General features: G+C 62.3%; 33 protein-coding genes, 9 pseudogenes and 1 riboswitch. Of the genes and pseudogenes, 17 read left to right on the top strand and 25 right to left on the bottom strand.

Annotated features, from left to right (window positions below; translation table 11 throughout):
• Window positions 1–8: 8 nt before the first annotated feature.
• A complete protein-coding gene (locus B0O95_RS13535; protein WP_041754719.1) occupies window positions 9–245 on the bottom strand; it encodes an antitoxin in 237 nt (78 codons plus the stop codon).
• Window positions 246–604: 359 nt separating this feature from the next.
• Entirely contained in the window at window positions 605–1,585 is a 981-nt protein-coding gene (locus B0O95_RS13530; protein WP_104078348.1) for a tyrosine-type recombinase/integrase, read from the bottom strand.
• A 228-nt stretch (window positions 1,586–1,813) separates the two neighbouring features.
• Here B0O95_RS13530 and B0O95_RS13525 point away from each other — a divergent pair.
• A pseudogene (locus B0O95_RS13525) lies at window positions 1,814–2,028 on the top strand (transposase); the annotation flags it as partial.
• Here the strand turns inward: B0O95_RS13525 and B0O95_RS13520 are convergent.
• Together B0O95_RS13520 and B0O95_RS13515 are read right to left on the bottom strand one after the other, a co-directional pair.
• On the bottom strand, window positions 2,027–2,440 hold the full coding sequence (locus B0O95_RS13520) for a PIN domain-containing protein (RefSeq protein ID WP_104078347.1): 414 nt from the start codon (window positions 2,438–2,440) through the stop codon (window positions 2,027–2,029). The pseudogene B0O95_RS13525 and the gene B0O95_RS13520 sit on opposite strands and share 2 nt — an antisense overlap.
• Window positions 2,441–2,443: 3 nt before the next feature.
• The gene (locus B0O95_RS13515; RefSeq protein WP_104078352.1) at window positions 2,444–2,677 is read right to left on the bottom strand and encodes a type II toxin-antitoxin system Phd/YefM family antitoxin; all 234 of its coding nucleotides are present in this window, start codon (window positions 2,675–2,677) and stop codon (window positions 2,444–2,446) included.
• A 108-nt stretch (window positions 2,678–2,785) separates the two neighbouring features.
• Here B0O95_RS13515 and B0O95_RS15925 point away from each other — a divergent pair, with 108 nt between their 5' ends.
• Window positions 2,786–2,941: a hypothetical protein gene (locus tag B0O95_RS15925; RefSeq protein ID WP_158249499.1), complete on the top strand. Its 156-nt coding sequence runs from the start codon at window positions 2,786–2,788 to the stop codon at window positions 2,939–2,941.
• 221 nt (window positions 2,942–3,162) lie between these two features.
• Here the strand turns inward: B0O95_RS15925 and B0O95_RS13510 are convergent.
• The 4 genes and pseudogenes from B0O95_RS13510 to B0O95_RS13495 all read right to left on the bottom strand — a co-directional run bounded on the left by B0O95_RS13510 (window position 3,163) and on the right by B0O95_RS13495 (window position 4,901).
• Window positions 3,163–3,506 (bottom strand): annotated as a pseudogene (locus tag B0O95_RS13510) (type II toxin-antitoxin system ChpB family toxin).
• Window positions 3,500–3,751, bottom strand: a pseudogene (locus B0O95_RS13505) (AbrB/MazE/SpoVT family DNA-binding domain-containing protein). The pseudogenes B0O95_RS13510 and B0O95_RS13505 overlap by 7 nt, the downstream one beginning before the upstream one ends.
• A gap of 90 nt (window positions 3,752–3,841) precedes the next feature.
• Entirely contained in the window at window positions 3,842–4,039 is a 198-nt protein-coding gene (locus B0O95_RS16695; protein ID WP_233203375.1) for an integrase core domain-containing protein, read from the bottom strand.
• 244 nt (window positions 4,040–4,283) lie between these two features.
• On the bottom strand, window positions 4,284–4,901 hold the full coding sequence (locus B0O95_RS13495) for a TetR/AcrR family transcriptional regulator (protein ID WP_104078346.1): 618 nt from the start codon (window positions 4,899–4,901) through the stop codon (window positions 4,284–4,286).
• 77 nt (window positions 4,902–4,978) lie between these two features.
• On the opposite strand from B0O95_RS13495, the gene B0O95_RS13490 reads away from it, so the two are divergent.
• Window positions 4,979–5,944, top strand: coding sequence for an alpha/beta fold hydrolase (locus B0O95_RS13490; RefSeq protein ID WP_104078345.1), 966 nt, complete (start codon window positions 4,979–4,981; stop codon window positions 5,942–5,944).
• A gap of 164 nt (window positions 5,945–6,108) precedes the next feature.
• On the opposite strand, the pseudogene B0O95_RS15660 reads toward B0O95_RS13490, so the two are convergent.
• The 4 pseudogenes from B0O95_RS15660 to B0O95_RS17295 form a co-directional block, all read right to left on the bottom strand.
• Window positions 6,109–6,281 (bottom strand): annotated as a pseudogene (locus tag B0O95_RS15660) (integrase core domain-containing protein); the annotation flags it as partial.
• A pseudogene (locus tag B0O95_RS13485) lies at window positions 6,281–6,562 on the bottom strand (ISNCY family transposase); the annotation flags it as partial. The pseudogenes B0O95_RS13485 and B0O95_RS15660, both read right to left, overlap by 1 nt.
• 433 nt (window positions 6,563–6,995) lie before the next feature.
• Window positions 6,996–8,376: pseudogene (locus B0O95_RS13480) on the bottom strand (ISNCY family transposase).
• 217 nt (window positions 8,377–8,593) lie between these two features.
• Window positions 8,594–9,002, bottom strand: a pseudogene (locus B0O95_RS17295) (transposase); the annotation flags it as partial.
• A gap of 246 nt (window positions 9,003–9,248) precedes the next feature.
• Between B0O95_RS17295 and B0O95_RS13470 the strand changes: the two are divergent.
• Window positions 9,249–10,607 (top strand): hypothetical protein, encoded by a 1,359-nt coding sequence (locus B0O95_RS13470; RefSeq protein WP_104078344.1) that lies wholly within the window; start codon window positions 9,249–9,251, stop codon window positions 10,605–10,607.
• Between the two features lie 37 nt (window positions 10,608–10,644).
• On the opposite strand, the gene B0O95_RS16955 is transcribed toward B0O95_RS13470, so the two are convergent.
• Window positions 10,645–10,770, bottom strand: a complete 126-nt coding sequence (locus B0O95_RS16955; protein ID WP_255779254.1) for a hypothetical protein — start codon at window positions 10,768–10,770, stop codon at window positions 10,645–10,647.
• A gap of 65 nt (window positions 10,771–10,835) precedes the next feature.
• Here B0O95_RS16955 and B0O95_RS13465 point away from each other — a divergent pair, with 65 nt between their 5' ends.
• The 4 genes from B0O95_RS13465 (at window position 10,836) to B0O95_RS15920 (ending at window position 13,672) form a co-directional block, all read left to right on the top strand.
• A complete protein-coding gene (locus B0O95_RS13465; protein WP_104078343.1) occupies window positions 10,836–12,272 on the top strand; it encodes a cytochrome ubiquinol oxidase subunit I in 1,437 nt (478 codons plus the stop codon).
• An 8-nt stretch (window positions 12,273–12,280) separates the two neighbouring features.
• Window positions 12,281–13,288: a cytochrome d ubiquinol oxidase subunit II gene (cydB, locus tag B0O95_RS13460; protein ID WP_104078342.1), complete on the top strand. Its 1,008-nt coding sequence runs from the start codon at window positions 12,281–12,283 to the stop codon at window positions 13,286–13,288.
• A 23-nt stretch (window positions 13,289–13,311) separates the two neighbouring features.
• Window positions 13,312–13,434, top strand: a complete 123-nt coding sequence (locus B0O95_RS13455; RefSeq protein ID WP_199180523.1) for a DUF2474 family protein — start codon at window positions 13,312–13,314, stop codon at window positions 13,432–13,434.
• An 85-nt stretch (window positions 13,435–13,519) separates the two neighbouring features.
• Complete coding sequence (locus tag B0O95_RS15920) at window positions 13,520–13,672, top strand: hypothetical protein (protein ID WP_158249498.1); 153 nt, start codon at window positions 13,520–13,522, stop codon at window positions 13,670–13,672.
• Window positions 13,673–13,909: 237 nt separating this feature from the next.
• Here B0O95_RS15920 and B0O95_RS13450 read toward each other — a convergent pair whose 3' ends face one another.
• Entirely contained in the window at window positions 13,910–14,443 is a 534-nt protein-coding gene (locus tag B0O95_RS13450) for a ferritin-like domain-containing protein (protein WP_233203373.1), read from the bottom strand.
• Window positions 14,444–14,592: 149 nt separating this feature from the next.
• A complete protein-coding gene (locus B0O95_RS13445; RefSeq protein WP_104078351.1) occupies window positions 14,593–14,766 on the bottom strand; it encodes a DUF1328 domain-containing protein in 174 nt (57 codons plus the stop codon).
• 415 nt (window positions 14,767–15,181) lie between these two features.
• Window positions 15,182–15,288: riboswitch (TPP riboswitch) on the top strand.
• An 81-nt stretch (window positions 15,289–15,369) separates the two neighbouring features.
• Between B0O95_RS13445 and thiC the strand changes: the two genes are divergently transcribed.
• From thiC to arfB, 5 genes are all read left to right on the top strand, one after another.
• The gene (gene thiC / locus B0O95_RS13440; RefSeq protein ID WP_104078340.1) at window positions 15,370–17,301 is read left to right on the top strand and encodes a phosphomethylpyrimidine synthase ThiC; all 1,932 of its coding nucleotides are present in this window, start codon (window positions 15,370–15,372) and stop codon (window positions 17,299–17,301) included.
• Between the two features lie 115 nt (window positions 17,302–17,416).
• Entirely contained in the window at window positions 17,417–17,629 is a 213-nt protein-coding gene (locus B0O95_RS13435) for a glycine zipper 2TM domain-containing protein (protein ID WP_104078339.1), read from the top strand.
• A gap of 204 nt (window positions 17,630–17,833) precedes the next feature.
• Window positions 17,834–18,754, top strand: a complete 921-nt coding sequence (locus B0O95_RS13430; RefSeq protein ID WP_104078338.1) for a DMT family transporter — start codon at window positions 17,834–17,836, stop codon at window positions 18,752–18,754.
• A 66-nt stretch (window positions 18,755–18,820) separates the two neighbouring features.
• Window positions 18,821–18,979, top strand: a complete 159-nt coding sequence (locus tag B0O95_RS15655; RefSeq protein WP_146064082.1) for a hypothetical protein — start codon at window positions 18,821–18,823, stop codon at window positions 18,977–18,979.
• Window positions 18,980–18,982: 3 nt separating this feature from the next.
• Window positions 18,983–19,384: an alternative ribosome rescue aminoacyl-tRNA hydrolase ArfB gene (arfB, locus tag B0O95_RS13425; RefSeq protein ID WP_104078337.1), complete on the top strand. Its 402-nt coding sequence runs from the start codon at window positions 18,983–18,985 to the stop codon at window positions 19,382–19,384.
• A gap of 19 nt (window positions 19,385–19,403) precedes the next feature.
• Here arfB and B0O95_RS13420 read toward each other — a convergent pair whose 3' ends face one another.
• From B0O95_RS13420 to recC, 3 genes are read right to left on the bottom strand one after another with little or no spacing between them, the layout of a single operon-like run.
• A complete protein-coding gene (locus B0O95_RS13420; RefSeq protein WP_233203372.1) occupies window positions 19,404–21,671 on the bottom strand; it encodes an AAA family ATPase in 2,268 nt (755 codons plus the stop codon).
• A gap of 44 nt (window positions 21,672–21,715) precedes the next feature.
• On the bottom strand, window positions 21,716–25,450 hold the full coding sequence (gene recB, locus B0O95_RS13415) for an exodeoxyribonuclease V subunit beta (protein ID WP_104078336.1): 3,735 nt from the start codon (window positions 25,448–25,450) through the stop codon (window positions 21,716–21,718).
• Entirely contained in the window at window positions 25,450–28,854 is a 3,405-nt protein-coding gene (gene recC / locus B0O95_RS13410) for an exodeoxyribonuclease V subunit gamma (protein ID WP_104078350.1), read from the bottom strand. Before recC ends, recB begins: the two co-directional genes overlap by 1 nt.
• 274 nt (window positions 28,855–29,128) lie before the next feature.
• Between recC and B0O95_RS13405 the strand changes: the two genes are divergently transcribed.
• Window positions 29,129–31,549: an FUSC family protein gene (locus tag B0O95_RS13405; protein ID WP_104078335.1), complete on the top strand. Its 2,421-nt coding sequence runs from the start codon at window positions 29,129–29,131 to the stop codon at window positions 31,547–31,549.
• Between the two features lie 12 nt (window positions 31,550–31,561).
• On the opposite strand, the gene B0O95_RS16175 is transcribed toward B0O95_RS13405, so the two are convergent.
• Window positions 31,562–31,882 carry a hypothetical protein gene (locus B0O95_RS16175; RefSeq protein ID WP_199180525.1) on the bottom strand — a complete coding sequence of 107 codons (321 nt, stop codon included), beginning with the start codon at window positions 31,880–31,882 and terminating at the stop codon, window positions 31,562–31,564.
• Between the two features lie 107 nt (window positions 31,883–31,989).
• Between B0O95_RS16175 and B0O95_RS16685 the strand changes: the two are divergent.
• Window positions 31,990–32,082 (top strand): annotated as a pseudogene (locus B0O95_RS16685) (protease); the annotation flags it as partial.
• 36 nt (window positions 32,083–32,118) lie between these two features.
• Here B0O95_RS16685 and B0O95_RS13390 read toward each other — a convergent pair.
• The 6 genes and pseudogenes from B0O95_RS13390 to hrpA form a co-directional block, all read right to left on the bottom strand.
• Window positions 32,119–34,176, bottom strand: coding sequence for a hybrid sensor histidine kinase/response regulator (locus tag B0O95_RS13390; protein ID WP_104078334.1), 2,058 nt, complete (start codon window positions 34,174–34,176; stop codon window positions 32,119–32,121).
• Complete coding sequence (locus tag B0O95_RS13385) at window positions 34,173–35,924, bottom strand: sensor histidine kinase (protein WP_233203370.1); 1,752 nt, start codon at window positions 35,922–35,924, stop codon at window positions 34,173–34,175. The genes B0O95_RS13390 and B0O95_RS13385 overlap by 4 nt, the downstream gene beginning before the upstream one ends.
• 235 nt (window positions 35,925–36,159) lie before the next feature.
• A complete protein-coding gene (locus B0O95_RS13380; protein ID WP_104078332.1) occupies window positions 36,160–36,960 on the bottom strand; it encodes a competence/damage-inducible protein A in 801 nt (266 codons plus the stop codon).
• A 34-nt stretch (window positions 36,961–36,994) separates the two neighbouring features.
• Window positions 36,995–37,840 carry an EI24 domain-containing protein gene (locus tag B0O95_RS13375; RefSeq protein WP_104078331.1) on the bottom strand — a complete coding sequence of 282 codons (846 nt, stop codon included), beginning with the start codon at window positions 37,838–37,840 and terminating at the stop codon, window positions 36,995–36,997.
• 32 nt (window positions 37,841–37,872) lie between these two features.
• Window positions 37,873–38,217 (bottom strand): annotated as a pseudogene (locus B0O95_RS13370) (YncE family protein); the annotation flags it as partial.
• A 96-nt stretch (window positions 38,218–38,313) separates the two neighbouring features.
• The gene (gene hrpA / locus B0O95_RS13365; protein WP_104078330.1) at window positions 38,314–42,483 is read right to left on the bottom strand and encodes an ATP-dependent RNA helicase HrpA; all 4,170 of its coding nucleotides are present in this window, start codon (window positions 42,481–42,483) and stop codon (window positions 38,314–38,316) included.
• Between the two features lie 22 nt (window positions 42,484–42,505).
• Here hrpA and argA point away from each other — a divergent pair, with 22 nt between their 5' ends.
• The gene (gene argA, locus B0O95_RS13360; protein ID WP_104078349.1) at window positions 42,506–43,915 is read left to right on the top strand and encodes an amino-acid N-acetyltransferase; all 1,410 of its coding nucleotides are present in this window, start codon (window positions 42,506–42,508) and stop codon (window positions 43,913–43,915) included.
• 62 nt (window positions 43,916–43,977) lie between these two features.
• Window positions 43,978–44,253, top strand: coding sequence for an oxidative damage protection protein (locus B0O95_RS13355; RefSeq protein WP_104078329.1), 276 nt, complete (start codon window positions 43,978–43,980; stop codon window positions 44,251–44,253).
• The last annotated feature ends 611 nt before the right edge of the window (window positions 44,254–44,864 follow it).

Genomic DNA, 44,864 nt, shown 5'->3' with positions numbered 1-44,864 from the left:
GCGCGGCATCACAATCCCTCGCGCTCAGCCTGCTCCTGCTCGCCGCGGCCTTCAGCCATGAAATCCGGCCCGAATTTCGCGAACTTCTTGAGCACTCCAGTCAGCGGACGACGCATCGGACGGATACGGATCTCATCGCCTACGCGCTCAATTTCGATTTCGACATCGCTCCGGTCGTAAGCAAGGTCGGCGGGAATGCGAACGGCTTGCGAGTTGCCATTCTTGAAAACGCGGGTGGTATGCATAGCGGTTCCTGATGCGTGTACTGTGGATGTACTATAGACTATCCATCGCTTTATGTAAATACGCGTATGTACATGGGCGGCGACTGCACTCCATGCTCCGTTGTTCATTGGACTCTCGTCTGTTGGTGTTGATAGGTGGAACGCTGATGGAGTTGCTCACGCTTCGAGGACCGTTGTCGTTCTCGGCTTCCCCGCGTGGCAGCCGGGTTAGTCGATGGAAAGTTCGCTCCGGAGCCGTGCGTCGAGTACACATCAGCGTGTTGCCTCATGGGATGATGTTACTCCCGGGTAATTGTCACTCTCCGGTTGTTTTTCGATGAAGGCTGGTGCTGCGTAGCAGCGCCAGCCTTCATTTAGCTTCAAACTGATTTTTCTCGCGCCCACTTCTGCCATGCCTTTTTGAGACGCTCGGCGGTGATCAGCTCCACGCCGAGCACCTGGCTGACCGCCAGCGTGGTCTGTCCGTCCTCAAATAGCGCCGCGATGTAACTATTGCGCAGCGTCTGGGGACTGGTGCGCGCCTGCCGTCTGTCGGCTACGCCGCAGGCGCGCACGATCGCCTCGGTGGCGCGCAGCGCGGTGACCGCGTGCATCGGACGTCCATCCCGTGCGCCGGGAAAGACCCATGGACTGTTCACACCACTGGCGTGCCGTTCGACTAACCAGCGCGCCAGCGCCGAGTGTGCAAACGGCTCGGGCCGGGGTTGATGCGAGAAACGTGAACCTGGCGCGGTAATGTGCATAAGCCGATCTGGCCCAATATTAATGCAGTTAACAGTCATTTTAAGTGCTTGCGACACCTTTAACCCCGCGCCCAGAAACGTCGCGACCAACGCGCGATCCCGTAAGCTGTGCCAGCGCGCGTAATGCGTGCTCGCCACCGGGGACAACAGCGTGTCGATGATGCGTTGCCTTTCCTGCGGCGAAAGAAAATCGGTGTCCTGGTTACCTTTGACACGCTTCCACGTGGCTTGGCTGTCGCACAACGCGCCGACAGCGGGATTGACGCTTGCCTGTTGCCGTGTACACGCGTCGATATCGACGAATACACGCTCAATCAGTTTGCGGTAGCGTAAGCGTTGGTCACGGTTTTCGTGATGCAAGCTGGCCAGAAAAGCGCTGATCGTGTCGGATGTCACCGCGCTCAGAGGGATGCGGCGCGCGTTAAGATAGCGCAGGAAGGCGCGCCATTGAGCCAGATAGACCTTAGCCGTAGACGGTTGCAAGGTGGAGCTGGTGCCCCGTCCGGATTGCCTGGCCAGCCACGCTTCAAATGATTGGATTGGTGCGCGGTCCCAGTCGGTGCGTTTTTGGGCGGCAAACAAATCAGCTTCGGTCATGGCAGACAGGGGAGGGGTGGGAGCTAATAAGCAATTGACTGTTAACTGCATAATCAGTATGCCGTAGTCATGACTGCCTTGCAACAGATCAGCACGTCGCGTACAAGGCGAAACTCAATGCCGCACAGTCCGTGGAGTAGGTCAAGGCGCAAACCACATTAAAAACGGCCAATCTGTCTTGTCCAGCTAAGAAAAGAGCGCATGCAGGTTCAGGTGTTGGCATAAGAGGTGCGGCTTGTGACCAGGCAGAGCGTGAAGCTTGCCTTTGCCGACCAAGGCTATACAGCAGAAAAACCTGCGCAAACCGCGCGAAATAAAGGCATCGAATTGCAGGTTATCAAACTGCCAGAGGCAAAGAAGGGCTTTATCCTGCTGCCGCGCGATGGGCCGTCGAGCGCAGTTTCGGATGGCTCAATCGCTTTCGAAAACTCGCCCGCGACTTCATCGCCCTCTGGCCAGCCAGTTTTCCAGTGACAGATCCGGCACGCGAGAGAACTCGCGTTCGTTATCCGTGACTAGTGTGGCTTTAATGGCTAGCGCCTGGGCTGCGATCCATGTGTCATTGGCGCCGATTGGGGTGCCTTGCTGTTCTAGAAATGCCCTCACCCGCGCATAGTAGCGGGTGGTCTCAGCATCGAAGCCGACGAGCGGCAGCCGTTGCGCCAGAATGGCGAGACGGGCGCGGTTGCGCTCACTATGAGCGCTTTTTCCCGCGCCAAATTCCAACTCGCCAAGCACAATCACCGATAGGCGCATGCTACTGAGCGGCAGCGTTTCTAGCCGCTGCTGTATGTCTGGGTGTCCTTTCAAAGCCGCAATTAAAATGTTGGTATCCAACAGGTAGAGCGCGGCCATGGACTAATCCATCGAGACTACGGTCTCGGCTGGCCTATCTTCCGGAGCTTGCAGATCAATATCATCCTGGCTCGCCCAGAAGTCACGGAAAGCATCGGCTGCGACGCTTGGGTGATTTGGGACCATCCGCGCCACAATTTTCCCATGGCGGGTGATAGCAATTTCCGCGCCGGCCTCTATCTCAGCCAACAGAGCTGAGAAATGAGACTTGGCTTCAACGACAGTCAAGGTTTTCATGAGGATCTCAATCATTAAAATGACCACATGGTCATAATAAGATGACTGTCTATCACTGTCGAACTCGGAGCTCAGGAATCAGGACGAGTATCCGCGATCGTGCCAGTCATGCCAGTCGGCTACGGCTTGCTATGGGTTGCGGTTGCCGCCGACGGGGACAAGTTGAGCCAGCGGCGCGACGACTACAGTGTCTTTATCTACTTGAGCGTGCTGCTCAGCTTCGACGCCGGCAATGACATCCTCGCCGGCACTCACTGCCGATAAAGCTGCCATCCTGGCGATGCGTCTTTTCGCGCCCGCTCTCGTACAGTCGTTCGCCTACCTTATGATGTTCGATCCAGACACGCCAGCCGTTCTTGTTGATGACGGAAGCACCTTACATCGCAGACTAGCGCGCTTGCGGATTGTTCGCGTCGCCGACCTACCGCTGCGTGTTGCCCAGCGCGTACGTCAGGTTCCAGAACTCGTTGCTCATCGCGTTTTCCTCACTCGATAATCGCCTGAAGCCGAGCCAGCGCGTCCTCAACCACTTCGACCGGTGCGCGTTCGACCTTACGCACGCCGTTCGCCTCCAGGTACGCGCCATGTTGACGAGCGCAACACCTTGCGTCTCGGCTCCAGAACCGCAAAGCGGTACGGCGAAGCCAGCAAAGCGAGCCAATTCGCCGCCTTGGGTGATCGGGGCAACGAGCGCCACGCCTAAGGCGTTGAACGCCGCCGGAGATAGAACGAGCGCCAGGCGAAAATCGCCTTGCTGCTCTCGCCCCACAGTCGGATTCAGGCTCACGCGCACGATATCGCCGCGCTCGAACTTGGCCCGCCTCACCATGCTTCACGTCCCACCGATTTGGCCTCGCCCCATGCCGCCATGTCGCCCGGAAAAACCGCCTTCGTGTCGCACTGGGCAACAAGATCGTCCAGCAAATACTTGCGGCGGGCCGGGGTCAGCATCACGCCATCCGGGCGCACGTCGGCATTGAGCGAACTGCCGACCGACGCGTTGATCTGCTCAAGCAGTACACTCGGCAAACGAACTGCAGCGCTATTGCCCTATTTTTGAATCTTGAGTTCCATCACGACCTCTTGACGTTTATCCATTGTAGAAACGCACAACAAGATTGGCAAGCACTTTGCATCTTCAATGAAGATACCGGAAGCACTGCGTCAAGCCAGGGTGTAATGACCCAGCACAACGTGCACACACATCAGGCGGCTAAATTGAGCGCCTGTACGGAGCGTTCGCATGCCCAGCGCCTGGTGCGGGCGCCGGTGGTTGTGTATCCAGTCGCCTATAACCCTGCTCGCGTGCTGCAAGGTCTCGAAGCGGTGGCCATGCGTGCATTGCTCCTTGAGGGTGCGCATCACGCGCTCGACCATGCCGTTATCTGAGCGTAGCAAGAATGCTTGCGGTACTCGCCCAAGCGTGCCGAAGCGTGTGATCAATGCATGTTCTAGCGCGCTCAATCAGTTTGCGGTAGCGCACGCGTGGTCGCGGTTTTCGTGATGCAAGCTGGCCAGAAAAGCGCTGAGTATGTGCTTTCGTTGCGGCGCGTCAAAACCCAGCTTGATCCTGCCGATTCCGGGCTTGGCTGCACCTCGAGCACCGTCAATATAGTTGCCCATCCTCAGAAAGCCGTGCTGCGACACCCGCTACCACCTCTTCAACGATCTCTTGCAGCTGCGTCGGGTTGCTACCGTCGCGCGCCTGGATCGAAATGCCCTGCATGACGGCCGCCAGATAGCGCGCCAAACGCTGAACTTCGTGCGCCCCCGCAAAGGGCTGGAGCGCTTGCGCAATCCGTTCGCGCATGGCATCACGCCGCGCGGCCGCGTCGCGGGCGAGCGAGACATGCGCCGGGTGACACGCGATCATGCCGCTTGAGATCAAGCAACCTCGCTCAAGGTGAGGGTTGGTTACGGCTTTCACGGCTTCCTCAAGCAATACTCGCACCGCCTCCGCCAGCGATGTTGCCGAGTTGATGGACGCCACATCGAGGCCCCCGAGCGTCGCCTCATAGCGGCTAACAGCTTCCCGATAAAGCTCCGCCTTGCTGCCGAAGGCAGCATACAGGCTGGGAGGCGCTATCCCAATCTCCTTCGTAAGATCACCGATCGATACCCCCTCATAGCCGTGCCGCCAGAACAGCCGCATCGCGGTGTCGATCGCCTTTTCCCGGTCGAAGCTCCAAGGCCGCCCGCCGCGCGATTTTGAGTCTCGTTCCATAACGACACTAAACAACCCTTGACAAGAAAAGTCAAGCGAGTAAATTATCAATCACTAAACAACATGGAGTGACCCTCATGAACCACTCAAGACGTACCTTCCTCGCCGGCACGGCCGGCCTCGCCGCCCTGGCCGCCAAAGTCGCCTATGCGACACCTCGAGGGGCCAGCGCATTCGTCAACAAACCGGGTGCCTTTCCGGATAGGGCTGTACCTGCGCGCGAGCCGTTCGTCGTCCGCTCCGCCGATGGCGTGATGCTGGCGGGCGAGACGCAGGGCGACAGCCAAGCGCCTGAGATTCTGTTCATTCACGGCCTGCGTCAGAGCCGCCTGAGTTGGGAGAAGCAGTTCGCCGATCCTGCGCTAACGCACTTCCGCATGGTCGGCTTCGATCTGCGCGGCCATGGTGATTCCGACAAGCCGGTTTCGCTCCAAGCCTATTCCGAAGCCGATCGATGGGCGGATGACATCGCCGCCGTTATTGCCGGCACCAAGCTTCGCCGACCGGTGCTGGTGGGCTGGTCGCTCGGCGGCTTCGTGGTGGGTGCGTACCTGCGCAAATATGGCGGCGGTGCAATTGCCGGCATCAACCTGGTTGACGCCGTCACGAACCTGTCGCCGGAGCTTCTCACCGAGGAGGCGGCAGCATTCACCACCACCACCACCTCTCACAATCTCGCCGTACGGACCGCGGCCACGGCCGACTTCCTCGCTGCCTGCTTCCACCAGCCGCCGACAAAGGTGCAGATGCAGCGCATGCTGGTCGTCAACGGCATGACGACACGGGCCGTGAACGAGGGCTTTATCAAGACGGAGACGCCCAATTTCGAGCCCGTCTTTAAAGCCTATTCTGGCCCGATCTTGCTGACACACGGCGTCCATGACCGGCTCGTCCGCATGGCGATGTCGGAACGGATCAAGTCAATTCACGCGAACAGCCGCCTGTCGCTCTTCTACGAGAGCGGACATAGCCCCTTTTACGAGGAACCGGTGCGCTACGGACAAGAACTTGCGGGATTCGTGACGACAGCCAACTATGGCTGAGAAGACCACCGTGAACCTGAACCGACAGCACAATCCCCAATCCTTCAGCAGCCGATAGTGCCGGGCCTGACGCGATACCACCGTTCTTTCCAAGCTTCCGCCCTCTGGACACCGATGCCGGCGGCATTCGCTTTGCCGGCGTCATCGGCGGCATGGCGGCACCTACGTCGAAACGCGTGCGACGAGCGGTATTTCAGCGCGCTGTGCGGGTGCTTCTCGTTGTAATGTTCAGACGAAGGGCCAGATTGCGAACGGTGCTCACCGCGTCAGGCTTCGGCATGAACGCAACGTAGTCGCGCTTCATCGTCTTCATGAAGTTTTCTGCCATGCCATTATCCGCAGCTCGCGCCACGTGAGCGCCAAATCAAGGCTCTCGCCAGAGCGTAGCGGCCAGTGTGCATCGAAATCGCTCTTCAGTAGTTTCGCGAAGCGTGCGTTGTAAGCCGAGATGAAGGAGGGCACGTACGCATTGGCTTGTGCCACCGTGCTGCTATCACGCAGCCGCATCTCCTTGACCAGCCGGTCCTGCAGAGTCAAATGCGCGCGTTCGACGCGACCCTTGGCCGAGCTACTGTTCGCGCAGAACGTATCAATGTTCAGCTCGTACATTGCCCGGCCGGCGTGCACACCAACGAGCCGACCGGCTCGGTGAGTGGATTAGGTCAATGCTGACATGACGGCACGCGAACGTAGTAGCGTGCGCCGTCGCCAACAAGCGATCCAACGGCACAACGACCGGACGAAGAACCTGACAAGTTGTACAGCTCTTAGCAGCTGCCGACATTTTGAGGATCGACCGGTGCGGTTTTCGTCGTGGAACGAGGTTCAACCTCAGATTCCGTATAGATTTGCGCAAGCCAAAGACGTCAGAACCAGAGGTTGCAAAATTCGGGCTGGCCATAGATTACACCTTAGCCGCCACACCCTATGTCAAAGCCATTTCAAGATGTCGTAGCGGCAGCCATTTAAAAATGTCGTGTTTTGAGGGTTTGTCTTTAACGAGTTACAGATCACGCCGTGTCGAAGAGCGGATCCTGAACGGGCAGGGCGCTTACGCCTGTTCCACTGTCCCTGGCAAACCGACGGCCAGATTTGCGGAGTTGTTGTTGCGCCTGCCTACGCCCGGCAAGGTCATGACCACGTCCTCAACGTCAGCCTGCGCGAACTCGCGCTGCTTCTTCTTGCCCGGTTGGCGTTTGTTCCGGTTGGTCCGGGTTGAATCGCCCAAGTGCGTTCGAGACGGCGCTTTACCGATCCGGCTGTTGTCACGTTGCGCTTGAATGGCTTGCGCAACTTGCAATACATGGCTCAGGCGCTTGTGCTCGACAACGGCGCCCTGATCGATTTCAGCCAACCGGTCATACTGCCTGCTGGGCAACACACGGCCGTCGGCTCGAAGCTCAATGCGGCCATCCGGATACTCCCACACGTCAATATAGCGGTCGATTAGCTTGCGATTCTCTAGCGTGTCATTCAGCAGGTATATGACGCGGTCGTATTGCACCGTGAGCGACTTCGTTACCTTACGCGGCTCGCGCCATGTGAGCGCCAAATCAAGGCTCTCGTCAGAGCGTAGCGGCCGATGTGCATCGAAATTGCTCTTCGGTGGCTTCGCGAAGCGTGCGTTGTAAGCTGCGATGAAGGAGGGCGCATAAGCATTGGCCTGGGCCACCGTGCTGATGCCGCGAAGCCGCATCTCCTTGACCAACCAGTCCTGCAGAGTCAAATGTGCGCGCTCGACGCGACCTTTAGCCGAACTGCTGTTCGCGCAGAACGTATCGATGTTCAACTCGTACATTGCTCGGCCGAAGTGCGTTACCCGGTTTCCAGTCTTGCCCTGGCTGACATTGCGGAACACGCTTGCCTTGTCGCTGTAGAACGCGCCAGGCTTGCCGTAGCGCTCGATATACACCCGCGTCGCTTCGAAATAACTGAACGTCGATTCCGTCGTCGTGAAGTGCATCAGCCGGCTCGTCGCATCGTCCACGTACACCAGCAGCGTACATGAGGGCGCTCGGTCTTCGAACCACGCGTGCTCGCTGCCGTCAATCTGGATTAGCTCGCCCAGGCACGCGCGCCGTGCCCGCGGTTGGTAAACCTTCGGCGGACGCTGCCGGCGCGGTACCCACAAGCCAGCCTCTGTCATCAGCCGGCGAACCGTCTCCTTAGCCAGTCGAATGCCGTGGCCCAAAATCGTCGTAGCGCTCGCGGATGAGCGTTAGCGTCCGCCGGGCCAGTTCAGCGTCCAGCCGCCGGTTGCCGGGACGGCCACGCTTGCGCGAGGCTAGTCCAGCCGCGCCGCATTCCCGGTACCGGATCACTAGCCGTTCGATCTGCCGTACCGTCAGACCTAGCCGCTCAGCGGCATGCCCGGGCTTGAGCCCCCTATCTACAACAGCCTGTACCACCTTCAGACGGTCCAGTTCTCGCATATTCAATGTCACCAGTGCTGCTCGATGTCGATGCATGGCCGGCTCCGTCATCCCACCAGGAACCAGCAAGCATATCGAGGTCCAAACACGACATTTCTATGAAGCTACTATACCCTAAATATTCGATAATATAGATTATGTAAACTACGCTATCGTCAAGAAACTTAAACTCGCAAAGTATCGCTGCGCGCCTTTCCCTACTCTTCGCTAGAGCGTGTTATGAACCTGTATGAATAAGGTAGAAGATTTTGGGCAGCATCAAGCAGGCAAAGGCGAGGAAATGGAAATCGGCGAGTGTTTGAGGCAGACGTTCATAGTCGCGAGCGAGGCGTCGAAAGCGAGCCGCCCATGCGAAACTGCGTTCGACCACCCAGCGCCTGGGCAACAGCACGAAGCCCTTACGGCGCGTGCGTCGGATTCCGGCGTCCAGTGCAACGTGCGACTATCCAAGATCATGGCAGTGGGTTGGGCCTTGCGCCCATCGCATACGCGCAGCAGTGCCCACAAGTCATGCACAATCGCCTCGAAACAGCCCGCTCGCGCCCAGCGCTGCGTCTGTTGGTAGACCGCTTCCCAGGGGGCAGGTCGTTTGGCAGCATACGTCACGGCGCCCCACTCCTAATCAGACGGAACTGTCCGGATTTTATGGACGAGGCATATCATGAAAGGTGAAAGTCATGGATGTGTACATCCATTTCGTCCAATTGTCTCGGCTAGCGCCGAGCCGCTCAGCCGCGCGTCACGACTTGAGCTTACCCGCCATAAAACTCACGCTCGCAACGTATCGCTGCGCGCCGCTACCCGCTTTCCGCTAGCCTGCTGCACAACTTCGCTGCGCGTGGCGTCTTCTTGACTTATCGCTGAGCTTGCCGATGGAATTTGATCTGAACACCGCTTTAAACGACTCGCCTGCCTACGTCTGCACGTTGGCATCTGTCCCATCATCCACCGCATCATCACCGCCGCCGCAACTGGCCCGCGCCGCGTGGGCAAACCCACGGGTCAAGCAGCCCACCACCTACCAGGACCTGCCGACCGAGGTCATCGCACGCATTGGTGACTACGTGCCTATTCAAGACGTGATACCGTTTTCCACCGTCAATCGACGCACATATCACGCGATGCAGACCAGACGCCTGGTGCACAGCTATTGGCAGCGAGCACAACAAGCCGTGAGTCGTGAATCAGTCAACCAGTTGCTCAATGAAATGGACGGCACGCTCGCCAATCCAGCGCAGCACGCCGAACCCCTGGATGCACTGCGCCAACGGCTGAGAGCGTTGCCTGAAGGAGACCGCGCCGACGTGTTCAAACGTGTATTCGCGGCCGCGCAGCGTATCCCGCAAGACGGCGTGCAGATACAAAAAGCGCTGTTGCTCATGCACCGGGATTTCGCCTATGACCGCGTATGGACTGAACTCTTTGACTTTGCCTACGCGCTGGTCGAGCAGCGTAAGCCAGGACAAGACAATGTGTGGCCGGAACTGGCGCTCGGGTTGTCAAATTTCTCGATCCATACTCCTGACACGCCCCACTTTGCTCAGCGGTATTACGCGCTGCTAGCACGGCTGCCGTCGCTGAGCGTGGCCGAGCAGGAGCAGATCATCCCGACAATGTGCCGCTTATTGCTTAAATTCAGCCAGTCAGACCCGCGCGTCCCCCAACTCCATACGCTCCTGCAAGACTACGCATTACGCCTGCCCCCGCCCCATCAAGGCTCGTCGGCCGGCGCGTTGGGAAGTTACATTTGGTTTTTGCCGGAAGCGGAGCAACCCGTGCGGTATGCGCAAGTGCGCGATTGGGCGCTATCGCTGCCTGATGATCAGTGGGCGGTCGCACTGCGCCATTTACCCGCAGGACTCGATGGGTTGCCCACCAGGCAACAGGAGCAAGAGCTTGCGTTGCTTGAGCGCCATTTGGCGCGCGTGCCCGCGGCGCAGCGTGTTTCAGCAGCATTAGGGCTACTTAGGTGTGTCTCTTTGATGAACGACACGCTGGCACAGCGGGTCTGGCAGCAAGGACTGAGTCTATTGAAGGGTGCGGACGAAGCCACTTTATGGAAAGTACTGAACGAGCTTCGCGTGCATTGGGTACTATCTGAATTAAACAATCGCCAATGGAAGGTGGCGATGAACGAGATCACACGCTTTATGGAAACCAACCAGTTCTCGGCGCCAGCCCAGGCGCGAATCCGGAACGGCATACCATGGTTCAAAAGTGTGCCTGATTAATTGCCCCTTCAGTGGTACCCGTCCAGCTTTGGTACTTTTAATCACAGGCCAGTGTATCGGCGTGCTGCTCAGCGGCGGCAACATGGGCCTGGATCGATACGCCGCGCTGCTGACGCAATAGCGCGGCCGCGCTCAACCATCGCGCGCCAGGGGGCGCGGGCACGGGGTCTGCTTCGCAATGGCGCGACGTCCAACCGCGGACGTCGTTGTCGCGATGGAGGGACCCGCATGTCAGGCTTGTCCGCGCTGGATTTGGCGCGCTTTCAGTTCGCTTTTACGATCTCTTTCCATATTCTCTTTCCCACCATCACGATTGGCCTGGCGAGCTATCTGGCCGTGCTCGAGGGATGCTGGCTGCGCACGCGCAACGTCGTCTACCGCGACCTGTATCAATTCTGGATCAAGATCTTTGCCGTCAACTTCGGCATGGGCGTGGTATCGGGCATCGTCATGGCCTATCAGTTTGGCACCAACTGGGCGGGTTTTTCGCGCTTTGCCGGCGGCGTAACCGGCCCGCTGCTTGCCTACGAGGTACTGACCGCGTTCTTCCTCGAGGCGGGATTCCTCGGCGTCATGCTGTTCGGGTGGAACAAGGTCGGACCGGGATTGCATTTCCTGTCAACCATCATGGTCGCCGTCGGGACGCTAATTTCAACGACATGGATCCTGGCCTCAAACAGCTGGATGCAAACTCCGCAGGGGTATCAGATCATCGACGGGCGTGTCGTGCCAATCCACTGGTTGCAGGTCATCGCCAATCCATCGTTCCCGTACCGCCTCGTGCACATGAGCCTGGCCGCGTTTCTGGCCACCGCGTTGTTCGTGGCTGCATCGGCCGCCTGGCACCTGCTACGTGGCCACGACAATGCGGCAATCCGCAAGATGCTATCGATGGCGATGGGCATGATATTGGTCGTCGCACCGATCCAGGCCGTAGTGGGCGACGCACACGGACTCAACACGCTGGAACATCAACCAGCCAAGCTTGCTGCCATCGAAGGCCACTGGGAGAACCATGGAAATGAAGCCGTGCCGCTGATCGTCTTCGGCTGGCCCGACATGCAACGCGAGCAGACCCGTTATGCGCTCGAGATCCCACACTTGGGCAGCCTGATCCTGACGCATAGCTGGAACAAGCAATTCCAGGGCTTGAAGGCGTTTCCCCCAGACGAGCGGCCGAATTCGACCGTGGTGTTCTGGACCTTTCGTACGATGGTCGGCCTCGGACTGTTGATGATTGCGCTGGGCGCATGGAGCCTGTTCTTGCGCCGCCGCGCACGTCTATACCATTGCCGGGCATTCCTGCGCTGCACGCTGGTGATGGGGCCGGCCGGTCTAGCCGCCGTGCTCGCAGGCTGGCTGACCACAGAAATCGGTCGGCAGCCTTGGGTCGTGTATGGTCTGCTGCGAACCGCCGATGCGGTGACGCCACATCCGACGCCGGAAATACTGCTGTCGGTGGTGCTGTTCGTCGTGTCATATTTATTCGTCTTCGGGGCTGGGTTGGCTTATATCCTGCGGCTGATCCGTCAGGGGCCCCAGCTGCAACCCGATACCGGGCCGCCCACGGGCGGCCCGGGACGGCCGCACACCCCGGCGCGACCGCTGTCTGCCGCGCACGAGGATGAGCATCGAACGGCCACGATAGGCGACGTCGGGAGATAAAAAAGACGATGGGTTTTGACATTTCACTGGTCTGGGCCGTGATCATCTTTGCCGGCGTGATGATGTATGTCGTGACTGACGGCTTCGATCTCGGTATCGGCCTGCTCTTTCCTTTCGTGCCGAACCGCGCGGAGCGTGACTTGATGATGAACAGCGTCGCGCCGGTTTGGGACGGCAATGAAACCTGGCTGGTGCTCGGCGGTGCCGGGCTGCTGGCCGCGTTTCCACGAGCCTATGCGATTTTACTGAGCGCGTTGTATCTGCCGCTGATCTTCATGCTACTCGGCTTGATCTTTCGCGGCGTGGCGTTCGAGTTCCGTTTCAAGGCCAACGATCGCGAGCGCCCCATCTGGGACATCGCATTCGTGGCCGGCTCGTTGCTCGCGTCGTTCTTCCAGGGCGTAGCGCTGGGCGCGTATATCGACGGCGTGAAGGTCAACGGCGATGCGTTCGCTGGCGGCGCCCTCGATTGGGTCAAGCCGTTTGCACTCTTTTGCGGACTTGGCGTGGTCGCGATCTATGCGCTGCTGGGCGCGACATGGCTGATCATGAAAACCGAACATACGTTGCAACGCACGATGATCGGCATGGCGCGGCGGCTCGCATGGCTCGTGCTCGCCGCGATCACGATTGTCAGCATCTGGACGCCAATCGCTCATCCCCACATCGCACAGCGCTGGTTTACCCTGCCTAACCTGCTTTGGTTCTGCCCCGTCCCATTGCTGGTGCTGCTTTCCGTTTATGCTCTCCGACGCTCGTTGAGCCACACGCCACACGCCGGTCCGTTCCTGTGCGCGCTGGCGCTGATGTTCCTAGGCTACACCGGGCTGGCAATCAGCATCTGGCCGAACATCGTGCCACCGTCGCTATCAATATGGGACGCGGCCGGTCCGTTGCAGAGCCAGGGCTTTACACTGCTCGGCACGCTGTTCATCATCCCGTTCATCCTCGGCTACACGACGTGGTCGTACTATGTGTTCCGAGGCAAGGTACACCCCGGCGAGCACTACCATTGATGCCAAAATCCCGTCGAAACCGCATGCCGGCTTGGATTACGCGATTGGCTTGGCTGGTCGCACTATGGACGGCCGGCGTCACCGTGCTGGCCACCGTCGCTGGTGCATTGCGCATCGCGATGCACGCAGCCGGGTTGTCCTCCTGAGCCGGCCAACATCCGCACACGCCGCCACCTCTGTGCATAATTGCAAACGAAATACCAACAGACATGTGTAGTGGTTGACAGCACAATGCAGCTCGTGCGGTCGCCATCTGGCAACCTTGAATCGCGCCTGTCCTGTCAACGCATCAAACTGTTCGACGTGCCGAATCCGGACCGCACGCAATGGGGGGACATGACGACGCAGGTCGTCATTCTGCTCGGTGACGCTCGTGGCGCGTGACGCCGCCGCAGTGCCATTGACGGCACTGGCAGCCGAGGCAAGGACGGCCGCCGCTACGAGGTAGGCGTGCTGCACGCCGACGCTGATGAACATCCTGGACTACCTGGACCTGCCCAGCAGCGGCCCGTGCCAGGTGTGGGACCACGATGTTCGGGCTGGCCGCCGCCGCGCTGGCCGGCGTAGTCCATTGGCGCGGCGGACAGCGACGCGCGCAGGCCGCGTGAAGCGGCCGGCGCGTTAGGCGCGCTCCTCGAGCAAGTCGGCCATGTCGTCGGCGTGCTCTTCCTCCACCGCCAGGATTTCCTCGAAGATGCGGCGCGTGGTCGGGTCCTTGTCGCCAATGTACTTGACGATCTCGCGGTAAGTATCAATCGCGATGCGCTCCGCGACCAGGTTTTCTCGAATCATCTCGGTCAGCGTCTCGCCTTCCACATACTCGGAGTGCGCGCGGCTGGCCAGCCCGGCTGGCGCAAAATCGGGCGACCCGCCCAACTGCACGATGCGCTGCGCAAGCTGATCCGCATGCTGCTGCTCCTCGGCTGCATGCTGCGCAAACTCGTCGGCCACCGCTTCCGAGTTGATCCCTTTTGCCATGAAATAGTGCCGCTTATAGCGCAGCGTGCAGACCAATTCCGTGGCCAGCGCGTCATTGAGCAGCTTTAGGATCGTGTCGCGATCCGCGCTGTAGGTCGACGTCACGGGACCCTCGTCCATGTGCTGGCGAGCGCGCTCACGGATTGTCTCTAAGTCGAGTCTAAAAGTGTCTGTCATCGCAACCTCCATAAATAACCGTCATGTCCTTGTCACGCCGATCAGCAACCTGACGACGAACACGACAGCGAAACATAAAACAAGATTTTTGCGCGGTCTGCGCGCCGCGCATGGCCGCGCATGACGCGCCCGCCGTTAGCGTGTGGCGGCTAGGTGATCTTCTTCGCGACAAAAACGCCGATCAGCAGGCACACCACGCACAGCGCGACGAAGACGAAGAACAGGAACTTCGCAATCGCGGCCGCGCCCGTGGCAATGCCGCTGAATCCAAGCAGTCCCGCGATGATGGCGACAATCGCAAAAAATAGCGCCCACTTCAACATGATCGCGACCTCCATAGCAAGTGCCGGAATTCGGCAACGAGCGCAATTAAAGCAAACACCATGCCAAAATTGTTGCTCGCTACCCCGGCAACGCCCTGTCTGACAACACATTGTCCTCTCGAAATCAAGGGCTTAGAGCCGTTTACCGAACGGTGGCACGACGCACTAGTTGTAAGGTACGCAGACAAGCGGAGGCCGCTACTTTCTTTCATACAATGAGTAAGACTTACTCCGTTTAGAGTAAGGCCTACCCTAATTTACTGAAACTGAAACCGCTGGAGTTGGGTGGCGCGACCTTGAAAAATCACGTGGCCCTGAGACCCCGTCCCACGTTATGGAGGGCAAACGTCACGGACAGCGGCGTCAACATTACGAACGGCGGTTGCCAAACGCCCCTGAACCGGTGTATCTTGACCCTGCTACGCGGGGGTCCTGCTTGCGCACCATTGTCAAGCGGGTGAGAAACACCCTTTGAACCTGATCTGGGTAATGCCAGCGCAGGGAAGCGTCCGGGGTCGATCAACGATGGTCACCGCATCCGCCCCGCTCCACCGCTTCTCCGGTCTCCCGTGTTCCGCTGCCCTTGCCCACAGGAGACATTCAATGGTTGCCAACCCAAATTTTCTGTCCGAGTCCGCACGCGTGGACGATGCCGCGGTCACGCCGCTGCCGAATTCCCGCAAAATCTATGTGACCGGCTCTCGGTCCGACCTGCGGGTTCCGATGCGCGAAATCAGCCAGGCCGACACGCCGACCGGCTTCGGTGGCGAGAAAAACCCGCCGATCACGGTCTATGACACGTCCGGCCCGTATACTGATCCCGACGCCAGCATCGACATCCGTGCCGGCCTGCCCGCGCTGCGTGATGCCTGGATCGAAGAGCGCGGCGACACCGAGCGGCTGCAAGGGCTCTCGAGCCAGTACGGCCAGGCCCGCGCGGCCGACCCGAACACCGCGCAACTACGCTTCCCAGGGCTACATCGTGCGCCGCGGCGAGCCAAGGCCGGCACCAACGTGACCCAAATGCACTACGCGCGCCGCGGCATCATCACGCCGGAAATGGAGTTCATTGCGATCCGCGAAAACCAGCGTCGTCATGAGTACCTGGAGAGTCTGCGCGCCAGCGGGCCACAGGGCGCCAAGCTGGCCGAGCTGATCGGCCGGCAGCACCGTGGCAACGCATTCGGCGCGACGGCATTCGGTGGCACTCAGGCCCGCGAAATCACGCCCGAATTCGTGCGCGACGAAGTCGCGCGCGGTCGCGCGATCATTCCGGCCAACATCAATCATCCCGAATCTGAGCCGATGATCATCGGCCGCAACTTCCTGGTGAAGATCAACGCAAACATCGGCAACTCCGCTGTCACGTCATCGATTGGCGAGGAAGTCGACAAGATGACGTGGGCGATCCGCTGGGGCGGCGATACCGTGATGGACTTGTCCACCGGCAAGAACATCCACGAGACGCGCGAGTGGATTATCCGCAACAGCCCAGTGCCGATCGGTACCGTGCCGATCTATCAGGCGCTGGAGAAAGTCCACGGCAAGGCGGAGGAACTAACCTGGGAAATCTTCCGCGACACGCTGATTGAGCAGGCCGAACAAGGCGTCGACTACTTCACGATTCATGCCGGCGTGCTGCTGCGCTATGTACCGATGACTGCGAGCCGCATGACGGGGATTGTCTCGCGCGGCGGTTCGATCATGGCCAAGTGGTGTCTTGCCCATCACCGCGAAAGCTTCCTGTACGAACATTTCGAAGATATCTGCGAGATCATGAAGGCATACGACGTGAGCTTCTCGCTGGGCGACGGGTTGCGGCCAGGCTCGGTCTACGATGCAAACGACGAGGCGCAGCTCGCCGAACTCAAGACGCTGGGCGAGTTGACGCAGATTGCATGGAAGCACGATGTGCAGACGATGATCGAAGGCCCGGGGCACGTGCCGATGCAGTTGATCAAGGAAAACATGGACTTGCAGCTGGAGTGGTGCAACGAAGCGCCGTTCTATACGCTCGGGCCGTTGACCACCGACATCGCACCGGGATACGACCATATCACCTCGGGCATCGGCGCGGCGATGATCGGCTGGTTCGGCACCGCGATGCTGTGCTACGTGACGCCGAAGGAACACCTGGGGTTGCCGAACAAAGACGATGTCAAGGAAGGCATCATCACGTACAAGCTTGCCGCGCACGCCGCCGACCTTGCGAAGGGGCACCCCGGCGCGCAGATGCGTGACAACGCGTTGTCGAAGGCCCGCTTCGAGTTCCGTTGGGAGGATCAGTTCAACCTCGGACTCGACCCGGACAAGGCGCGCGAATTCCACGACGAGACACTGCCGAAGGATTCCGCAAAGGTTGCCCACTTCTGCTCGATGTGCGGTCCGCATTTCTGTTCGATGAAGATCACGCAGGACGTGCGCGAGTTTGCCGAGAAGCAAGGTGTTGGCGAAGTGGAGGCGCTGCGCAAGGGCATGGAAGTCAAGGCGATCGAGTTCAAGCAGTCGGGCGCCGAGATCTACCAGAAACAGTAAAGCAAAATTTGCTTACAAAAGCGACGAATCGCCTACAAAGCCGTAACGTCTTGAAACGTATCGATCGCATACTATCGAATCAGGTCGGCAATCAACACAACGAGGAGTCACGATCATGAATTCGGTCAAGCGTATCGGCGCCGCGGCGCTCGTCGCCGCACTGCTGACGAGCCTGGCGGCGTGCGACGGAATGACCACGCGCCAGCGCAACACCACGATCGGCGCGGGCGTGGGCGGCGTCGCCGGCGCGGCAATCGGCGGCAACGCACTGTCGACGCTGGGCGGCGCAGCCGTCGGCGGCATCATCGGCAACCAGGTCGGCAAGTAAGGCTTCGTCGCGCGACATTCGACCACGCCACGATCGCACAGGCTGGCCGCACCCTTCTCCACGCTACGGGCCACGCGGATCCATTGCCTCGCCCCAGGGCAAAACCACTCAGCCATAAGCGAAGTGCCGCAATAACGATTGGAGCGCCATTCCCAGCGCGGCCGCCATGGCTTAGAGTGATAGGCGTTCTTTCTGATCCTGCCTATGACAGCCCGTAACCTTCTCAATTTGCTTGTGCTTGCCGCACTATGGGGTGCCTCGTTTCTGTTCATTCGGATCGGGGTGGCCGAATTCGGCGTCGCACCGCTGATGGCACTACGCGTCTCGATCGGCGCGGTGTTCCTGGTCACGCTGCTAGTGGCACAAAAGGGATTAGCCAGCGCGTGGTATGACGCGCGCCGCAAATGGTGGCCATTGTTCGTCGTTGGCATATTGAATTCGGCCGCGCCATTTTGCTTGTTTGCTTACGCCGAACTCACGTTGTCGGCCGGATTGACTTCGGTGATTAACGCGACGACGCCATTGTGGGGCGCCCTGGTCGCATTCGTTTGGCTCGGTGACCGGCTCAGCGGCATGCGCACCACCGGGCTCGCGCTCGGCTTTGCGGGCGTGGTATTGCTGGTCTGGGATCAGATTACGGCACCGGTAGGCGCAAGCGGCACGCCGGTACCGGCGGCTGCCACCACGCTCGCTGCGGGCGCGGCACTCGGTGCCACGGCCCTATACGGCGTGGCGGCGAACTACACCAAACAATATCTGTCCGGGGTGGACTCGTTGACCGTGGCGTGCGGCAGCATGGTCGGCGCGTCCATCGCCTTGTTACCGCTGGCCGCGTGGCGCTGGCCTGCCGCCCCGGTCTCGACGCATGCGTGGCTCGCGGTGCTGGCGCTCGGTGTCGCGTGCACGGGTATCGCATACAGGCTCTACTTCCATTTGCTGGCCACGGCCGGGCCGGCCCGCGCAATGACGGTAACGTTCGTGATACCGGTGTTCGGTATTTTGTGGGGCGCGCTGTTCCTCGCGGAATCCGTGTCGATGCGGATGATCGAGGGATGCGGGGTCGTGCTGATCGGCACCGCGCTTGCCGCCGGCCTCATCAAGCGGTTACGCATGCAGGAATCGTAACGCCTGGCGCTGGCTTGCCACTGGGCCGCTCAATACGGCAAGCTGCGCCCAGTATTCCAGCCGGTCATGTCGATTACGCATACGCGTATCATCGGCTATGAGGCCCTGGTGCGCTGCAACGTCGGCGCCGACGAAATCACCTTGGACGTGTTACTGGTGCGGGCGATCCGGACCAGCATCCATGATGCTATATCGGCTGAACTGGCCGGTACGGGCAGACACTGAACCATGCACAAGCTCATCGTTCCCGACCACGAAATCACCATGACGGCAGTGCGAGCGCAAGGCGCAGGTGGGCAAAACGTCAATAAGGTATCCAGTGCGATCCACTTACGGTTTTCGATTCGCTCTTCGTCGCTGCCCGAGATTGTCAAGATGCGCTTGCTCGCGCTGAACGATAATCGCATTACGCGCGACGGGGTCATCGTCATCAAGGCGCAGTCCTATCGGACACAGGAGTTGAACCGTGCCGAGGCACTCGCACGCCTGCACGAGCTGATCGAACGCGCCAGTCTCCCCCGTCGGCCCCGCCGGGCAACCCGGCCGACGCTGGCGTCGCGGATGCGCAGGCTCGACAAGAAGGCGCGTCGTGGCCAAATCAAGGCCGGCAGACGGCCAGTGACCGACTAGGTTCGACAGGCTCACGACTTTACCGTGACGAGGCGGTTTCGCGCTGTGCACGCGCCGCCGCGTACCGTAACCGCGCCGACAGTCCGGTATCGCGGCGGGTCGGCGTGCCAATGGACTGTGCCAGCACCGCATGCGTGCCGATAATCGCGATTTGAGCCCGCGCACGGGTCACAGCCGTGTAAATCAACTCCCGCGACAAAGCCCGGCTGAACGTAGGCGGCAACACCAACGCAGCCCGTTCGAATTCCGAACCCTGTGACTTGTGGACCGTGAGCGCGAATGCCGTATCGTGCGACGGCAGCATCGCGGGCGACACACTCCGGCGCTGTTCAGCACCCTGTTCGAAGACCACCCGCAGCGCGCCATCGCCAGCCGGCAGCGCGATGCCGATGTCGCCATTGAACAGGCCGAGCGCATAGTCGTTGCGCGTGACGATGACCGGACGGCCGGCAAACCACCGGGCGGCCGACGCGAGCGGCAAGCGGGCGACCCGACGCAGTTCAGCACTGACCCACTCGTTCAACGCATCGACGCCGTGTGGGCCGGCGCGAACCGCGCACAGCACACGGAATGCGTTGAGCGCGTCGAACAGCGCACCGGCCTGCGGCTCGCGCCGCTGCAACATCCCAGCCAGCAGATCGGCATAGCGTGCGAAACCCCGCGCGATATATTCGCGTGCCGTGTGTCCGAGTGCCGGTCCGCTATCATTGATGAAGTATGCGGGCGCGCGATCGTCTGCCGTCTCGAGTACGCCGAGCGCGTCCGCAGGCGAACCGTCGCGGATTGCACTGGACAGCTGTCCAATCGGAGAGTCAAGACCGAACCGATAGTTGGTCTGCAACCACACGACGCAATTGGCGAGCGCGGCGGGCTGTGCACCGTCGGCCGCGCGCGCCGTGTCTTTCGGCGCTGGCTCGATAATACCCGCCCCATCCGCCGGATTGTCGTCGGCGAACAGATCGCGCTGTGCAGGCGCCGAGGGCGGCGTCGGCGTGTCAGGCGGCGCGGATGCGGCAAGCTGCGCCGGGGTAGCAGTCCGGGCCTGGGTAGCAGGCTGCATCGGGGCAACAGCCTGCGTCGGCAGGAAACACCGCGAGTCACCGGAAGGCAATGCAATGGGCGGCACGTCCGCGATACCGGGATCCAGTATCGCAGTCCGCCGATCCAATGGGTTTTGTTTATCGGCCGACACGCCAAGCGTATCGAACAACGCACGATAACTCGCCCCGTCCGGTAACAGATCAGTGTGTTCGCGTTGGGGCAGGCCGCCGCGAACATACCCGGCAAGCGCGTTGCGCAATGTGTTGGCCGTACAGCCAAGCGCCTGCGCGATGCGCTCGGCGCGCTGGCCGACATAGCACAGATGCGCACTCAGTTCGGCGAACACCGCTCCCGCGTCGACCGCGGCCAATTGGTCCTTGTCACCCAGCAGGATCAACCGAGCACGCGGTGCAACGGCGTCCACCAACCGGCTTGCCAACGCGACGTCGATCATCGAAGCCTCGTCGACGACGATAACATCGTACGGCAAAGGATTACGCCGATGGTGGCGAAAGCCCCTGTCCGGTGTGCTGCCCAGCAACCGATGCAGCGTATACGATGCGGTCGGCAGCCTGGCGGCGATATTGTGAGCCAACCGGTCGGTGCGGGACGCCAATGCCTCCAGCATGCGCTGTGCCGCCTTACCGGTAGGCGCCGCCAGCGCGATGCGCAAGTCCGGCTTGGCATCGAGCAAACAGGCCAGCACGCCGACGACCGTGGTCGTCTTACCCGTGCCCGGCCCACCACTAACAATCGTCAGCTGCCCGGACAAGGCGACAGCCGCCGCGACGCGCTGCCAGTCGAGGCCGCTGCCGTTCGCCTCGCCGAAATAGCGGGACAGTACGTTACGCCACCGCTGCGCGTCATCGGACGACACATCGTCAAATTCCGCCTGTGCGCGTGCGCTCAGTGCATTGGCAAGCCCACGCTCGAATTCGTAATAGCGTGCGAGATAGAGTCGGTCATCGGTGTCGATCACCAGCGGCAAACGGGGCGCCGGCTCGTCGTCATCGATGCACGTGGCAACGCCGCTTGCAAGCAGTGACGCGCGGACTGTGTCGGGCGGCTGCCCGAGTTGCCGCGCGAGCGCTGCCAGCTCGATGCAGACATGTCCGTTCGCAGTCGCCGCGCTGACCATTGCGGCGGCGGCCGCAGCGACGCGTGCATCGCTGGCGGCTGCCCCCAAGCGCTGCGCAAGCGCGCCGATCCGGCGCGAGAACCCCTGAGCCAGCATGATGTCAGTCATCACTGCCCTCCACCGAAGCCGAGCATGGTCCGCGCCCACTGAAATCAAGCATGGCCACCTCCCGCTGAAAACAGTGAGTCGAACGCCTCGACGACGGCGCGCGTCGGCCTGAATCGTTCGATGCCGGCACCAGGCCAATCCGGACGCACGCCTCGTAAGAATAGGTACAGGCTTGCGCCAAAATGGGTGTCATAGTCGTAATCCGGCAGTCGCGCCTGCAAATATCGGTGCAGCGCAATCGTGTAGATCAACGCCTGCAGCCGGTATGCATGGGCGTCCATCACGGCCGATAGCGCGTGCGCGCGATACGCGTGCGGCGAGTTGCCGAGATAGTTCGATTTCCAGTCGATAATCCAGAATTGGCCGCGGAACTCGACCACGGCATCGATGAACCCCTTCAGATAGCCGTGCAATACGCCATCGTCGAGAGCCACGCCAGCGATGCCGTGCTCCTCAAGCATTGTCGCAAGCCGGCGCATGTCGAGCGACGCAACCGGGAAGACAAATTCGAGCTCGGTCAACCGACGCGACGGATCCAGCTCGCCGAGCATGAAGTCCGCTTCGAGCGGAGTATGCGCAAGATCCCGCAACAGGCGCATCATCATGGCACTGAGCCGTTCCGTGCTCAATTCGCGCGAATTCACCGGCTGCTCGGTCAGCGCCCGCGCGATGGCAGTCGGCCAGCTGGAAGGATCGCGCAGATCGGCAAGCTCCAGCAGCCGGTGCAGACAGTCGCCTGCGGCCGGCCCCCGGGGAAAACGCAGGATGTCGTCGTCACGCAGCCCGGTCAACGCGCTGTCCGGCATCGGTTCAGGCTCTGATGCAATCGCCTGTGCATCGACCTGAGCGACATCGTCGTCGTGATCGGGTCGCGCGTGCAACACATCGTCGATACCCGGTAATGGCCGCTGTCTCGCCGAGGCGAGCGAGCTGAAACTCGCGGTCCGCCAGGCATCGAAGAGACGGCGCGCCGGCACGCGTGGGCGCACATCTACGTGCGATGCATCGGGTGGAGGCAACGGATCACGCCGGGCCACGGTCGGCAGCGGCACAACGGCGATGCCATCCTCGTCACCCGGCAACGCGCGCCAGCATGCCGCCAACGCGGCAGCTTCAGGGGGTTCATCCAACCATGCGTCGAAATGCGACGACCCACCAGCAACGAGCCAGTTCAGCACACTTTGGCGCGCCTCCTTCGTCGATGCATGGGCGCCGCTCGTGTAGATCCCCGCAACGAGATAGCACCGATACACTGCACGCGTGAGCGCAACATAGATCAGGCGTGCACGCTCGGCCGCCTGTTCACGCATCACGCCTCGATCGATGCGCTGCGCGTCGTCGCCGTCGCAGCCAAAATGCAGCACGGCAAGTCCATCATCACGATGGTACTCGCGCGCCACCGACAATGCAGTGGACGGGGGCCCTGCACGCAATGCACCGTTGGTCAGGAACGGGCAGAACACCACGGGGTATTCGAGTCCCTTGGACTTGTGGACCGTCACAATCTGGACCAGGTCCCGGTCTGATTCGAGCCGCAATTGCGTCTCGTCGCCGATGCCGGGATCCGCGCGTTGCGCGCGCAGCCAGCACAGGGTTGGCGCGATACCAGGGTGTTCGCTGTCACGAGCCTGAATCAGTTCGGCCAGGTGATTCACGTCGGTCAGCCGGCGTTCACCGTCGTCTGCACTCGCCAGGCGCTGCGCAATGCACAGTTCGCGCATCACGATGCGCCACATCGGCGCAAAGCCGCGCTCGTGCCAAAGCAACCGATAGCCCGCAAACCGCTCCACCCACGATGCCGAATCCAGGTCCGATGGCACCGGCTCGCATCGGCCAGCCGCGGCAGCGGCTGGTTCACCTTGCTCGATGACCCACAATGCCGCCGCGTCCAAGCCAATCCAGTCCGTGGCCAATGCCGCCCGCAAGCGTCGCAAGTCACCCGGCGTGTCGATTGCCAGCAAGACGCGTTCGAATTGTTCCGCGTCGATCGACGCGAACACCGAGGCTTGAGCAAGTTCCACGCTGCCTATACCCCATCCGCGCAATACCCGTTTCATCAACATACCCTGCCGATGCGTCTGCACGAGCACGGCGATATTGGCCGGGGCGAGCGGCTCGGCGCCGATCGTCGCATCGCCTGCTCGCGCGTCGCGCATGAGCCGTGCGACCTCTGCCGCACACGCCTCGGCGGCTGCGCGCTCGGCATCCCGCTTGCTCAGCGGCGCGTGGTCTGGCAGCCACCATACTCTCAGAGCCGCCCCACTGCCATCGGTTGCGCCGAGCGGATCGTGCCGGTCGGCAAATGTCGGTCGCGTCCTCATGCCGGCGCGCACCGGGTGATAGTCGAGTCCGTCGAGCACAAAAGCGCGCGGGTTGGCACCGAACAAGCGGTTGCACGCAGCGATCAGCGCGGGATCGGACCGTTGATTGACGGCCAACGTGTAGCGGGCGCTGGCATGAGCACGCGCGTCCAGGTACGTGTGCAAATCGGCAGCGCGAAAACTGTAAATCGCCTGCTTCGGGTCGCCAACGAGAAACAAAGGGCCATTCGGCGCAAAAATCTGGTTAAAAATGGCGAACTGCAGTGGATCCGTGTCCTGGAATTCATCGATCAGCGCTGCGGGATAGCGCTCACGCAACGCATCGGCAAGCCAACGGTGCGCATGCAGCGCATGATGCAAATTGGCTAGCAGGTCACCAAACGACATGACCCGCGCGGTGCGCTTGCGTTCGGCAACGCCCGGCGGCCCAACACGCAGCCACTCGCGCACCAGCGCGAACCAACGACGCAGATGCATCGCCTGCTCTTTACGGAACGCAGCAACCAACGCATCCGCGCAGTCGAAGAACGGGTGTGCCGGCGGCTGGCATTTGGCCTTGGTGGCAGCGGTCAGTGAGGACGAAGTCAACTTCAGCGCGTCCTTCGGAATCGGCGCATAGCGGTCGCCGCGCACAAAAAAGCGCTCCCACGCCGCCAGCGCGGCTTGCACCTGAGACGGCTTGTGCGTGCGCTTGTTCAACTGGGTGGCACAGTTGACGAGCCGCTGCGCGATCTGCTCTCGCTCTTCGCGCCATAAGTTGCCGGCGCGGCCAAAATGATCGATCGTCGTGTCAACCGTCGCATCACACGCTGGGTCGGTCCATACGAGTTCGGCCAACGGCTTTTTTAGACGTTGCGCGAGCAGCGCCTGTAGCACCGCGGGCCCGGCGCCTTGCGAAACGAGCCAGTGCGCGAATCCCGGCGTGCGCGCCGCTTCCGGTTCGACGCGCTCGCGCCAAAACTGCGCGGCGACATCGAAGCGCAGCGCAGTGTCGTCGGCTTCGGTCTCGAGCGCGAACGGCATCGCAGCCGCAAACGGCGCTTCTTGCAGCGCACGTTGGCAAAACGCATGAATCGTATGGATCGCGGCCTGATCGAAACCATGCAACGCGCGCCGGATCCGTTTCAGCGCGCGCAGCGTGGCCGTTTCCGGCGCCTCGCCATCGACGATCCGCCCGATTAGCCCGGTCACGAACGGGTCGTCCAGCGCGGCGCCATGCGTGAGCGCCTGCTCGAGCTGCATCAGGCGCGCTCGGATTCGCTCGTGCAGTTCCGCGGTGGCCGCTTTCGTAAAGGTCACGACCAGGATCTGGTCCGCTTGTAAGTCCTTTTCGAGCAACAGACGGAGATAGAGCGCACAGATATTCCAAGTCTTGCCGGTGCCGGCGGAGGCCTCGATCTGCGTCACGCCATCGAGCGCGCACGCGAAGACGTCGAGTTCAAGCACGTCGGAAGTCATCAGGCGTCCTCCGCCGGCTGCAGGTGCGCGAGCAGCGGTTCGAACACCGTCCTGGCAATGGCGACAAAGGTGTCGTCCAGTGTCATCGGCGTGCCGCGCAACGCGAGCTGAATCGCCGGATCGTCTAGCTCGCCGCCCGTACGTTCGTTCGACCACGCGTTGCGGGCGGCAGACTCGCTTTGCGACACGAGTAACCAGGCGCTTTTTGGAAAAAAACGCAACGGTGCGCGTAACCCGGCCCGATACAGCGCAAGCAACTCGCCCAGGTACGCGTGCGGTTCCCGTGGCGTCGTGAGCACGAAGCGCTCATCGTCGCCGATCCACAGCGTCTGACGAGATGCTTGCGGACTTGCGGCACACCAGCACAGATGGCGCAGCCACACATCGAGGTAATCACGAGCGGTCGGCCTGGCATAGCGGTAGAGTACCAATGTGTTACCCGTCACACCGTCCAGCACGCCAGTCAACACCGTCGGCAACAGCACCGTCCCGCGCCACGCCGGCACCCGATCCAGCAACGCCGATACGGACCCGAGCCGTTCAGGCCAGCGCGGGGCAACGCGGATCGAGAATTCGACAGGTTCGAGTCCAGTGCCGACCTGCCCCCGGATGTGCTCGGCCAGCTTGCTCAACGCCACCACCTCACGCTCGTGTATCGCGCGTCCGGTCGCACCTCCCGGCAATTCGGGGATCGCACGCGCGATTTCATGGGCCCGCTCGGCGTACGCCGATGACTCCACCAGCAACGGCAACAGGCGCCCGGCAAGCGCATCGCGCCCCGCATAGTCGAACTCATACGGCTCGGTGTCGGGCAGTGGGGCCTGCGCGCGATGCAGCACGATGCCCAGTCGTTCGCGCAGCAGCGCGCGTTGCGGGTGGCGCCAGAATCGCGCCAATTCGTCCAACTCGATCGTCTCACGCATATCGGGGGGCAACGCGTCACCAAAAAACGGCGGTATGGCGTCCGCCTCCATCCGCCGTGTCGGATCGGCAAGCGCTGCGGCCACTTGCGCGCGATCTGCGTCGTAGGTCAACAAAGGCCCTTGCATCGTAAAATACGACAGCGCGAACGGCTGCAACGGATGTTCCGTGACAAAGCTGCGCCGCGCCAGTGCAATTTCGTCGAGGCTTGCCCCTTCGCCCGCCTTCAACGACGCGAGGTGATCAAGCAGCTCGGTCACCAGCGCCGATGGCGGCAGCTCGGCGTTGTCGCAGATATTGCGGCCGGTATAGCTAAGCAGCACGGTATCGCGCGCCGCCAACATGAGGTCTAGGAACAGGTTGCGCTCGTCATCGCGACGTTGCCGGTCACCGGGTTGCGCAAACGAGGCCATCAGGTCGAACTCATCCGCACGCGTGAGCGTGGGCAACATGCCATTGTCAATGCCAGCCACGCAGACGACACGGAACGGCACGCCACGCAGGCTGGATAGCGGCGATACGGTCACCGCGCCAGACGGGACCCCGCCGCGCGCAGGATCGTCGAGCACGGACAATAAAGCCGTACGCAACACCGCCGCGGGCAACGGTGTATGTGGCGCGCCTGCTTCGATTTGCACGAACAGCGCATCGAGCGCGTCGCGCAGCCCGCTCAATGAATCAGCATCCGGGCCGCGGGCATCAAAGAACTGCTCGAGCGCGCCGAGCAGAACATTACGCCACTGCGCAACCGTATGCGGTGTCGCGCACGCGAGCGCGAATGCATCGAGCTCGTCGACGAATTGCGCCAGCCGCCCGAGCAGCATGGCGTCGGCGCCGGCGGATGCCGCCACCGGCAACCAATCACCGACAGGCAGAGCGTCGTCCGGCATCGCGTAGCCAAGAAACAACCGCGTCAAGGCGTCAGCAAACGTATGGCGAGCGCGGGGCGCGTCAAGATCCCGCTGCTCACGCGGCGCGAACGAACGGCGCGCGCCGGCGTGCGCCAACCACCGTTGCACGGTGTCCAGCGCCACCGGATCGATGTCATAGCGCGCCGCAATCGCATCCACGCGCAGCCATTCGACCAGCGCGGACGCGCTGACGTCGCGCTCCGTCAGGGCCAGCCAGTCCAGCATCGTACGCGCGAGCGGATTGGCTTGGGACGGCGGCAAGCCGGTGACGCGATACGGGATGCGGCGCGGGTCGCCCGGCGACACCGCGCCGAACACCGCGTCCACGATCGGCGCGGCGGCAATCAGGTCGGGCACCGCGATCAGTACGTCGGCCGGCGTCAAACTCGGATCCGCATCGAATTCGGCCAGCAGCCGGTCATGGAGCACCTCGAACTGCCGCGTCAGGCTGTGGCAGACGTGAACCTCGATGCCGTCGCGCGCAGGCGGTGGCGATGGCGACACCGGATGCTCGAGCGACAGGATTGCATTTTGTACGACGGCGAGCCAGCTGCACGCCGGGGCCTCGACGAATTCGCTGCTCTCGCCCGCCACCGCACCCTCGGTATGCTCATGAAGCAACGCGAGTTGCGCTTGCGTCTGTCGCCCCCACTCGGCCAGCAGCGGGTGCCCGACCGTCTGGTAGTCGAGTTGCCCCGCCGCATCCAACGCGTCGGCGCGCCGTTGCGTGACGATGTCGAACCAGTACTCGCGGCATGGATTGAGTGCATAGATCCGCACATCGATCCAGCGCGACAACTCGCGCAGCAATTGCACATGCAGTGGTGGCATCGTCGGCAACGCGAACACGCTGACCTGCGCCGGCCAGTCCGCGCGCGCGACATCGTCCAGATCCAATTGCGATGCGATCGACAGAAACCGATACGCGGGCGGCGACACCCGTTCGAGCGCACCGGCACCGGCATCGCGTCCGCCGGCCAGTTCGTTCAGCACGTCGCGCCACAATTGTGCTTGCCAAGCCTCGTCGGCACGCTGTATCGGCGTCGCGCCGGCAAGCCGTTGCGCGCCATCCGACTGGCGGCGCGGCGCGAAAATCGACTCGCCTGCCAACCACTGGGCAAGCCAATGTGGACGATACGTCAGATAATGATCGAAAACGGAGGCGATGCGACGCGCCAGATCGAACATCATCGCAGAATCCGCCGCCGCCAGGTAGGCGTCCAGTCGCGTCAAGGGCGCCTGGCCATCGCCATCGCGCACCGTGCCGCGCTGCGCGAGCAGCCGGTAAAGCCGCCATACGAGCCGCTCCGGCGCGAACGGCGATTCGCGCGGCACGTCGATTGCGTCGACGCGCGCGATCTGTGCCCATAACCACTGCGCAAGATAGCAGAATTCGACATTCGCGCACAGGCCGAACCGGTCGGCGTAGTCCAATTCGAGCCGTCGGCGTACCGCGACATTCGGCACGATGATCGGCTGCGGCCGCCACAGATCGCCGCCGATACGCTCAAGGTCGCCCAACAGCGCCGCGGCAAGCGTCTCGTAGCGGTTCGAGTAAAACAGTTCAAGCATGAAGCGGCGGATGAAAATCGCGACGCGCGACGGCCACGTGGGCGCCCCGTCGTCAGTGAAAGACCCAAGCATAACAAAGCGCCCGCCGCACGCGAACCCGGCCGTTCGACCTATTGTGTATGACGGACCCGCGGCGTTACGCTGTCCTGGTACGTTATCGGGCTGTGGGCCGGAAGCTTAGCCGCCGGCACGCACGAACATGACTTTCGGCTGCTGCAAAAAACATCGGCGAAGTGCGCTAGACTCCCAGCATTGCGTGCCCGCCAAAGCGTCGATGCGATATTCGATCGAAATCAAGAAATTTCTATACAGTCAGTATTTCTACGGTGGGCTTCGGATCGCGACCGGCATCTCGTTGCCGGCAGTGGTATTGCTCGTCGTCTTTCACAATCGGGAGCTTGGCTTCACGATTTCGACCGGCGCACTGGGCGCATGTGTGGTCGACATGCCCGGGCCCCTGAAATACAAGCACAACGAGATGCTCGCGTGCAGCGTGATCGGGTTCTTTTCGGCGCTGGCCACCGGCATCGCGACCGCTCACCCGCTATCGCTGTGGCTGACGGTCGTACCGTTGACTTTCGTGCTGTCGTTGATCGTCGTCTACGGGAACAAGTGGCCGCAGATCAGCTTCGCGACGCTGTTCATGATGGTGGTGACGCTGGAGGAGCGCTTCACGCCACTCCAGGCACTGGCCAATGCCGGCTGGATCCTGGCCGGCGGAATCTGGTACACGTACTGGTCGACGTTCGTGTCACGCTGGCAGACCCACCGGATCGAGCAACAGGCGATCGCCGAAAGTGTGTTCACGTGCGCCGACTACCTGCGCGCGCGCGCCCGTTTCTACGATCCGGCGCATGATCTGGATGAGTGCAATAGGCAACTGGTCGACAAGCAGGTGCTGGCCGTGGACCGGCAAGAGGCGGCGCGCGACATCGTACTGCGTAACCTGCCGAAGCTGCGCAGCGGGCAACTCGATGCACACCGCACGATGTTGTTCAACCTGTTCATCAATACGGTCGACCTGCACGAGCTGTTCGTCGGTGCGCACGTCGATCACGCGATGATCCGCGCGACCTTCGGCGGCTCGGACTTGATGGTATTCTTTCGCGACCTGATCGAGAAGGCCGCGACCGACCTGGAGGACATCGGGCTAGCCGTGCTGCAGGATCGCCCGTCGGCACAGCGAATCAACGCGAAGGCGGAACTGCGCGCGATCGAGTACGAGATCGAGCTGATGCGCAAAAAGGCATTGCCCACCACCAATCCGGAGGCGTACTCGGCGATCGTGTCGGCATTCCGGCGCGTCTGGAGCGCACAGCGGCTGATCGAGCGCATGCACCGCAACACGCGCGTGGATATCAGCACGCAAGACACGGAGATGCGGATCGATCAGGCGCTGTCGCGCTTCCTATCGAGCCGGCGCGTGCCGTGGCTGCAGATCTTCTCGAATCTAACCATGTCCTCGCCCAGCTTTCGGCACGCGTTGCGCGTCACCGCTGCGGTGGCGATCGGCTTGTGGCTCGGCCGCCTGCTGCCGCTCACGAACGCGTACTGGATTGTGATGACGACCATCATCATCTTGAAGCCTGGCTACTCGCTCACCAAACAACGCAATACGCAGCGGATCACCGGTACCACGATCGGCTGCGCGGCGAGCATCGCGCTGATTCTGTTCGTGAAGGAACCGCCGCTGCTGTTGGCCGTCATGTTCGCCAGCATGGTGATGAGCTACAGCCTGCTGCTGTTCAACTACACGGCCAGCGTCGTATTTACGTCGTCATATGTCCTGTTGATGTTCCACATGCTGGCACCTGGTAGCCTGCGCATCATCGGCGAACGCGCGATTGATACAGCGCTAGGCTGCGCGATTGCGATCGCCGCAAGCCACCTGTTTCCCTACTGGGAATATCGGCTGATAGGCAAACTCGTCAACGGCTTGCTCAGCGCAACCCGGCAATATCTGGAAATCTGTTGGTATGCAGGCAAATCGGGGACCGCGGCCGGCGGCGTAACAGACAAGCCCAAGCCGCCCACTCCGGATCCGGCCGCGCCGGCGGACAAGAAGGGCACGGGCAAGAAGGCCAGTGCGCTGGTTTCCAGCGCAACCGCACAACCGACGCCGGCGGCCAGCGCCGCCGCGTCGGCGATCGACAGCGACATTCGATACCGGCTCGCGCGTAAGAATGTGCATATTGCATTCGCCAACGTCGGGCAGGCGTTGCAGCGCATGTTGCTCGAACCGAAGTCCGCGCAACGTTATGTCGCCGAGTTGAACGACCTGTTGGTGCGCGTGCACGCGTTGACGGCACAGATCACCGCGTCCGCGCCGCTGATGATGACGCTGTCACAGTCGCCGGCCCGCACGGCCGGGATCGTGGGCGCCACTGGATGGGGCACCCAGCCCGTACCGGTCGTCGATGCACAAGCGCTTGCGCCACTGCGCAAGGCGCTGGGCATCGTCCATGACAATCTGGTGCAGGCCGAAGCGGGCGTCGCACCGCCCCCCGAGCAAACGAGCATCGTCAAGCAGTTGAATCATGAGCTGGACCAAATGGTCGTCGACGCGGAACGCACGCGCAGCGAATCGTCCGACGTGGCACAAGAGCTCAAGGGGCTGGCATACCAGTGTAAGCAGATGGTGGGCGCATCGTTTCTAATCCGCAAGGATGCAAGCGTCATCAAGCTGCCGACATAGGACTCGACGCCGTTAACGGCTTCCGGGCGCCGGCATGGCAGCCGACGCACCGACCGCCGGGGCACCCTGCACGCCGACGCGCGCGGGCGACGCGGACACCGCAGCCGATGCGCCGAGCGTGGCAGACACCGCGCGTGCGGCATCCGCAGCGGCTTGATGATGCTCGGCATCGTATTCCCGCTTGCCCGACAGTGCGTTGAACAGCACGGTCGCAAGCACCCCGGCGACAATGCAGACGATTATCACGCCGACCCATGCTGCGGGATCGAGATGTCGGCGGCGACCGATCTCGGGAGCGGGCTGGCGTGGGTTAATCTGGCGTGGATTGATCATCTGTAGGGAATCGGACAACGGTAGCGGTCATTCTACGCCATATGGTGACGCGATATACTGATTGAGCCCGCCGCGCCGGCACGGCATGCTGTCACCGGAGCATCGCAATGGCCGCTAAGAAAATTTTGTTTTTGGTCTGCGATTTCGCCGAGGATTACGAAGCGATAGTGCCTTTCCAGGCACCCGAGAAGCCCGGCCACCCATTGCATCGAGCCCTGATACGTGAATAGCGTCGGCTAAGCGCTAACCGCTGGTGGCGCGCGGCCGACCAGCGATGCGATCGCCAGCAGTAGATCGGCCGGGTCGACGGGCTTGGCTAAGTGCGTTTGGAAGCCGGCCATCAGTGCGCGCCGGCGATCATCGCCGCGGACCCGGCCGGACAATGCCGCGGCCGGCGTCATTCCACCTCGCGCCGCCTCGCGCTCGCGCAACTGTGCGATGAATGCGAAACCGTCTTCCTCCGGCATGCCCAGATCGCTGATGACGACATCGGGCGTGCCATCGTCGAAGGCCTGCAACGCGTCCCGCACGGACGCCACCGCGCTCACCTGTGCGCCGCGCTCCTCGAGCACGCGGTGCACGAGTTCACGCGCATCGGCTTCATCTTCGACCACCAGCACGTGAACGCCATCCAGGCGCGGTAGCGCCGTATCCGGCTGCGCGCTGATCGGTGCCACTGCGCCGCGGCGCGTGTCGGCGCCGGTCGTCACCGTGGGCAGCGTCACCGTAAATGTCGCGCCACGCTGCTCACCCTCGCTGGCCGCGGTGATATGGCCCCCATGCATCTCGACCAGTTCCTTGACGATCGACAACCCCAGCCCTAGGCCGCCAAACTGGCGTGTGGTACTCGCGTCCTCCTGTCGGAAACGCTCAAATACGTGCGGCAGGAACGCCTCGCGGATACCGCAGCCAGTATCGCTGACGACCAGTCGCGCCTCGCCGTCGCCGCTGGTTAGCGTGACCGCCACGCGTCCACGCCGAGGCGTAAACTTGATTGCATTGGTCAGCAGATTCCAAATGATCTGCTGCAGCCGAGCGGGATCACCATTGACCACTGCCGGCGCGCCGAGCACTGGCATGACGCGAAGCTCCTTCGCGTCGGCTGCTAGCTGCACGGTCGCGATCACGTCGGTGATCACATCGACCAGTTCGACGCGCTGCACGTTAAGCCCCACCTTGCCCGCCATGATGCGCGACATGTCCAGCAGATCGTCGATCATCTGCGATTGCAGCCGTGCATTGCGGTGGATCACCTGCAGGCCCTTCTCGACGCGAGCCGGATCGGACGCGTCACGCAGCAGCAACTGAGCCCATCCGACGATGGCATTCAGCGGCGTGCGCAGTTCGTGCGACAGCGTGGCGACGAACTCGTCTTTGAGCCTGGATGCCCGCTCCGCTTCCGAGCGAGCCTGCCGCTCATTCGCGAGCAAATGCTCACGCTCCTGCGCAGCCAGCTTCTGGTCGTCGATGTCGGTCGACGTGCCAAACCACTTGCTAACCCGGCCGGCACCGTCCAGCAGCGGCGCGGCCCGGGTCTTGAACCAGCGCCATGCGCCGTCAGCGGCCCGCAGCCGATGCTCGACATCGTAATCGCTGCTGTCGCGCAAAGCGTCGGACCAACGCTGTACAGTACGCTCGCGATCGTCAGGATGAACCAGCACGTCCGGCCACACGTGGCCAAGCAGCGACGGCGCATCCATACCCGTGTAGGACAGCAACTGCTTGGACGCGAAATCGATCCGTCCGTCGGGCAACGCGGTCCAGACCAGTTGCGGGATCGCCTCCGCCAGCGTCCGGTAGTGCAACTCCCTTGCACGGACCAGCTCCGCCTCGGCAATTTCCCGCTGCGCGCGCTTCTGCGCCAACACGCGCTCGATTGCCTGTGGCAAGTAGTCAAGGTAATCAGAGGTCTTGGGCACCACGTCCGCGACGCCCGAGCGCAGTGCCTCGATCACCCGCGTCTCGTCGGCAAAGCCGGTGCACAGGATGGCGGGCAGCATCGTGCCCTGCATGCGCAACGAGCGCAGAAAGTCAAGCCCCGTCTCGGCAGTACCGAGCACATAGTCTACGATCAGCACGTCAGGCCACCGCTCCTGGCCCCGGCTGTCCAGCCACGCACGCGCGGCCTGCGTGCCCGTCAACGTCACCACGTCGAATCCGGCGCGGGTAAGCGCGCGGCGGGCCAAGCTAAGCAGACCCTCGTCGTCATCGATAATCAGTGCACAGGCAGCCGGCTGGCCATCCGCACTCAATACTCCGGGTGACGAATCGACTCGATGAGAAGCAGGCGTCATACGGGGAACGTCGAGTGAGTAGGCAACGGGCGGTCCGGAGTCAAAGCGCTGGCGCTGGGCTCCAGCCCGCTGCCCGGGCGCAAGCGGCCGACGCGCGCGGCCCTGGACCCCGCGTTGACGCGGGCCAGCGCGCTCAGGGCTGCCGCACGCAACGCTTCATGCGCACTGCTAGATTCGGGCAGCGACAAGTAGAACGTCGAGCCGAAGCCTTCACTGGACTCGGCCCACACGTTGCCACCGTGTCGCTCGACAACACGGCGCACGAGCGCCAGTCCAATACCCTCGCCCTTGGCTGCGCCACCGTGCAAGCGCTGGAACGCGGTGAACAATTTGGGCAGTGCCGACGCGGGAATGCCATATCCGTTGTCGCGCACGTAGTAAATGCGTAACGAGTGTACGCCGACCGGGTTCGGACGCGTACCGATTTCGATCTCGCCGGGGCGGCTCGGATCAAGATAATTGACCGCATTGGAAATCAAGTTCGCGAAGACTTGCTCGACTGCTGTCGGATCGCCCCATGCGGACGGCAACGAATGCGTCTTCACAGTCACGCCCCGGCTCTTGATCGAATCACGCATGGCGTCCACCACGCGGGACACCACCGCCTGCACATCGACTTGTTGCGGTCGGTACTCGACCCGGCCCGCGCGCGAGAGCCGCAGCAGCGCGTCGATGATACTGGCCGAGCGCATCACCGCTGTTTGCAGGAAGCGCAACGCCTCGGCAATATCGTCGTCGACGATCCGCAACAGCCGGCGCCGTTGTGTATCGGTCAGCGTGCTGCGCGCCAGTATCTGGCGCACCGAGTCGCACGCCAAGCTCAGTTCCTGCGAAAATCCCTGCAGGTTGACCAGCGGCGCGCGCAAGTCATGCGACACGCTGTAGATGAACATTTCGTTTTCTTGCGTACGCTCGCGCAAATGCTCGTTCATCGTGCCGAGTTCCTCGGCCTGATGCGCGAGGTCGGACCGATAGCGCGACTCGATGCGCTCCGCTTCAAGCAGACGTCGGCTCGTCTGGTGCAGCGCGAGGTCCAACTCGGCGATTTCGTCGTCGCCCTCGAGCATCGGTGCAAGCGGCGCATTGTTCGTGAGCTGCTTAGTGTTGTCCGCAAGCGTGCGCAGCCGCCGTCGCACGCTCGACGTGAACACGTAGACCGCGATGGCGCCGGTAATAATCGACGCAACCACGGCCGACACGAGCAGCACCTGCTGCATGCGACGCGCCTCGGCGACACGTTCGGTGCGCACGCTATCCAGCCGCATTTCCTCCTGTTGCAGCGCAGCGACCTGCGCACGGAAGTAATCGACGATATCGTGGCCATTGATCTCGCGAAAGCGGGCCACGATCCCCGCTTGATGACCGTGCCGAAGCAGTTCCTGCGAACGCTCACTCCACTGCCGGTATGCCTGTGCGCTTTGCCGGATCTGCACCGCGCGTTCAACCTGCAACGGATTGTCAGCGACCAGTTCGATCAACCGGTCAATGCGACGGTCAATCTCGCCCCATTGGCTGGGCGGTGTCCATACCTGTCCGTATCCGTCGATCACAGCGCCGCGCATGCGCACAGCATCGACGAGCACTGGGTCGAGCACGGCAGTGGCCTGACTCAGCACTTCCTTGCTCCGCACTGCCCACTGCTCCGCTTCCAGGGCCTCAGCCTGGGTACGCATCACACCGACCAATAAGCCGAGCTCGACGAGGCTCGGAATCGCGATCAGCAGCAGCCCTTTGGTGATCAGTCTCATACAGCGTTCTGGCGTTGGCGAAACAATGCGCACAGCAATGCCCGATTCGGCGCACACGCGAAACGCTGCATGACAAGCACGCGGCGGCGCGGCGTGTCGCCGGATCGGCCGCGGAGCCATTATCGCGTCGTTTAGCCTAAATGACAAAAGCCCATGTTGTGGCAAATGACCTTCATCGATTCAGATATAAGGGCCACAACATTGCGCATAATAGTTTCAATATTGCGCTCAATAATCAGTTTTCTGGCTCGAATATTTCTCCTCCAAGCATATGTACGCCTTCACGTAGCACCCTATACGCGGCAGCGACGACCTCCGGCTCGCCTTTGACGCCCAGATCGATATGCCGTCGCGCATAGATCCCGCCGTGCTCGACATCGCCGACGCTGGGCAAACTGAAGACATGTACGCCGACAAAATCGCGTTCGATGCGCTCCATCAGCGGCGTGAGTGCAGACTCAGGCAACTCGAACACCAGAAATGAGCGCTCGTCATGCGGCGTGCCGTGATGCAAATGGGCATAATGGGTATCGAGCACCCATTCCATCATGGGCCATGCCATGACAGGAAACCCCGGCATGAAATAATGATTGCGCACCGAAAAGCCGGGAATCTTGTTATAGCTGTTCGGAATGATGCTGGCGCCCTGCGGGAACACGCCCATGTTGAAGCGATGCAGGTTATCCGGCGCATCCAGGTCCGCCTGACCGTATGGTGCGGTTTCGATGATCCGCTCGGCGATCAGTTGCCGGGCCTGTGGGTGCAGTTCCAGCGGCACGCCGAGCGCGGCAGCCGCACACTGCCGCGTATGATCGTCCGGCGTCGCGCCGATGCCCCCGGTCACGAAGACGATGTCATCGGAGTCGAAGGTGCGCTTAAGCGTGGCAGTGATTCGTCTGCGCTCGTCGCCGATGTACTCGGCCCACGCGAGCGCCAGCCCCCGCGCGCGAAGCAACTCGATGGCCTTCGGCAAATGCTTGTCAACACGCCGTCCGGATAGGATTTCGTCGCCAATGATGATGATGCCGAACCCCATGGGATCCCCTTGATCGTTTCAGACGGCACGCAGCTTACGCCGATCCTGGCGGGCGCGCTTGCGTTGCTTGCCGGTCAGTCCCATGGTGTCGCGCGCGCAATCGCCGCAGCGCGCGCAGGCAATAATGGGCGAACCACAGTGCGGAAAACACGAAGATGCACACGTACAGCCAGATCGACACGATTGCGACGAATGGGAACAGCACGATCATCAACACGGAGGATGCCCACAGCAGCGTCGGGACCGCGCTGAGCATCCCGCACATCACGCCGATCGCGAGCAGCGGTACGCGGTGCGTGCGAAAAATTATGCGCCGTTCATCCGAGCTTGCATGCCATGCCAGCGCATCATAGGTCATCACGCGATAGGTGAGCCAACCCCACAGCAGCGGCGGGATCACGGCGAACAGCGGTGGCACGAGCCACAGCGGAACCGTGACAACCAGCAGCAGCACGCAGATGCACGTGGCCGCGATCGAGTGGAGCAGACTGCCGAGCAGCGTGCCGCCGCGCAGGGGCTCCAGATCGGCGAATTGGCGCGCACCGAGATGGCGGATCACCGCCGGCATCGATATCGCGGCAATCAGCAGCAATACGGTCAACACGATCAATGGCACAGCGATCGCGACAACGACGAGCGGCGCGAGCACCATTTGCACGTGGCCGAAGCCGATCCCCGCGAGCAGCGAATTGATCGATGCAGTCCAGCCCCAGTGTGACAGCCAACCGTGCGCCGCACCGACCCATCCTTCCCAGCCGAACCACAGCGCCGCTCCCCAGCCCAGCGCGGTCAGCAAAAACGGCAACACGGTCAACCACAGCATTCGTGGATGAAGCATGCCCAGCAGCGCACGAACGAACGAACCGAGCAACTCGTTCATTGGCAAAGACGTGGTGTCGGCCACGGCGGTGCGATGCGCGCGGTATGCAACGTCGGGCTCATGAGGCGGCCCGACACCTGTAGCGTCACGAACGCGGTACGGCTGTCGTTCGAAAACGCGACGTGCGAAGGCATCACCGCCAGTATCAGCGACGTATTGTCCGGGGTCGGCATCAAGTAATGCGGCTCCTTGCCCGTCGGCACGGTGCCGACGACTTGCCGCGACGCCTGGTCGATCAGTGACAGCGTGGCTTCACCCGAGTTCAGGACGATGACGTTGTTGGCGACAGCCAGCGGAGCCAGCGCGACACACACGCGCGCGGCGGCAAGCGAGCCGGCCACGCGGCGGGCTCGCACAAAGTGATTGGAATTGAGCATGAGCACCCAGACGGGAAAACTGCGTCTATTGTACGGTCTTTGCCGAGGGCTCGGAACGAATCGCGCATCGGGGCAAACGAGCCGGCATGTCGCGCGTCATCGCTGCATCGATTCCCATACCTTGTGCAGCCGCTTGACAGACACCGGCATCGGCGTGCGCAGTTCCTGCGCGAACAGCGAGATGCGCAACTCCTCGAGGAGCCAGCGGAACTCCGCGAGCCGTGCATCGGCTGCGCCGCCGCGCTGCGACAGCGCGCGCTGGTATGGCTGCATGAGCTGCGCGAACTCGGCCGCGAGCCGCTGGTCACGCGCCGGGTCCACCTTGAGCTTGTCGATGCGCAACGACATGCCCTTTAAGTAACGCGGGAAATGCGCAAGCTGGGCGTAAGGCGTATCGATCACGAAGCGGCGGGTCATCAGCGCGGCCAACTGCTGCTGCATGTCCGCGTGGGCCGCGCCAAAGCCTTTGGCCTGCGCGAGCTTCTTCACGAGCGCTGCGTACTCGGCGAGGATCTGGCCGGCCAGCCGTGCGAGTTCCTGGGCGAGCAGCGACAGCCTGGCCCGGCCCTCGTCGCGCCGGGCCGCGAAGCTGGCATCGTCGTGCGGCAACGGCGGCTGCAGGCAGGCACGATCCAGCGCGGCCTCGATCAATTGGTCGCGCAGTTCCTCCTGCGTGCCGAGCGCCATGTACTGCATCGACATTTCGCGCAGCCCTGGCAGATTTTTTTCCAGATAGCGGATCGGCTCGCGCAACTGCAGTGCGAACAGCCGGCGCAGACCGGCGCGATGGATATGCTCGGCCTGCGCGGGCGAATCGAAGACTTCGACGTCGCAATGCCCACCGCGATCGACCAGGGCCGGATAGCCAAACAGCGTCTGACCGCCACGCTGGATCTCGAGCAACTCGGGCAGTGTGCCAAAATTCCACGTCGTCAGGTTCTCATACAGCGCGGTATAGGCCGGCCGCGCCGTATCCAGTGCATCGGCGCGCCCCGGCCCGCCGGCGTTCGCGAGTCCGTTTCGCGCCGGGCCAGTAGACGGCTGATTGGCAACGCGCGCCGCACGCCGCGCCGGCGCGGCGTGCGGCGTCCTGCTCGGCGAACCGGTGCTTGCCGCATCCGCCCGCGCATGCCCAGACGGTTGCCGCCCATCGCCCCCTCCCGCGCCGGCCGCTGCCGATACGATGTGCTGGAACTGTTGCTGCGCCTGCGCACCAAGCTCGCCGCGCAGCTGCGCAAGATTGCGTGCCATTGCGAGCTGCCGCCCGTGCTCATCGACCACCTTGAAGTTCATGAACAGGTGAGGCGGCAACGTCTCGATCTTGAAGTCAGTTGACTTAACCATCACTTGCTTGTGCTCGCGGATGTCGGCGATCAGCGCGTCGATCAACGACTGCCCGGCGAAATGCACGCGCTCGACGAAACCGGCCGCATACTCGGGCAGCGGCACGCAATGTCGGCGCAGCTTTTGCGGTAGTGACTTAAGCAGCGACTGCACCTTGTCCTTCAACATACCCAACACCAGCCATTCGGTGCGACGCGCGTCAACCTGGTTCAACGCGTACAACGGCACGGTCAGCGTGACGCCATCACGCGCCGCACCCGGCTCGAAATGGTAGCTCAGCGCCATATCGACGCCGGCCATCGTTAGCCGCTTCGGAAACACATCCGTCGTCACGCCGGCCGCTTCGTGCCGCATCAGGTCCTCGCGCGACAGGAACAGCAGCTTGTCGCCGTCGCTACCCCGCCGCCGCGCCTCGTCGCGGTACCAGCGCTCGAATGCCGCGCCGGTATGGATCTGTGCAGGTACCGCCGCATCGTAGTATGCGTAGATCAACTCATCATCGACTAGCACATCCTGACGACGTGACTTGTGCTCGAGTTGCTCAATTTGCGCGACCAGCCGCCGATTGTGCGCAAAGAACGGCAGACGAGTGTCGAATTCGCCATCGACCAGCGCGCCGCGAATGAACAATTCCCGCGCACGCGCCGGCTCCTGCGCGCCAAACGCGATGCGCCGGCGCTGATAGATGGGCAGCCCATACAACGTGCCGCGCTCGAACGCCACCACCTGCGCGGCCTTCTTCTCCCAATGCGGCTCGGCAACCGAGCGCTTGATCAGGTGGCCGCCGACACGCTCAATCCATTCCGGCTCGATACGGGCGACGGTGCGTGCGTAAAGCCGGGTGGTCTCGACCAACTCCGCGGCCATCACCCAGCGGCCAGCCTTCTTCGCGAGCGTCGATCCCGGCCACACGAAGAAACGAATGCCCCGTGCGCCCAGGTAATGCGGATCGTCGTCAGCCTTCAGACCGATGTTGCCGAGCAGCCCCGTCAACAGCGCATGATGGATCTGCTCGAACGTCGCCTCGGACTCGTTCAGCCGCCAGCCGTGCTCACGCACCACGGTCAACAACTGCGAATGCACGTCGCGCCACTCGCGCAGTCGCAGATGCGAGAGGAACTGCGCGCGGCACGCTTCGGCCAGTTGCCGGTTCGATTTCTTATGTGCGACTGCTTCCTCGAACCACGCCCAGATCTTCAGCCACGCGATAAACTCCGAGCGCTCGTCGGCGAAGCGGCGATGCGCCTGATCGGCTTGCTCCTGCGCGTCCAGCGGACGCTCGCGCGGATCTTGCACGGACAGCGCGCTGGCGATGATCAGCACTTCGCGCAACGCGTGTTGCTCACGTGCCGCGACAATCATTCGTGCCACGCGCGGATCCAGCGGCAGGCGTGCCAGCTCGCGGCCGACCGGCGTCAACGCATTGTCGTCGTCAACCGCGCCAAGCTCGGCGAGCAATTGATAGCCATCAGCAATGGCCCGGCCCGGCGGCGGCTCGACGAACGGAAACGCGTCGATCTCGGCCAGGTGCAACGATTTCATCCGCAGGATCACCGACGCCAGTGACGCGCGTAGGATCTCCGGATCAGTGAAACGCGGGCGAGCCTGGAAGTCACTCTCATCATAGAGCCGAATGCAGACACCGTCGGCCACCCGGCCGCACCGGCCAGCACGCTGATTGGCGGCGGCTTGCGACACTGGCTCAATCTGCAATTGTTCGACCTTGTTCCGGTACGAATAGCGTTTGACCCGCGCCAGCCCGGTGTCCACGACATAGCGGATGCCGGGCACCGTCAGTGATGTCTCCGCGACGTTGGTGGCGAGCACAATGCGGCGCGCATTGCCGGGCCGGAACACCCGCTCCTGCTCGGCGGCCGATAGCCGGGCGAACAGCGGCAGGATCTCGGTATGCGGCGGATGGTGCTTGCGCAGCGCCTCAGCGGCGTCGCGGATCTCCCGCTCGCCCGGCAGGAAAACCAGCACGTCGCCCGGGCCTTCGCGACACAGTTCGTCCACCGCGTCGACGATCGCTTCATGCAAGTCGCGCTCGGCCTGACGCGCGGCAGTGATACTGCCCGTGGCGCCCGGCGGAGAGCCCGGTGAGCCAAGCGGACCGGCCCCTGGCGCCGCACCGCGCCGTGCGGGCGTGGCGCGCCCATCGTCGCCGACGACCGGCCGATAGCGAATCTCGACCGGATACAACCGTCCGCTGACCTCGATGACGGGCGCGGGTCGCTCGTCGCTGCCAAAGTGGCGCGCAAAGCGCTGCGCATCGATCGTAGCCGACGTGACGATCAGCTTCAGGTCAGCACGCCGCGGCAGGATCTGCTTCAGATAGCCAAGCAGGAAATCGATATTCAGGCTGCGCTCGTGCGCCTCGTCGATGATGATCGTATCGTAGGCGTGCAGCAGCGGATCGGTCTGCGTCTCCGCGAGCAGGATGCCGTCGGTCATCAACTTGACCGATGCGCCCGGCGACAGGTTGTCGGTGAAACGGACCTTGTAGCCCACCACTTCGCCGAACGGCGTACCCAGTTCCTCGGCAATGCGTCGCGCCGTCGCCGATGCTGCGATACGGCGCGGTTGCGTATGGCCGATCAGGCCGGTGCCGCCTGCGCCCAGCCCGCGTCCGAGCGCCAAGCAGATCTTGGGCAGTTGCGTGGTCTTGCCTGATCCGGTTTCGCCGCTGACGATCACGACTTGATGGTGCGCGATCGCGGCAGCGATCTCGTCGCGCCGGCCGCTAACGGGCAACGCCTGCGGGAACGTGACGGGGGGCACCGGATTGGGCGCAGGGTTGTGCGCCGAGGACGCGCGCCGGGCCTCGGCGCGACGCGCAGCAGGCGGCCTGCCGTGGCGCGCGGGGTCAGCGTGATCAGTCGGCGACGCATCTGCCGCGCGGTTTTTGGCTACATTGGACATGGGGGCGCATTATAATCCGGCCATGACTGCACAAAACGATCTCGCCCGCCGCGACACGAGGGTCAGCGGCCTCGCCGTGGCCGGCGGCCAGACGAGCGCCGCCATCGAATACACCGCGAATCACGCTCAATTCGTCGAATGGCTGCGATCGGTCGCACCCTACATCCATGCATTCCGCAACCGGATGTTCGTCGTCGCGTTCGGCGGCGAGTTGGTGCAGGCGGGCGCGCTTAATGCGTTGGTGCAAGATGTCGCGCTGTTGCATGCGATGAGCATTCAGATCGTACTGGTGCACGGCTCCCGCCCGCAGGTCGAGGAACAGTTGAACCTGCACCGGGTCGAGTCGCTGTTCGCGGGCGGCATACGGATCACCGATGCGCGCGCGCTGGAGGCGGCCAAGGAAGCGTCCGGCGAAGTGCGGCTGGACATCGAGGCGGCAATCAGCCAGGGTTTGCCCAATACGCCGATGGCGCACGCGCATATCAGCGTCGTGTCCGGCAATTTTGTCACCGCGAGGCCGGTCGGGATACTCGAGGGCGTCGATTTCCAACATACCGGCGTGGTGCGCAAGATCGATGCCGAATCGATTCGGCATTCGCTGGAGAGCAACAAGATTGTGTTGCTGTCGCCGCTCGGATTCTCGCCGACCGGCGAGGCGTTCAATCTGTCGATGGAGGATGTCGCGTCGTCCGCGGCCATCGCGCTACGTGCCGACAAGCTGATCTTCATCACCGAGACGCCCGGCGTGATCAACGGCGACGGCGAGCTGACCCGCGAGCTGTCGCTGGACGACGCACAGAAGATCTACGAAGCCCATACGGGCGAGTTGGACCGCGCGGATGCGGACTTCTACCTGAGGCATGCGATCCGTGCGTGCCGCGGCGGCGTGCCGCGCTCACACATCATCCCGTACGCGCTGGACGGCAGTATCCTGCTGGAGCTGTTCCTGCACGATGGGGTCGGCACAATGATCTCGTACGAGAATCTGGAAAGTCTGCGTGAGGCAGTGCCGGACGATGTCGGCAGCATCCTGCAGCTGATTGAGCCGCTTGAGATGGACGGCACGCTGGTGCGGCGCGACCGCCACCAGATCGAGCGCGACATCGACCACTTCTCAGTGATCGAGCACGATGGCGTACTGTTCGGTTGCGCGGCGCTGTACCCGTACCCGCAGGAGCGGATCGGCGAGATGGCGTGCCTGACCGTGGCGCCTGAGGCGCAGGGCACCGGCGACGGCGAGCGTCTGCTCAAGCGCATCGAGCAACGCGCCCGGGCGCGCGGCCTGACGCGGATTTTCGTGCTGACAACCCGCACCGAGCATTGGTTCCTCAAACGCGGCTTCGTAAAGGCGACGGTTACCGATCTGCCCGAGGACCGGCGCCGCCTGTACAACTGGCAGCGCAAGTCGCTCGTGCTGATCAAGCAGCTTTGAGCACGCGCGGGGAATCCGCACGTCGGCGCCCCGCCCCACCCCGATATCAAAGGAGAAGTCTAATGGCTCGAATGGTTCACTGCGTAAAACTCGGCAAGGAAGCGGAAGGATTGGACTTTCCGCCGTTGCCAGGCGAGCTTGGCAAGCGCATCTTCGAAAGCATCTCGAAGGAAGCATGGCAGGCGTGGCTCAAGCAGCAGACGATGCTGATCAACGAAAACCGTCTGAACATGGCCGATCCGCGCGCGCGCCAATATCTGTTAAAACAAACTGAAAAATTCTTCTTTGGCGAAGGCGCGGACGTCGCGTCGGGCTACGTGCCGCCCGCCAACGGCTAGGCGGCGTGGCCGTGCCGGACATCGGCCGGTGGTGCACGCCGGCCACCATTGTCGCACGCTGGTGGTCGGCTTCTCGTGCACCCCGCACGGGATGAAGTGGCTGAACAGCGCGTCGATTCCACTCTACATGGGCTGGGGCACGGCGTTGGCGGTCAGCGCCGACGGGCCCGCACATCGTCAAGAGGCTGGACGCAGCATGATGCGGCGTCGGCCGTCACTTGTCCTTCTATTCAGCCAATTTCCACCCGCTGGAAGACGCTTCGTTTTTGACGTCTGGACTTCGTGCTGCGCTATCACAGGCAAAACAGCACGCCTATAACGTAACTGAAGCACGTCATTTTCACTCGCGGCAGAGGCAACATCGCTTTCTCTTGATAATAGATTGTCGACAAAACTGCCGTGGGAACCCAACAGGAGTTTCTATCTTGCGGGTGAGCATCTCGCGGCGGTCTCAGGTTGCATGACGACAACGACGAACCCTTCCAGCGTGCCGATGGCACGACGGTATCTGTTCCGGCGTTGGGATCAACGAAGCATACTGGGTTCAGTTTCAATAAATATTATTGGCTCACTTCTGAGCCAATGTACATTGGCCTGGAATCGCGCCCGCG

It is taken from the genome of Mycetohabitans endofungorum, assembly GCF_002927045.1.
Taxonomy (GTDB): Bacteria; Pseudomonadota; Gammaproteobacteria; order Burkholderiales; family Burkholderiaceae; genus Mycetohabitans; species Mycetohabitans endofungorum.
The sequence above is the reverse complement of the archived record's forward strand: the minus strand, read 5'-3'. Positions and strand labels throughout refer to the sequence as shown.

Excerpts from the sequence above, each read along its gene's own strand:
- B0O95_RS13535 (WP_041754719.1), bottom strand. The coding sequence starts at position 245 with ATGCATACCACCCGCGTTTTCAAGAATGGCAACTCGCAAGCCGTTCGC.
- B0O95_RS13530 (WP_104078348.1), bottom strand. The coding sequence starts at position 1,585 with ATGACCGAAGCTGATTTGTTTGCCGCCCAAAAACGCACCGACTGGGAC.
- B0O95_RS13520 (WP_104078347.1), bottom strand. The coding sequence starts at position 2,440 with ATGGCCGCGCTCTACCTGTTGGATACCAACATTTTAATTGCGGCTTTG.
- B0O95_RS13515 (WP_104078352.1), bottom strand. The coding sequence starts at position 2,677 with ATGAAAACCTTGACTGTCGTTGAAGCCAAGTCTCATTTCTCAGCTCTG.
- B0O95_RS15925 (WP_158249499.1), top strand. The coding sequence starts at position 2,786 with ATGCCAGTCGGCTACGGCTTGCTATGGGTTGCGGTTGCCGCCGACGGG.
- B0O95_RS16695 (WP_233203375.1), bottom strand. The coding sequence starts at position 4,039 with ATGCGCACCCTCAAGGAGCAATGCACGCATGGCCACCGCTTCGAGACC.
- B0O95_RS13495 (WP_104078346.1), bottom strand. The coding sequence starts at position 4,901 with ATGGAACGAGACTCAAAATCGCGCGGCGGGCGGCCTTGGAGCTTCGAC.
- B0O95_RS13490 (WP_104078345.1), top strand. The coding sequence starts at position 4,979 with ATGAACCACTCAAGACGTACCTTCCTCGCCGGCACGGCCGGCCTCGCC.
- B0O95_RS13470 (WP_104078344.1), top strand. The coding sequence starts at position 9,249 with ATGGAATTTGATCTGAACACCGCTTTAAACGACTCGCCTGCCTACGTC.
- B0O95_RS13465 (WP_104078343.1), top strand. The coding sequence starts at position 10,836 with ATGTCAGGCTTGTCCGCGCTGGATTTGGCGCGCTTTCAGTTCGCTTTT.
- cydB (WP_104078342.1), top strand. The coding sequence starts at position 12,281 with ATGGGTTTTGACATTTCACTGGTCTGGGCCGTGATCATCTTTGCCGGC.
- B0O95_RS13455 (WP_199180523.1), top strand. The coding sequence starts at position 13,312 with ATGCCGGCTTGGATTACGCGATTGGCTTGGCTGGTCGCACTATGGACG.
- B0O95_RS15920 (WP_158249498.1), top strand. The coding sequence starts at position 13,520 with ATGCAGCTCGTGCGGTCGCCATCTGGCAACCTTGAATCGCGCCTGTCC.
- B0O95_RS13450 (WP_233203373.1), bottom strand. The coding sequence starts at position 14,443 with ATGACAGACACTTTTAGACTCGACTTAGAGACAATCCGTGAGCGCGCT.
- B0O95_RS13445 (WP_104078351.1), bottom strand. The coding sequence starts at position 14,766 with ATGTTGAAGTGGGCGCTATTTTTTGCGATTGTCGCCATCATCGCGGGA.
- thiC (WP_104078340.1), top strand. The coding sequence starts at position 15,370 with ATGGTTGCCAACCCAAATTTTCTGTCCGAGTCCGCACGCGTGGACGAT.
- B0O95_RS13435 (WP_104078339.1), top strand. The coding sequence starts at position 17,417 with ATGAATTCGGTCAAGCGTATCGGCGCCGCGGCGCTCGTCGCCGCACTG.
- B0O95_RS13430 (WP_104078338.1), top strand. The coding sequence starts at position 17,834 with ATGACAGCCCGTAACCTTCTCAATTTGCTTGTGCTTGCCGCACTATGG.
- B0O95_RS15655 (WP_146064082.1), top strand. The coding sequence starts at position 18,821 with ATGTCGATTACGCATACGCGTATCATCGGCTATGAGGCCCTGGTGCGC.
- arfB (WP_104078337.1), top strand. The coding sequence starts at position 18,983 with ATGCACAAGCTCATCGTTCCCGACCACGAAATCACCATGACGGCAGTG.
- B0O95_RS13420 (WP_233203372.1), bottom strand. The coding sequence starts at position 21,671 with ATGACTGACATCATGCTGGCTCAGGGGTTCTCGCGCCGGATCGGCGCG.
- recB (WP_104078336.1), bottom strand. The coding sequence starts at position 25,450 with ATGACTTCCGACGTGCTTGAACTCGACGTCTTCGCGTGCGCGCTCGAT.
- recC (WP_104078350.1), bottom strand. The coding sequence starts at position 28,854 with ATGCTTGAACTGTTTTACTCGAACCGCTACGAGACGCTTGCCGCGGCG.
- B0O95_RS13405 (WP_104078335.1), top strand. The coding sequence starts at position 29,129 with ATGCGATATTCGATCGAAATCAAGAAATTTCTATACAGTCAGTATTTC.
- B0O95_RS16175 (WP_199180525.1), bottom strand. The coding sequence starts at position 31,882 with ATGATCAATCCACGCCAGATTAACCCACGCCAGCCCGCTCCCGAGATC.
- B0O95_RS13390 (WP_104078334.1), bottom strand. The coding sequence starts at position 34,176 with ATGACGCCTGCTTCTCATCGAGTCGATTCGTCACCCGGAGTATTGAGT.
- B0O95_RS13385 (WP_233203370.1), bottom strand. The coding sequence starts at position 35,924 with ATGAGACTGATCACCAAAGGGCTGCTGCTGATCGCGATTCCGAGCCTC.
- B0O95_RS13380 (WP_104078332.1), bottom strand. The coding sequence starts at position 36,960 with ATGGGGTTCGGCATCATCATCATTGGCGACGAAATCCTATCCGGACGG.
- B0O95_RS13375 (WP_104078331.1), bottom strand. The coding sequence starts at position 37,840 with ATGAACGAGTTGCTCGGTTCGTTCGTTCGTGCGCTGCTGGGCATGCTT.
- hrpA (WP_104078330.1), bottom strand. The coding sequence starts at position 42,483 with ATGTCCAATGTAGCCAAAAACCGCGCGGCAGATGCGTCGCCGACTGAT.
- argA (WP_104078349.1), top strand. The coding sequence starts at position 42,506 with ATGACTGCACAAAACGATCTCGCCCGCCGCGACACGAGGGTCAGCGGC.
- B0O95_RS13355 (WP_104078329.1), top strand. The coding sequence starts at position 43,978 with ATGGCTCGAATGGTTCACTGCGTAAAACTCGGCAAGGAAGCGGAAGGA.